At 74.3% G+C, this 57671-nt stretch carries 45 protein-coding genes (1 of these 45 running past the window's edge); 32 read left to right on the top strand and 13 right to left on the bottom strand.

The features are described 5' to 3' along the window. Nucleotides 1-1052, top strand: partial view of a UCP033725 family protein gene (locus tag AAH991_RS09855; protein ID WP_346225457.1) — the 3' portion only. The gene continues 211 nt to the left of window position 1, outside the view; only the last 1052 of its 1263 coding nucleotides appear in the window; its start codon lies beyond the left edge, outside the window; its stop codon occupies nucleotides 1050-1052. Between the two features lie 40 nt (nucleotides 1053-1092). Continuing rightward, complete coding sequence (locus AAH991_RS09850; RefSeq protein WP_346225456.1) at nucleotides 1093-1431, top strand: hypothetical protein; 339 nt, start codon at nucleotides 1093-1095, stop codon at nucleotides 1429-1431. Nucleotides 1432-1507: 76 nt separating this feature from the next. Here the strand turns inward: AAH991_RS09850 and AAH991_RS09845 are convergent, their stop codons facing one another. Next, entirely contained in the window at nucleotides 1508-1879 is a 372-nt protein-coding gene (locus AAH991_RS09845; protein ID WP_346225455.1) for a cupin domain-containing protein, read from the bottom strand. Nucleotides 1880-1981: 102 nt separating this feature from the next. On the opposite strand from AAH991_RS09845, the gene AAH991_RS09840 reads away from it, so the two are divergent. The 6 genes from AAH991_RS09840 to AAH991_RS09815 are packed head-to-tail and all read left to right on the top strand — an operon-like array spanning nucleotide 1982 to nucleotide 14307. After that, complete coding sequence (locus AAH991_RS09840; RefSeq protein ID WP_346225454.1) at nucleotides 1982-2848, top strand: helix-turn-helix transcriptional regulator; 867 nt, start codon at nucleotides 1982-1984, stop codon at nucleotides 2846-2848. 18 nt (nucleotides 2849-2866) lie between these two features. Then, a complete protein-coding gene (locus tag AAH991_RS09835) occupies nucleotides 2867-3286 on the top strand; it encodes a YbaB/EbfC family nucleoid-associated protein (protein ID WP_346225453.1) in 420 nt (139 codons plus the stop codon). Then, the gene (locus AAH991_RS09830) at nucleotides 3283-3633 is read left to right on the top strand and encodes a hypothetical protein (RefSeq protein ID WP_346225452.1); all 351 of its coding nucleotides are present in this window, start codon (nucleotides 3283-3285) and stop codon (nucleotides 3631-3633) included. The genes AAH991_RS09835 and AAH991_RS09830 overlap by 4 nt, the downstream gene beginning before the upstream one ends. Before the next feature lie 3 nt (nucleotides 3634-3636). After that, nucleotides 3637-13245: a WXG100-like domain-containing protein gene (locus AAH991_RS09825; RefSeq protein ID WP_346225451.1), complete on the top strand. Its 9609-nt coding sequence runs from the start codon at nucleotides 3637-3639 to the stop codon at nucleotides 13243-13245. Continuing rightward, nucleotides 13245-13754, top strand: coding sequence for a hypothetical protein (locus tag AAH991_RS09820; protein ID WP_346225450.1), 510 nt, complete (start codon nucleotides 13245-13247; stop codon nucleotides 13752-13754). The genes AAH991_RS09825 and AAH991_RS09820 overlap by 1 nt, the downstream gene beginning before the upstream one ends. A gap of 10 nt (nucleotides 13755-13764) precedes the next feature. Then, nucleotides 13765-14307 (top strand): hypothetical protein, encoded by a 543-nt coding sequence (locus tag AAH991_RS09815; protein WP_346225449.1) that lies wholly within the window; start codon nucleotides 13765-13767, stop codon nucleotides 14305-14307. A 1-nt stretch (nucleotide 14308) separates the two neighbouring features. Here the strand turns inward: AAH991_RS09815 and eccB are convergent, their stop codons facing one another. Next, nucleotides 14309-15718 carry a type VII secretion protein EccB gene (eccB, locus tag AAH991_RS09810; protein WP_346225448.1) on the bottom strand — a complete coding sequence of 470 codons (1410 nt, stop codon included), beginning with the start codon at nucleotides 15716-15718 and terminating at the stop codon, nucleotides 14309-14311. A 257-nt stretch (nucleotides 15719-15975) separates the two neighbouring features. Between eccB and AAH991_RS09805 the strand changes: the two genes are divergently transcribed. Continuing rightward, complete coding sequence (locus AAH991_RS09805; protein WP_169986113.1) at nucleotides 15976-16248, top strand: WXG100 family type VII secretion target; 273 nt, start codon at nucleotides 15976-15978, stop codon at nucleotides 16246-16248. A gap of 85 nt (nucleotides 16249-16333) precedes the next feature. Here AAH991_RS09805 and AAH991_RS09800 read toward each other — a convergent pair whose 3' ends face one another. Beyond that, complete coding sequence (locus AAH991_RS09800; protein ID WP_346225447.1) at nucleotides 16334-21139, bottom strand: FtsK/SpoIIIE domain-containing protein; 4806 nt, start codon at nucleotides 21137-21139, stop codon at nucleotides 16334-16336. 504 nt (nucleotides 21140-21643) lie between these two features. On the opposite strand from AAH991_RS09800, the gene AAH991_RS09795 reads away from it, so the two are divergent. From AAH991_RS09795 to AAH991_RS09735, 13 genes are all read left to right on the top strand, one after another. Next, nucleotides 21644-22327, top strand: a complete 684-nt coding sequence (locus tag AAH991_RS09795; RefSeq protein ID WP_346225446.1) for a hypothetical protein — start codon at nucleotides 21644-21646, stop codon at nucleotides 22325-22327. Between the two features lies 1 nt (nucleotide 22328). Further along, nucleotides 22329-23132 carry a MinD/ParA family ATP-binding protein gene (locus AAH991_RS09790; RefSeq protein WP_346225445.1) on the top strand — a complete coding sequence of 268 codons (804 nt, stop codon included), beginning with the start codon at nucleotides 22329-22331 and terminating at the stop codon, nucleotides 23130-23132. Next, a complete protein-coding gene (locus tag AAH991_RS09785) occupies nucleotides 23129-24448 on the top strand; it encodes a TadA family conjugal transfer-associated ATPase (protein ID WP_346225444.1) in 1320 nt (439 codons plus the stop codon). The genes AAH991_RS09790 and AAH991_RS09785 overlap by 4 nt, the downstream gene beginning before the upstream one ends. Beyond that, nucleotides 24445-25392: a type II secretion system F family protein gene (locus AAH991_RS09780; RefSeq protein WP_346225443.1), complete on the top strand. Its 948-nt coding sequence runs from the start codon at nucleotides 24445-24447 to the stop codon at nucleotides 25390-25392. Before AAH991_RS09785 ends, AAH991_RS09780 begins: the two co-directional genes overlap by 4 nt. Before the next feature lie 129 nt (nucleotides 25393-25521). Beyond that, nucleotides 25522-26514 carry a type II secretion system protein gene (locus AAH991_RS09775; RefSeq protein ID WP_346225442.1) on the top strand — a complete coding sequence of 331 codons (993 nt, stop codon included), beginning with the start codon at nucleotides 25522-25524 and terminating at the stop codon, nucleotides 26512-26514. Further along, nucleotides 26514-26753 (top strand): hypothetical protein, encoded by a 240-nt coding sequence (locus AAH991_RS09770; protein WP_346225441.1) that lies wholly within the window; start codon nucleotides 26514-26516, stop codon nucleotides 26751-26753. Before AAH991_RS09775 ends, AAH991_RS09770 begins: the two co-directional genes overlap by 1 nt. Nucleotides 26754-26799: 46 nt before the next feature. Next, complete coding sequence (locus AAH991_RS09765; RefSeq protein WP_346225440.1) at nucleotides 26800-27561, top strand: TadE/TadG family type IV pilus assembly protein; 762 nt, start codon at nucleotides 26800-26802, stop codon at nucleotides 27559-27561. Between the two features lie 284 nt (nucleotides 27562-27845). Next, nucleotides 27846-28211 carry a TadE/TadG family type IV pilus assembly protein gene (locus tag AAH991_RS09760; protein ID WP_346225439.1) on the top strand — a complete coding sequence of 122 codons (366 nt, stop codon included), beginning with the start codon at nucleotides 27846-27848 and terminating at the stop codon, nucleotides 28209-28211. A gap of 191 nt (nucleotides 28212-28402) precedes the next feature. Next, on the top strand, nucleotides 28403-28804 hold the full coding sequence (locus tag AAH991_RS09755) for a pilus assembly protein TadG-related protein (RefSeq protein ID WP_346225438.1): 402 nt from the start codon (nucleotides 28403-28405) through the stop codon (nucleotides 28802-28804). After that, nucleotides 28801-32517: a hypothetical protein gene (locus AAH991_RS09750; RefSeq protein ID WP_346225437.1), complete on the top strand. Its 3717-nt coding sequence runs from the start codon at nucleotides 28801-28803 to the stop codon at nucleotides 32515-32517. The genes AAH991_RS09755 and AAH991_RS09750 overlap by 4 nt, the downstream gene beginning before the upstream one ends. A 158-nt stretch (nucleotides 32518-32675) precedes the next feature. Continuing rightward, nucleotides 32676-33458: a hypothetical protein gene (locus tag AAH991_RS09745; protein ID WP_346225436.1), complete on the top strand. Its 783-nt coding sequence runs from the start codon at nucleotides 32676-32678 to the stop codon at nucleotides 33456-33458. Next, nucleotides 33455-34429 carry a hypothetical protein gene (locus AAH991_RS09740; protein WP_346225435.1) on the top strand — a complete coding sequence of 325 codons (975 nt, stop codon included), beginning with the start codon at nucleotides 33455-33457 and terminating at the stop codon, nucleotides 34427-34429. The genes AAH991_RS09745 and AAH991_RS09740 overlap by 4 nt, the downstream gene beginning before the upstream one ends. A gap of 182 nt (nucleotides 34430-34611) precedes the next feature. Then, entirely contained in the window at nucleotides 34612-35283 is a 672-nt protein-coding gene (locus tag AAH991_RS09735; RefSeq protein ID WP_346225434.1) for a hypothetical protein, read from the top strand. Between the two features lie 51 nt (nucleotides 35284-35334). On the opposite strand, the gene AAH991_RS09730 is transcribed toward AAH991_RS09735, so the two are convergent. The 7 genes from AAH991_RS09730 to AAH991_RS09700 all read right to left on the bottom strand — a co-directional run bounded on the left by AAH991_RS09730 (nucleotide 35335) and on the right by AAH991_RS09700 (nucleotide 42444). After that, nucleotides 35335-36495, bottom strand: coding sequence for a sensor histidine kinase (locus tag AAH991_RS09730; RefSeq protein WP_346225433.1), 1161 nt, complete (start codon nucleotides 36493-36495; stop codon nucleotides 35335-35337). Next, a complete protein-coding gene (locus AAH991_RS09725; RefSeq protein ID WP_346225432.1) occupies nucleotides 36489-37157 on the bottom strand; it encodes a response regulator in 669 nt (222 codons plus the stop codon). The genes AAH991_RS09730 and AAH991_RS09725 overlap by 7 nt, the downstream gene beginning before the upstream one ends. 210 nt (nucleotides 37158-37367) lie before the next feature. Next, the gene (locus AAH991_RS09720; protein WP_346225431.1) at nucleotides 37368-37862 is read right to left on the bottom strand and encodes a methylated-DNA--[protein]-cysteine S-methyltransferase; all 495 of its coding nucleotides are present in this window, start codon (nucleotides 37860-37862) and stop codon (nucleotides 37368-37370) included. Beyond that, nucleotides 37859-39361: a DNA-3-methyladenine glycosylase 2 family protein gene (locus AAH991_RS09715; protein WP_346225430.1), complete on the bottom strand. Its 1503-nt coding sequence runs from the start codon at nucleotides 39359-39361 to the stop codon at nucleotides 37859-37861. The genes AAH991_RS09720 and AAH991_RS09715 overlap by 4 nt, the downstream gene beginning before the upstream one ends. 169 nt (nucleotides 39362-39530) lie before the next feature. After that, entirely contained in the window at nucleotides 39531-40469 is a 939-nt protein-coding gene (locus AAH991_RS09710; RefSeq protein ID WP_169986141.1) for an NYN domain-containing protein, read from the bottom strand. 143 nt (nucleotides 40470-40612) lie between these two features. Next, nucleotides 40613-40858: an acyl-CoA carboxylase epsilon subunit gene (locus AAH991_RS09705; protein WP_346225429.1), complete on the bottom strand. Its 246-nt coding sequence runs from the start codon at nucleotides 40856-40858 to the stop codon at nucleotides 40613-40615. Next, nucleotides 40855-42444, bottom strand: a complete 1590-nt coding sequence (locus tag AAH991_RS09700) for an acyl-CoA carboxylase subunit beta (protein ID WP_346225428.1) — start codon at nucleotides 42442-42444, stop codon at nucleotides 40855-40857. Before AAH991_RS09700 ends, AAH991_RS09705 begins: the two co-directional genes overlap by 4 nt. Nucleotides 42445-42656: 212 nt before the next feature. Between AAH991_RS09700 and AAH991_RS09695 the strand changes: the two genes are divergently transcribed. The 4 genes from AAH991_RS09695 (at nucleotide 42657) to AAH991_RS09680 (ending at nucleotide 48289) form a co-directional block, all read left to right on the top strand. Further along, entirely contained in the window at nucleotides 42657-43424 is a 768-nt protein-coding gene (locus tag AAH991_RS09695) for an ABC transporter ATP-binding protein (protein ID WP_346225427.1), read from the top strand. 2 nt (nucleotides 43425-43426) lie between these two features. Then, the gene (locus AAH991_RS09690; protein WP_346225644.1) at nucleotides 43427-44998 is read left to right on the top strand and encodes a hypothetical protein; all 1572 of its coding nucleotides are present in this window, start codon (nucleotides 43427-43429) and stop codon (nucleotides 44996-44998) included. A 108-nt stretch (nucleotides 44999-45106) separates the two neighbouring features. Then, entirely contained in the window at nucleotides 45107-45574 is a 468-nt protein-coding gene (locus AAH991_RS09685; protein WP_346225426.1) for a hypothetical protein, read from the top strand. A gap of 78 nt (nucleotides 45575-45652) precedes the next feature. Continuing rightward, nucleotides 45653-48289, top strand: a complete 2637-nt coding sequence (locus AAH991_RS09680) for a phosphoenolpyruvate carboxylase (protein WP_346225425.1) — start codon at nucleotides 45653-45655, stop codon at nucleotides 48287-48289. A gap of 54 nt (nucleotides 48290-48343) precedes the next feature. On the opposite strand, the gene fdhD is transcribed toward AAH991_RS09680, so the two are convergent. The 3 genes from fdhD to AAH991_RS09665 form a co-directional block, all read right to left on the bottom strand. Beyond that, entirely contained in the window at nucleotides 48344-49219 is an 876-nt protein-coding gene (gene fdhD / locus AAH991_RS09675) for a formate dehydrogenase accessory sulfurtransferase FdhD (protein ID WP_346225424.1), read from the bottom strand. A 62-nt stretch (nucleotides 49220-49281) separates the two neighbouring features. Then, complete coding sequence (locus AAH991_RS09670; RefSeq protein WP_346225423.1) at nucleotides 49282-50370, bottom strand: glycosyltransferase family 9 protein; 1089 nt, start codon at nucleotides 50368-50370, stop codon at nucleotides 49282-49284. After that, the gene (locus AAH991_RS09665; RefSeq protein WP_346225422.1) at nucleotides 50363-51568 is read right to left on the bottom strand and encodes a glycosyltransferase family 4 protein; all 1206 of its coding nucleotides are present in this window, start codon (nucleotides 51566-51568) and stop codon (nucleotides 50363-50365) included. The genes AAH991_RS09670 and AAH991_RS09665 overlap by 8 nt, the downstream gene beginning before the upstream one ends. A 287-nt stretch (nucleotides 51569-51855) precedes the next feature. Here AAH991_RS09665 and AAH991_RS09660 point away from each other — a divergent pair, with 287 nt between their 5' ends. The 6 genes from AAH991_RS09660 to AAH991_RS09635 all read left to right on the top strand — a co-directional run. After that, complete coding sequence (locus AAH991_RS09660) at nucleotides 51856-52989, top strand: glycosyltransferase family 9 protein (protein WP_346225421.1); 1134 nt, start codon at nucleotides 51856-51858, stop codon at nucleotides 52987-52989. A gap of 136 nt (nucleotides 52990-53125) precedes the next feature. After that, nucleotides 53126-54202, top strand: a complete 1077-nt coding sequence (locus tag AAH991_RS09655; RefSeq protein WP_346225420.1) for a sulfotransferase family protein — start codon at nucleotides 53126-53128, stop codon at nucleotides 54200-54202. 128 nt (nucleotides 54203-54330) lie between these two features. After that, entirely contained in the window at nucleotides 54331-55197 is an 867-nt protein-coding gene (locus AAH991_RS09650; RefSeq protein ID WP_346225419.1) for a biotin--[acetyl-CoA-carboxylase] ligase, read from the top strand. A 226-nt stretch (nucleotides 55198-55423) separates the two neighbouring features. Beyond that, complete coding sequence (locus AAH991_RS09645; protein ID WP_346225418.1) at nucleotides 55424-55936, top strand: PH domain-containing protein; 513 nt, start codon at nucleotides 55424-55426, stop codon at nucleotides 55934-55936. A gap of 79 nt (nucleotides 55937-56015) precedes the next feature. Further along, entirely contained in the window at nucleotides 56016-57017 is a 1002-nt protein-coding gene (locus AAH991_RS09640; RefSeq protein ID WP_346225417.1) for an adenylate/guanylate cyclase domain-containing protein, read from the top strand. A 10-nt stretch (nucleotides 57018-57027) separates the two neighbouring features. Then, nucleotides 57028-57671 (top strand): alcohol dehydrogenase catalytic domain-containing protein (locus AAH991_RS09635; protein WP_346225416.1); only part of this gene is annotated, 644 nt, incomplete at its 3' end.

The raw sequence follows: 57671 nt of genomic DNA, 5'->3' as shown, positions 1-57671 counted from the left end.
TGTCACGCGCCCGGATCACCTCGCTGGTCGAACTGGCCGCCGGCTGGCCCGACCCGCACTGGGGCCTCGCCGTCAACCCCGGCCTGCCGCTGCGCTTCCTGCTCGAACCGGGGACCGTCGCCAGGCTGGCGGTCCCCACACTCGCGCAGGACCGCATGGCGGAGCCCGAGCCGGCGCTGCCGGTCGTGCAGAAACCGCTGACGCCGGGGGAGTCGCACGGCTACCTCGGGAAGGGGGAGTCGCGCGTCTCCGGCTACTGCCACCACGCGCTCGACGTGGCGCACGTGGCGACGCCCGCCGTGCTCGTGGACATGCTGGGCCGCCGGGCCGACGAGGACCTGCTCACCGGCGACGGCTCGGTGGTCCTCCTGCGCTGGCGTACGGTCGGGCTCAACCTCTACCGCACGCCGTACGGCGGGACCGACGAGGCGGGCATGGCGGCGGTGGCCGGCTGGGTCGTCGAGGAGCCGCCGTTCGCCGGCATGGGTCTCGCGCCGAACGCCGACCATCCGGTCCGCGAGTACAAGGTGGACGCCGTACGGCTGCCGCACGGCTCGGAGATCGTCGAGCTGACCACGGCGGGGACCGAGATCGTGCGCGCGGTCTACGACGGCGACCTCGGCCGCTGGGGGCCGGGTGAGCCGGCCGCCGCCTCCCTGAGCTCCTATCGGGCGCGCTGGCGGGGGGCCGATCACCCGGCCAACCCCGACCCCGGGCACGACGGGCTGCTGATCCGGCTGCTCCGCGACGAGCCGGCCGACGGGTTCGAGGAGCGGGCGCCGGGCCGCTTCGTCCGGTCCGTGCCGGCCGAGGAGTGCGAGGCCGTCTTCCACGTCACCCGCAGGTGCGAGTGGCGCGGCGCCCCCTGCCTCGTACGCGCCGAGCGCGCGGGTGAGCTGCTGCTCGAATACACCGGCGGGCGGCTGCCGGTCGCGCGGGCGCTGGGCATGGAACGGATCGAGCGGGGCGTCCACCGGCGATGGGTGGCCCGCGCCGAGGTGGGCGAGCCGCGCGAGCACGCCGAACTCCTCGACCTGGGACTCACGCGTTAGCCTGAATCCGGACGACCCCGGACCGGAGGGACGGACGCCGGTGAGCGAGACCGATCCGCACATCCACGTCGACTCGAAGGTGCTGCAGGCCGGTGCCGGCTACCGCAATCTGGTCGCGTCGTCGTTGGGCCGCGCACCCGGCGCGCCCGATGTCGTCACCACCGGGTGCGGGCTCCGGGTGCCTTACGCGATGACCTCGATCCGTCCGGAGAGCGTCACCTGCCTCGCGTGCCGGGAACACGCCCGCCGCGAGCACCTGCGCTACGCCGAGCAGGTGGAGCGCCTGAGCCGGATGCCCGGCGCGCCCGTCACCGGTGACCAGGCCGCCAAGGCCGCGCGGTGGGCCAGGGACCTTGCGGAACGGTTCTCCGGCGCGTAGTCCGCCGCCGTCCCCCGTGGAGCACGGCGAGACGACTCCTCGCCACGCGGTGCCCGGCCGGCGTGGCGGGCACCATCTACGCGAGGGGCTCGGCGGCCCTGGTCATCGGTCCTCCCGCGTCACCGGTGTTGAGCGTGCCGGTCGGCTCCACCAGCATGACGGCCGTCTCCTCCTCGGCCACGGGGCAGTGCTCGACACCACGGGGCACCACGTAGAGATCCCCGGGTTCGAGGACGACGTCCCCTTCCCGGAGCCGGATGGTGAGCCGGCCGCTGACGACCACGAACAACTCGTCGGTCTCCGGGTGGGTGTGCCAGACGAACTCTCCCTTCAGCTTGGCGAGCTTGACCTCGTAGTCGTTGAGCGCGGCGATCTTCTTCTGCGTCCACAGCTCGTCGATCTGGGAGAGCTTGTCGGCGATGTTGACGGCGTCGAGGGACATGGGCATCGTGCGGCACCTCTCGCTCGGATGTGTACCGCCCGCACAGGGCGATGGCCGATGTGATGAGCGTGGCCCGCTCGTCTGCCGCCCGTCTTGTACGTTTCTAGCGTGATCGCTCACCGCCCGCCGACGATCAGCGCCTGGCGGCCGGCGGTGCCGGGCATCGCCGAGGTCTTCCACGCGCACTTCACCGATCACGCCTACCCGGCCCACACTCACGACACGTGGGACCTGATGATCCTCGACGACGGCGCGGTCGACTTCGGACTGGACCGTCGCCGGCACGCCGCCGCCGACCTCTCCGCCGTTCTGCTCCTGCCGCCCGGCGTCCGGCACGACGGCAGGACCGTCACCGCCGCCGGCTTCCGCAAGCGCGTGCTCTACCTGGACACCACCGTGCTGCCGGAACGCCTCGCCGGCCGGGCCGTGGACGCCCCGATCCTCGCCGACCCACTACTGCGTCACCGGATCCATCGGCTGCACACCGCCGTCGGTCATCCGGGAGAGGCGCTCGAGGCCGAATCGCGCCTGTTCCTCGTCGCGGAGAGGCTGCGCTTCCATCTTCAGGCGTTCCGGCGTCGGGCACCCGGCCGTGAGGCGCACCGGCTGGCCATCGGACTGCGCGAACTGCTGGACGCCCGGGTCCGGGCCGGCCTGCCGCTGCGGGAGGCGGCCGCCCTCCTCCACTCCCATCCGACGCACTTGATCCGCTGCTTCACACAGGCGTACGGCCTGCCGCCGCACGCCTATCTCACCGGCAAGCGCATCGAACTGGCGCGCAGGCTACTGCTGAGCGGCCAACGTCCGGCGGACGTGGCGACGAGCGTGGGATTCCACGACCAGGCGCACCTGAACCGGCACTTCACCCGGCACGTCGGCACCACACCCGCGCGCTACGCGAGAGGCATCACTAGCCGGATGTCCGATCACGGTGTGATAATCCCGGATATTGGACAGAGATCATCATCGGTGTGAACGCGGTCGAACGGGGTGGTGAACACGACGGGGGGACAGGCGCCGGACGCCGCCGGGATGCGGGCGTACGCCGAGGAGCTGCGGGCCACGTTCCTGCGCCTGCAGGAGGAGGCGCCCGCGCTGCACGAGAGGGCGCGCGCCGTGCAGGTGACGGAGAAGTCGCGTGACGGGCTGGTGGCGGCCACGGTCGGCGCGAACGGCGAGCTGATCAGGCTGGACCTCGACCCGCGCATCTACCGGCGGCAGGACGCGCGCGGCCTGGCCGACGCCATCACCCGGACCATCCACGCCGCCGTGGCCAGGGCCCAGGACCGGGTCGTCGAGATCTTCGCGCCGATCATCCCCGCCGACCAGATGAGGGCGCACATCGAGGGGGATCTCGACGCCGTGCTGGAGCAGATGTCCACGCGGTTGCCGAAACCGCCGGGGGAGAGATGAGCGAGCTTTTCGAAGTGAACTATGTCGACATCCGCCCGCAGCAGCTCGCGAAGGGCCTGTCCCAGTGGCACGCCGCGTCGTCCGGCACGGAGAGCGGCTACCTCGCCAGCCTGCGGGAGATCCGGCGGCTCAACGCCGCCGCGCCGTGGGGACACGACACGGCGGGCTCGGCCTTCCACTCCGCGTACACCCGGGGCGACGGGCCGGAGAAGCTGATGGACCGGGGTGCGGAACTCGTCGGCAAGGTGGTCGAGCTCGGCCCGACCGTACGGCGGAGCGCGGAGAACGCCCGCGGCATGGACGCCGCACGGGCCAGGGAGGTGCACGAGATCCTGAGAAGGGTCTGACGGATGACTCACTCCGCCACATCGGGGACGAGCCCGGACGCGGCGAACAACCAGGTCAATCCGACCATGGGCGACGGGCTGCCCGCGTTCGCCGACGGCGGCGGCTCGGTCGTCGACGTCACGCCCGCCTGGGGCGAGTCGCTGCCCGACTGGGCCGACGACCTCATCGCCCTGCTCACGGCGGGCCAGACGTGGCCGGAGGCGAGTGAGAGCCTGCTGTGGGAGCTGGCCAGGGCGCACCGGGCCGCGACCGTGAGCCTGGTGCGGTCCGTCGACCCGGTGGGAACCGCCGCCGTCTCCGTGCTCAGTGGCATGCAGGGCCCGTCGATGCAGGCGTTCCTGAACCGGCTCGGCGAGCACTACTCGGAGCGGTCCGGACTGCTCGGCGTGGCGAACAACCACTTCGCCTATGCCGCGCAGGCCGACGACTTCGCCCGTGAGACGCAGTATTCGAAGCTGTCGGTCAACGTGGTGTTCTGGATCGCGCTGATCGCCACGTTCATCGCGCTCGTCGCCGCCTTCTACTCGGCGGGCGCCTCCACCAGGTTCATCGGGCCCATCGCCGCCCGCGCCCGGGCCGAGACACTGAAAATCCTCGAACGGCTCGCCGTCGCCGCCGGACGCCCCGCCGCCGCCCAGGCGCTCGCGCGGGGGACCGCGCTGGCCTCGGCCCGGGCCGGCCTGCTCGGCCGCATCCTCGCCAACCCCCTGGGCAGGGAGATCGTCGAGGAGGTCGGCGAGGAGGTCGCCGGCGACGACATCGCCCAGCGCAGGCAGCAGGCGATGGGCACCCGCGACGGCCGGGACTGGAAGAGAACGGGCGCCATCGCGGTCGGCGCGGCGGGCGGCGCGGCCATCGGCCTGCGGGCCGCGCGCCCCGTGAGCAACCTGGTCAACAGGAGACCCCTGCTCAGGAGGCTGAACACCGACGCGCCGGGGGTCGGCAACGCGTTCAGGCGCTTCCCCGGCAGGGCGCTGACGACCGGCCTGACCAACGTCATCGCCTCCCCGGCCGGAAGCATGCTGGGCAACGGGCTCGTGTACGGCCAGTGGGAGATGCCCGACGGGGAGTCGCTGCTGGGGGCCGCTCTCGGCGGGGCCGGCCGTACGAACACGATCAGCCCGTTCAACCCCGACGTCGTCCAGGCGGTCGTCAGCCCGCGTACGGCCCTGGCCTCGGCGTACGACACGAGTGTGCGCACCGACCTGATCCGCGCCTTCTCCGATCCCGCCGCCGGACAGCCCTCCGGCGGCGCACCGGGCTCGGGGGAGACGGGTACCGGCGGCGGCCAGACCGCGAGCAACGGCGGGCACCCGGGCTCGGGCGGCACGAGCACCGCGTCCGTCGCAACGCAACCCCCCGCCGGCCCGGCCGCCGCGCCCGGCGGGGCCGGGCCGGTGCCGAATGCCACGTCGAACGGCTCCGGTCAGGCGTCGGCCACCGCGTCCGGAGTCGGCGGCGGTTCGGCGAGCGCCGCGTCCCACGGACCGGGCCAGTCGGCCGCCACCGCGTCCGCGCAATCCGGCACGAACACCGCGAACCTCACCACGAACGGCGCCAACGCGGCCAGCGCGGCCAGCGCGGCCAGCGCGGCCAGTTCCGCCAGCGCGGCCAGTTCCGCCAGCGCGGCCAGTTCCGCCAGCGCGGCCGGTACGACTGGCGCGGGGGGCGCGGCGGCGGCCGCTTCCGCTGGTGCCGGCTCGGCGGACCCGGGCAACGCGGGTGGTGCCCATCCCGGTGCTGCCGGTGCCGTATCGGGCTCCGGCACGGCGAGCGCCGCGGCAACGGGTGCCTCGGCCGCCGCTCCGGGCGCGGCGAGTGCGACGGCGAGTGCGACGGCGGCGCCCTCCGCGTCCCCCACAGCCGCCGCGTCCCCCGCCTCCCCGGCGCACGCGTCGGCTCGTACGGCGGTCTCCGACACGCTCTTCACGATCGCGCCCGATGCGCTTGTCCTGCGCGACGGCCGGGGCGCCAGGCTGACCGGTCCTGACGGGAGGCCGATCGAGTTCTCGGCCGAGGACATGGAGGCCCTCACCGATCGGCTCGCGGCGCGTGCCGCCGAGGGCGTGGACGCGCACCGGCTGCGCGCTGAGGCCGCCGCCCTGCTGGGGGCCAGGATCGCGGAGGAGAGCCGGGGTCTCCCGGCGGAGGGAGCCCTCGATGCGCTCGCCCGCCTGTCCGGCACGACGCCGGACAGCCGCGCCGCCGCCGTGGAGGTGGCGGGCGAGGTGCTGGAGGACAACCCACGCGGCTGGCGTCCCGGCAGGCTGAGCGACGCGGGGGCCGGGCTGGTGGAGGAGGCGGCGGCGGTCCGGCCGCACGGGCCCGGCCATGCTCTTCGCGTCGGCCGCTCCACCGGCGCCGCAGCGGAGATCGTCCGCCGCGCCGAGAGGCTCGCCGGGGGTCCGGCCGCACCGGATCCCGCTGCGACCGCCACGTCGGCGACACGAGGGCCGGCACCGTCCACGGCATCGTCCCCAACGCCGCCCGCGGCACCGCCCACCCCGCGAGCCGCCACCCGGCCCGGACCTCGGACGACCCGCGGGCGTGGCACGGTGACGGCCCCGGACATCGAGAGAAGCCGCTTCGTCGCCGACGGCAGGCCGCCGCACCTGGCCGACCTGTCGCCGGGGGAGGCGGAGCGGGGCTTCCTGGCGCTGCAGGCGTCCGACGTCGGCCCCGACGTGACGGGGTTGCACCGGGCCGGCGAGCGGACGGTGGTCGTGGACACGGGCCGGTTGGGCGCCCAGCACTTCCGGTACGAGATCGGCCGGGTGCGCGGCGGCCGTCTCGCCAGGACCGGAGTCCGGGCGGGCACGGCCCGCGACCCCCACGTCGTACGGCTGTCGCCGCGCCTGGCGGACGACATCCTGCCCCGGGTCTGGCTGCACGAGATCAGCGACGTCTTCCAGCGGCTTTCCGGCCCCCCGCAGGGGATGATCCGCTCCTTCCTGAGCCGTACGGCGGAGCCGGACCCCGCGGCCTGCGTGACGGCCCGCTACCGGGAGCACGCCCTGCTGGACCGGACGTGGCGGGCGGCCCCGGCAGACGAACGGCCCGCCATCGCGCACGAGATCGAGCAGCTGGCGGGTGAGATCGAGCGGCTCGGGCACGCCGCCCCGGCGCCCCCGTGGTCGGCGCCCCTGCCGCCCGCCGTCGCCTCCCCCGTCGCGCCCGATGCAGCGGCTCAAAACACGACAGCGCAGAGCACGACAACCCAGAGTGCGCCCGATCCGGTGGCGGACCTGCTCGGGCGGGTCCGCGCCCAGCGCGAGACGCTGGCGGACGCGGCCGACGAGCTGAGCAAGGCCGTCCAGGAGAAGGAGAAAAGCCTCAGAGCGGCCCTGCTCGACGCGCACAAGGCGGACAAGGACGCCCGCAAGGCGGCGCGCCAGAAGGACCACGCCGCCGGGGAACGCCGCCGCAAGGCACTGGCGGACCGCGACGTCCACCGCAGGACGGCCGAGCGCGCACAGCGGAGCAAGGAGGCCTACGAGCGGGCGGCGTCGCGGGCGGCCGAGGCGGGCAGGGCGTACGAGGAGCTCGAGAACGCGCTGAACGCCCTGCCCGCGGGCCGGACGGGCCCACCGCCGGCGAAGATCGCACAGTCGGCGCGGGAGGCGGAGGCCGCCCACACCGCGTACACGGAGGCGTTCGCGGCCGCCCTGCCGTCGTCCAGGGCCCTGGCCGAGGTTCTGCCCGAGGCAACACCGGCGGGCCGGCTGCCGCACCTCGAACGGCTCACACAGGTCGTCAACGACATGCTCGAACGCGCGGGCGTCGACCAGCGCTACTCGCCCGACGAGCTGTCGCACGTGTTGCGCTCGAACTTCAGGTGGCTGGTGTCGCAGGACGGCGCGCTGCTGCGGGTGGGCCGCGGCACGCGGGGGGAGCTGCGGCTGCGGCTGAAGGTCACGGACCTGGTCGAGGTCTTCGGCCATCCGGTGCGTCACTCGCAGTCGATGCTCGGCCAGTTGCCGCAGGGGGGCCGCTCGGCCTCCGCCACCGCCAATCGCGCCCTCAGCCTGGCGCCGAATTTCGACCTGAACGCCCTGAGCAAGCCGTGGCAGGACACCCACTGGCTCGCGACGCTGATGCGGTTCGGCCTGTTCAAGGGCGGGTTCACCGTCGGCCGGAGCGAGTCGTTCAACGGCAGCGCGGCGGAGTTCGCGCTGGCCGGCGCGGTGCAGGACAACGCGGGCGAGGCTCTGGTGCTCGACGGGCTCGCCTCGGCGGAGGTGGAGCTGCGCACCGCGACCGGCACCGAGCGGGCGCGCGTGGACAGCGGCACGACCGGCGACGCGCGGAGCCTGCGCATCTATCTGCCGCACACGCACGCGGAGCGGGGACCGGCCGAGGCCACCCGGCTGCCGGACAACCAGTGGCGGCGCACGCCGTTCCCCGAGCATTCGGTCACCGGGCTGACCGGGCTCGCGGACCTCGCCGAGCGCACCGCCGCGGGGGCCGACCGGCCAGAGATCGGCGGCATGACGCGCGATCAGATCTTCACGATCCTGACGAAGGAGCTGCCGGCCCGGCTCGGCGAGGCGATCAACGATCCCGACGGCCTGCGCCGCCCGATCACCGCGAACGGGCGGGTGATCGGCTATGTGCGGATCAAGACCGAGGTCCTGATGAACACGGCACGGCCGGTCGGCACACCGAGCGTCAGGCACCGCCTGGAACGGCTGCGCGTCGGGTTCTCGGGCGCGTCCGGCTCGCGGTCGGCCGGCCGGTCCGGGGAGGTGAAGGGCACCGCGGGCGTCAAGCTTCCCATCGAGGACCAGGGCATGCTCGGCGACGTCGGTCTCGACGGGTACAAGACCGCCACCCCGCGGTTCACCATGGGGCTCGGCCGTTCCTGGTCGCGGTCGCGGTCGATGAGCGCGGGCGGGACCGCCATCCGGCCGAGCGTGCAGCGCTGGGCGGGCCACACCCAGGCGTACGCGCTGGAGCTCGAACACACGGTCACCGTGCATCTGAACGGCGACGACGCTCCCCGGGCGCCCATCGAAGGTTCGAGCACGGGCCTGTTCCGCATGCCCGAGTCGCAGGCCTACCGTCACGGCCTTCCCGTCGACCGGGCGGCCGTGCGGAAGGACGGCCGGCTGAGGGACGACCCGAAGCCCGGCGTGCCGAAGGGCCGCCTGCCCGAGCTGCCCGGCTGGTCGCGCGAGTCCGGGGCGGGGCCCGCGCTCGTCCAGGCGAGCGACCGGCAGGACAGCGTCCGCAACTTCGACGAGGTGCGTGCGAAGGTCGTCGCGGCGCTGGGCAAGCAGGGCCTGCTGCCGGACGAGAAGGGCGGCCTGTCCCGCGACCCGCTGACCCGGGCGAGCCAGATCGCCAACATGATCGAGGTGGCCGAACAGCTCTCCCCGGCCCGGCTGCAGACCGGATACGACCAGGCCAGACAGGACGGGATCGTCCTCGACCTGGTGAGCCAGGGCATCGGGCGGCCCAGCCGGCACTTCACGATGCGCATCCGGTTGACGCAGTCGGGCGGGGAGGAGTTCCAGGGCACCAGCGCCGCCGACATCGTGGCCGACCTCGACATCTCGTCGGAGACCTCCGGCCGGTCGGTCAGCAGGTCGGCCGGCCGGTCCGGCGACCTCGGCCCCGGCCTCGGCCTGGAGACGAAACCGGGCGAGGACGGCTCGACCGGCGGCGGGCCGGGCTTCCACGCCAACAGGGGGCGCACGGCCGGCACGACCCTCAACGACACGGTCAACCACGTCACACTGATCGAGGCCACCTCCCCGGCGGCGGTGTTCGAGGTTCCGCACACGCTCACCGTGGAACTCGTCGAGGACGGCGGGAGGACCAGGACGCTGGCCGAGAGCGACGGCGTGTGGATGCGGGTGCTGCTGCCCTCCGACCTGCTGCCGGAGCGCCGGGCGGAGCCCTCGCCCGCCCACCCGACGTCCAGGGAGGCGCTGAGCCTCGCCACCCTGCTGCACGTGGACGGGAGCGGCGTGCTCGACGCCCTCGGCTCGGTGCTGCCGAGGGCGATGCGGCCGGGCTCGATGTCGTACCACCACCTCGCCGAGGCGTTCAACGTGCGCGCCCTCATCTCCCATCCGGAATGGCTGAGCGCAGACACCGCCGGGCCGGCCGGCACGTACGGCACCGCGACGGCCGTGCGCCCGCGCGGCCTGCGCACGCACCGGGCGTCGGCGTGGATCACGGCCGAGCCGGGCGAGTCGACGTTCGTCACCGCGGCCGACCTCGTGATCGGCGACATCAACTTCACGATGGGCGCGCACTCCACGCGGATGGAGACGCGGGGCGGACGGTCCGCTGACGTCTCGACCGGCGTCAACGAGGATCTGCCCGGCCCGTTCGGCAGCACGCAGGGGGCCGGCGTGTCCGGGGCGGGGAGCAGGGCGTCCTCGACCACCGACACGGCGATCTGGGGCAGGGAACGGCTGGCCATCGACACCGGCAAGCACTACGTGTTCGCGATGAAGGCGGATATCACGGTCTCCGGGGACGAGTCGGGAAACCGCCGGGCCGACGCCGAGCTGCCGGGCAGAACGGTCGTCTACTCCCTCCCGGAGCGCGACGCCCTCGCCCTGTACGGCAAGGGCGAGGTCAAGCTCCCGCTCGGCCAGGTGGCCGACGCGGTGACACGGCTGCTCGACGGCACCCTTGAGCTCGACCCGCGTACGGCGGTGCCGATGGTCCGCAGATACCTGGCCGACCGGGCGCTGGCGCGCAGGGCCGGTCGTCCCCGGCTCGACCTGGAGCGGAAGCATCCCCGCGCCGTGCTCTTCGAACGGCTCGTCAAGGACTTCCCCATGGGCCGGGCGCCCGGGCTCAAGCAGATGCAGGACAGGCTGCCGGACCTCGCCACCCGGGTGGACGTGCCCGACCTGTACGAGGAATCCCTCGGCGAGAGCACCGTGAAGGCGGTCCGGCTCACGGCCCCGGACGGCACACCGACCCGGCTGCTCGACCAGGTGCTCGGCCAGATCGGCACGGTGGCGCCCGGCGCGCTGAAGCGCGACCCGGTCCTGCTGCGCAGCCTGTTCGGCGACTTCGCCGGCAGACGCTGGTGGGGCAAGCTCGACGACATGACCGGACCGGCCGGCTTCGTCAAGACGTACTCGCTCAGGATCGGCCCGCACCTCACCGAGGACGTGACGCTCAGGATCACGGCGGAGCTCCACGGCGACCAGGCGACGTACGGCGGGAGCGTCCACAACTTCGGCCAGATCCTGCAGGACTACCTCTACGGCCAGCAGGACGCCGCCGAGTCCTCCGGCAGGACGTTCGGCGGCAACGCGAACGCCGGAGCGGGACAGGACGCCGCCGCCGGCGGCGGCCGAGCGGTCGCCACCGACCGCTCGCACACCGGCTCGGCCTCGATCGGCACCCAGCGGACCCGCATCCAGCGTCATTCGGCGTTCCGCGGCGGGCAGCTCGTCGAACATCCGGTGACCATCAGGATCGAGGTCGAGCGGTCGTCGGGCCGCCTGCGCGGCGCCGTCGCGAGGACCACCCGCGTCCCCCGGACCAGCCACGTCACGCTGCGCGGCACCATGACCAGGGTGCTGCCGGACGGCATGGTGGCGAAACAGGGCACGGTTGCCGCGCGGCCGCCCGCGCGGCCCGACGTACGGCGGGTCGAGCCGCCGGAGGTCTTCGCGACCGAGGGGATCAAGTCCGACGGGCTGCTGCGCGCGGTGTTCGGCCGGCTCGCCCGGCCGGACCTCCTCGGCGGGACCGCCGCCATGGAGCACTACGCCGAGCTGGCCAAGGCCTTCACCGGCAACGGGCTGGCGACCCGGCTGGAGCGGATGACCGGCCCCGACGGGCACCGTCTCATCCGGCTGCCGATGCCGGGCAGGCCCGGCCAGGTGGTGGACGTCCGGGTGCACGCGGACCTCTCCGAGCCCGATCCGGTGGCCTTGAACCTGCAGGACACCGAACTGGGGCAGGTGGACCGCGAGCAGAACGTCGCGGGCACCTCCACCGACCGGGGGCAGATGCTGCCGCTCGGCCGGACGTACAGCGGGGGGCTGGCCGCGGGCGCCGGTACCGACGTCGGCGCCGGCGACCAGACCGCGCAGTCGAGCGCGGGCAGCGGCGGCGTCCGCGACGAGACCAGCGTGTTCGAGAAGGGCACCGGGGCCCTGGTGCGGTTCCGGGTCGACTTCGACCTCCGGTTCGAGGTGCGCCGGGTGGCGCCGGACGGCGCGGAGACGCTGCTGCGGGCGGTGGAGGTCCCCCACGGCGCGACCGGCAGGGCCCACCTGATCATGTTCCAGCACGCGTTCGAGGAGATGCTGGCCCGTCGCGACGCCGGTCCCGTGCGGCCGATGTGGGACTTCCGGCGGCAGCGGCCCACGGCGCCCGGCGTGTTCTTCTCCCACGACGCCGTGCGCGGGATGGCCGCGAGGCACCCGTCATACGACCCTGCGGCGCCGACCAGGGCGATGGCCGAGGCCCTCAGGGGCCGGACGGGAACGCTGCCGGTGGGCATCGTGGCCGACCTCGGCAACGTGCATCCCATGGCGCTCGTGGAGGAGGCCAGGCTGCTGTCCCGCGACCTCGGCGCCGACGTCCACCTCCACCTGAGGCGGCCCGACGGCACCGTGGAGCGCTACCGCGCCACGCCCGTGGGCGAGCTGACCGGCGACTCCTTCGCCGAGGCGCTCGGCAGGGTGCCGCCCGACCTGGTGGCGCTGGCCGGCCGGCACGACCTCGACCTGCGCGACCTGTACGACGGGCGGCCCGGCGGGTTCGCCGACCGGATCGCCGAACGGCTCGACGCCCTCGGCGTGTCCAGGGACGCACCGGCCGACCCGGGCTGGCCGGTGCCCGAGACCGCGGCGGACGGCACCTGGGGTGGCAACCCCCTCGTCACCGGCCCTCCGGGCGGCAGCGTGACGGCCGAGGCCATCGAGCGGACCGCGTTCGTGGCCGGCGGCAGGGCCCCGCACCTGCCGGACCTGTCGAACGACGAGATCCCCCCGGCCGTCGCCGACCTGCGCCCGTCGGACTTCGGCAGGGGCGTCCACGCCGTGTCCGTGACGCCGGACGGCAGGGTCGTCACCGTTGAGACCGCCCGGTTCGGCACGCAGCGCTTCGTCGTGCTGCCCGAGGACCCCGGCGGCGGACGCCCGGGCCGTACGGAGGTCCACATGGGCACGGGCCCGGACCCGCACGTGACCCGGCTCGCGCCGAGACTGGCCCCCGACGTGGTGGCCCGGGTGCTGCTGCACGAGGTCAGCGACACCCTGCAGAAGCGCGCCGCGGCGCAGCAGGGCGTGGTGCGCGCCTTCCTGAACGCACTGAATCCCGGCTACGACGCGTGCGCCGCCGCCCGCCGCAACGAGCACGCCTACCTGTCCCGCAAGTGGCGGGCGGCGTCCTCGGACGAGGAACGGGCGCGGCTGCGGCACGAGATCGAGGCGGTCGCCCGGGACCTCGGGGCGCGGGGTCGGCCGGCGCCCCCGCCGCCGTGGGTCACCGCGCCGCCTTCCGCGCCGGTCCTCGACGTGTGGGAGCGGATGCGCAGGCTCAGCAACCCCTCCGGCGGGGAGCCGCCCGACGATGAGGACGACGCCGCCGAGCCGGAGGAGACCGGACAAGGACGGGTGATCTGATGCCGTACTCGATCGCGAGGAGCAGGGACGAGGCGCACCTCTACCTCGACCTGAACCCCTGCGCCTGCGGCTCGGCCGGCACCGACTGGGACAGCGGCCTGACGAGTGCCGAGGGGGAGCTGGTCACCTGTTACGCGGGGCGGTGCGCGGCGTGCGGCGCCGAGCGGGAGTACCTGTTCGGCCTTTCCGAGCGCGAGGTGACGCCCACCGGCTACCCGGCGTTCGGTGGCGCGGAGCCGTCCGAGCTGCTGGACCCCGGCGAGTGGATGTGGGTGGCCGACCTGACGGCGGGCAACGTCCCGGAGGGTGGGGAGCGGCAGGCGCTGTCCATCGCGCGGGCGGCGGTCGAGGAAGTGATCAAATTCGTCCCGCCCGGGCAGGACGAGGTGCCCGAGGAGGCGTTCTGGTCGGAGCGCGGACGGGCCGTACGCGCCGCGGAGCCGGGGCGGTTCCGCCTCGACCGGCTGCTCGTCGTCCGCGACACCTACCGCGAGCTGGCCGGGGCCTAAGGTGACTGGAATGGAGCAGGCAGTGCCGATCCCGTACGCGCGGACGCTCGCGGAGGCCCGGCTGTATCTCGCGCTGACGGTGGAGGAGGCCGGCCGGGAGGAGCCGCCGGTCGAGGGCATTGAGGGGTGGACGCTGCGGTCCGGCGGCGTCGAGGTGCTCGTGCCGTACGCGAGCGAGGCGGAGGCCCGCGACGAGGGGGAGCCGTTCGGCGTAGGCCCGTCCGCGCTGCTCGACCCCGGCCAGTGGCGGCTCGCGAGTGCCGCGTACGCGCGCCGGGCGCTCGCCGACGACCTCGAGTACGCCGAGGAGCCGGGGGACGAGAGGCTCTTCCTGCGGGTGGTGAGCGGCTGGGAGGCGGCCAGGGACGCGCTCGCGGAGGTGCTCAAGTTCATCCCGCCGGGCGAGCGGGAGGTGCCCGCCGAGGCCTTCCGGACCGAGGCGGGCCTGGCCGCCCGCGAGGCGGAGCCCGAGAGCTTCCTGCGCGACCGGCTGGCCGAGGACATCGCGTTCTACCAGCAGAACCTGGACGACTTCCGCAGCCTGAACGGCTGACCTACTTGCCGACGGACACCGGCACGCGGGCGGCGGCGGGGTCGAGCGCCGGCCCCTCGGGGATGAGGTGCAGCAGGTGCGCGGGCACCGGCGTGGCGTCGGACGCGTCGTAGCCGAGCTTCGGCAGCAGGTCGGCCGAGGCGACGGCGAACCTGCGGCCCTGGTCGGTGACCAGGTAGTAGTTCGTGATCGACGCCACCTGTCCCTCGCCCGGCAGCAGCCCGGCGACCGCCGCCGATCCCGGCGGGAGCAGCACCTGGTCGAAGCTCTCCTGGCCGCCGGGGGTCCGGGGCGTGGGGATCGCGATCGAGGCGCCGACCGTCAGCGTCGCCCGGGTCGAGCCGCCGCGGGCGCCCGCGTGGACCGCGCACAGCGGCGTGGTGGAGGAGGGGGAGACCACGGAGGGCATCGTCTCGGGCAGCCCGCCCCCCGTCACGCTCCGCTTGGACGGCGCGGCGTTGGCCGTGGCCGCGTCGATCGTGACGGCCCGCGGGGGACGCCTGCCGTACGCCGCCTTGATGCCCGGGTCGGCCAGCATGAGCGTGGCCTGGGTGACGGTGATCGGCGCGAGGCCGTCGGACAGCAGGACGTACCAGCGGGCGGGGGCGCCGGCGATGCCGGGCACGGTGAAGACCTGTCCGACCGCCGCCGTGCCCCCGCCCGGGTTCCGCGTCTTCTTGCCCAGGTCGGGCACCTTCGGGCCGCTGAAGTCGGGGCCCTCGGGGACGGCGTTGAGCCAGGCGGCGGGCACCTTCCTGGGCTGGGCGTTGAGCGCGCTCACCGCGCTGGAGCTCGCCCGCATCCGCCGGTCGCCCCAGACCACCCACTTCTGCCGGCCGTCGTCCACGACCATGGCGCCGCCGCCGAGGGGCCTGCCGCCGACGTCCAGGCCGCCCACCAGCGTGACGTACGGCCGGGGCGCCCCGGTGGCGTCGGGGCCGTCCACCACGCACACCGACCACGGGCCGTGCACCAGCTTGTCCTTGGCCGGCAGCGAGTCGGGCGCGCCGGGGATGCCGACGAGCGGCCCGCGCGGCAACTCGGCCAGCGAGGCGGCGGAGACGTCGCGGACGGTCACGTCGGGGGTGTCGAGCAGCAGCCGGGCGGAGACGTAGTTCGCCACGGGGAGCAGCGCGCGCTCCTGCCGGCTGTAGACGTAGGTCGCGCCGGTGTCCTGCTCGACGAGGAGCTGACCGGGCTCGGTGAGCTTGGTGGCGCCGCCCGGCTTGATCACGCCCCAGATGCCGAAGACGGCGAGCAGGAGCACCGACAGCAGGACTCCGCAGAACGTGGCCAGGTTGTGCCGCCGCATCGGCGACTCCGCCACGTCCGGCTCGCCCTGCAGCAGGGCCTGACCCAGGCGCTGCTGCATCAGCCGGTATGCCTGGTAGAGGTCCTTCCGGGTCTGCACGTCACCTCTCCCTGTCAGAGGGCATGACCGTCAGCATATTGGCCTCCCGGCACCGTTGTGATCTCCGTTGCCGTCCCGGCTCGTCGGCCCGCCCCCGTGCCGGTCTCGGTTCCGGGCGTGCGGAAAAAAGGGAATGGAGTGGTGGAAAAGGCGAGAATTTCTCGGTCGTCGATATAGCCGCTCGGCATAAGGGGTTCACATGATTGACAAACGATTTACGGTGAGGGCGGCCCCTTTGTCGATGAAGGAGTGACTGGATGAGTAACAGCTTGCTCGGCGGCGACCCCGCGGAGATGCAGGGCATGGCCGCGCAGTTCAGCCAGCAGGCGGACCAGGTTCGCGCCACGATGGCCAACCTCGACCGTGAGGCGGCCAAGGTCGGCACCGCCTGGACCGGCCCCGGCGCGCAGCGCTTCCACGACGCCTGGCAGAGCTACCGAGCGGCGTTCCAGCGCATGGCGGAAGAGCTCAACGAGGCCTCCCGGGTCATCACCACCTACCGCGGCAACATCGAGTCCGCGACTCGCTGACAGCCGGCCGCCGGACCACCATGGAGTGCCATGGAGGTCCGGCGGTTTTCGTATTCGGAGCTTCGCCGTGAGGCGCGGAAGGGGTTCAGTCGGGCGCCGCGGCCTGGATCGGGGTCGCGGTGCCCGAGACGACCAGCAGGCCGCGCCCGGGTGGCCCGCCGACGGCGCCGCGCGGCAGCCGTACGGCGAACAGGTCCCCGTCGGCCGGGCTCTGCACGTTGAGCAGCAGGCCGGTCCTGCCCTTGCGCGCCTCGGCCGCGAACCCCCGGTAGGCCGTCGCCAGGTCGCCGGTGGCCCCGGCGATGAGCAGGCCGTGCTCGCCGTCCCGCCCGGTGCGCAGGATCTCGTCCAGGGCCAGGCCGAGCGGGGAGTCGGGCGAGATGAGCTCCGCGTCGTCCACGGCCACCACGTAGCGCTCGTGCCCGGCGACCAGCGCGAGCGGGTCGACCGCGCCGGGCAGGCCGCCGAAGTCGTCCGCGCCGCCCCCGGTCACGCTTCTGGCGTTGCCGTCCAGCACGGCGAGCACCCCCGGCGCCCCGGCGAGGTCGCGCAGCGGGCTGCGGCGCGGGGTCACGACGAGCAGGGGCGTGCCCCGGTCGAGCAGTGAGCGCGCCGCGGTGACCAGCGCGGACGACCGTCCCGAGCGCGGCGGCCCGGCGATCACGGCGGCCGGTCCCTGGCCCTGCAGGTCCACGCCCATCGGGGCGAGGGCGTCGCCGCCCGCGCCCAGCAGCGCCCACAGGGCCGACGGCGGCCGGTGCGCGGGCGCCAGGTCGAGCGCCTGCCTCGCCGTGATCCGCATCGGCAGCGCGTCCACCCGCAGCGGCGGCTCCGACGGCCAGGCCCACGTGCCGGGGACGTCCGAGCCGGGGGTGTGCGAGCCGGGGACGTCCGACCTCCCGAACCGCGCGGCCGCCGTACGGGCGAGCTCCTGCAGGACGGCCACCTGCGCGGGGCCAGAAGGGTCCTCGCACAGCAGGGCGAGCTGGCTCTCCACCAGGCCGTGCTCGCCGACGGCGAGGGCCCTGCCCGGGGGCATGGAACTCGGCAGGTCGCGCACCGGCAGCCCGGCGAGCCCGTAGTCCGCGGGGTCGGCGAGCCGCAGCACGAGCCGGTCCTCGAAGACCGTGGAGATCTGCCCGAGCAGGCCCGACCGGTCGGCGGTGACCACGGCCCGCAGGCCCACGGCCGGTCCTTCCCGCAGCAGTTGCAGCAGGGCGTCGACCAGCCGCCCGTAGTCGTAGTTCTCGAACGCGGCGACGTACCCCTCCCAGCGGTCCACGAGCAGCACCATCCAGGGCAGCGCCCCCACGCCCGTACGGTCGCGGGCGGCCCGTGAACGGGCGGCGGCGCGCGCCTCGGCCAGCGAGGCGTACCCTGCCTCGGCCAGCAGGTGCTGGCGGCGGCCGACCTCCGCGCGCAGGCGGGTCAGCAGGCGCTCGACCCGGTCGAGCTGGTCGCGGGTGACCACCGCGCCGCAGTGCGGCAGCGCGACGAGCGGCAGCAGCGCGCCCGACCCGCAGTCGACGGCGTGGACGTGCACGTCCTCGGGGGAGGCGCCGGCCGCGATCGAGCCCGCGATCGTGCGCAGCGCGCTGGAGCGGCCGCTGCGGGCGCCGCCCGCGATCAGCAGGTGGCCGCCGTGCCGCATGTCCAGCGCGAGCGGGCGGCGGCCCTGCTCCCACGGCAGGTCGGTCACGCCGAACGGGAGCGGCGGCACCTCCTCGACCCCCGGCCGGTACGGCGCGGCGCCCGCGAGCAGGCCGCCGGGGGAGTCCGCGGTCCCGGTGTCGAGGACGACCTGCCCGGGCAGGGGCGGCAGCCACGGGCTCGGCTGACGGGGCATGTCGCTCCCGGCCTCCCGCAGCGCGTCCACGAGCAGGGCCAGGTCGGTTCCGTCCGCGGCCTGGGCGGGCGGGGCGGGCAGCGGGTGTCCGAGCGCCTGCCAGGGCAGGTCGAGCACCCGCACGCTCTCCCCGGCGTCGGCCGCCCCCGCACCGCGTGGCCGGGGTGTGCGGCCGCCGATCCTGGCGGTCTGCACCGCCACGGGCGCTCCGGAGCCCGCCCGCACGTAGCAGCGGCCCGGCGTCGTGCGGGAGATGTGCGCGGCGTCGGGCACGTCGATGACGTCGGAGGACTCGGTGGCGTCGGTGACCCGCAGCGCGATCCTGAGCGAGGTGTTGGCCTGGATGTCGGCGGTCACCACGCCGCCGGGCCGCTGCGTGGCGAGGATCAGGTGGATGCCGAGCGAGCGGCCCCTGCGCGCGATGTCGACCAGCCCTTCGACGAAGTCGGGCAGCTCCGTGACCAGGGCGGCGAACTCGTCGATGATCAGCACGAGCCGGGGCAGCGGCGGCAGGTCCTTCTTGCTTCCGGCGGTCTCCGGCACCGGGGCGGCGAAGATGCCGCCGCCGCGCGCCCGCAGGACGCCGCCCGCGCCGAGCACCCAGGTGGCGCCGCGGGCCCGCTGGTAGTCCTCGATGTCCTTGGCCCCCGCGTCCAGCAGCAGGCGTTCCCTGCGCCGGATCTCGGCGGCCAGCGACGACAGGGCCCGCTGGGTCAGATGGCCGTCGAGGTCGCTCACCATGCCGACCGTGTGCGGGAGCCGTACGCACTCCTTGAAGGCCGCACCGCCCTTGTAGTCGATGAGCACGAACGTCATCTCGTCCGGCCGGTTGGCCACGGCGAGCGAGCAGATCAGCGTCTGCAGCAGCTCCGACTTGCCCGCGCCGGTCGTGCCCGCGACCAGGGCGTGCGGCCCGTCCCTGCTCAGGTCCACCTCGAACGGTCCGTCCGGTCCCACACCGATCAGGGCCCGGGTCGTACGGCCCTGCCGTTCGGCGAGCGCGGCGGGCTCGAGCGGCGCCTCCAGCAGGTCGAGCAGGCGGACCGCGTCGGGCAGGGCCGCAGAGGGGTCGTCGCGGCTCACGTCGCGCAGCGGGGCGAGCGCGCGGGCCAGGCGTTCGGCCCAGGACGGCGAGACCTGGTCGGCGCGGATGCCGGTGATCGGGTCGAGCCCGCCGCCGTGGAGGCGCACGCCCCCGTCGCGGTCGCAGGACACGACCGTCGCGCACTCCTCGGGCAGCAGCCGCTCGTCGTCGTCGATCGCGATCGTGTAGACCCCGGCGCGCGGGCCCTGCCGCAGCACCTGCGGCATGCCGGGCAGGCCGCGCAGCACCTGCGCGCCGTCGAGCACGACGAGCACGTCGAACGGCCGCTCGTCGTAGGTCGCGAAGGCCGGCTCGGCGGGCCGGTTGCCGCTCGCACGACCGAGGTCGTCCCAGCCGGCCGGGCCGCCGGACAGGCGGGCGCCGCGCGGCGCCCCCGGGTAGGGCCCCGAGCCGTTCTCCGCGTCGAGTCGCTCCGTCACCAGGGCGGCGAGCTCGGCGACCCTGCGGGCGGCGGCCTCGGGGTCGGCGCCGACGAGCGCGGCGCAGTCGGACGACAGGGCGCCCCCGCGCGCGGCGTCGGGGGCGCAGTGCGGCAGCCAGCGCACCCAGCCCCACTGCCCGGCGCCGTCGGCGTTGGCCGACAGCACCACGACGGCCAGGTCGCGCGGGCTGTGCAGGGCGGCGGCCTGGCCCACGAGCCAGCGGGCGCAGCCGAGCGCCACGTCCCTCGGGCCGGTGAGCCCGGCCACGCCGAGCCGCCGCATGACCAGCGCGACCGGGACGTCGTGGCAAAGGGGCGGCTCCCGGCGGGGGACGTCCTGCGGCGTGCCGCTCTCGGGCTCGAACTCCAGGTCCGCGGGCAGGTCGGCCAGTCCCACGCGCAGCCGCAGCGCGTCGCGGTCGTGCACCCGGCGCTCCCAGAGTCGGCGGCGCGGGCCGGTCGCGGTGAGCAGCACCTCGGCCGGATCGGGCGCGCCGCCACGCCTGGCCTCCTCGTCCTGCCGCACCGCGCGGGCCACCTCCTCCTCGAAGGCGGCCAGCCGCTCGCGGTACGCCTTGAGCGCCCGGCGGTGCTTCTTCCTGCCGTGCCTGCGGTCGCTCACCCACTGGCCGATCATGATGAGCGGCGTCATGAACGCGATCAGCAGGTAGTACCAGGTGCCGGTGACGGCGGCCATGACCACACCGAGGACGGCGGGCAGCAGCGCGGCCAGCAGCTGCAGCCGCATGCCCTCGCCCCGCTTCGGCTCGGCGGGGACCGTGAACCGCCGCTGCCGCTCCGGCCGCTGCAGGCGCGGCGGGCGGTTGTAGGCGAGCCCGCCGTCCGGCAGCGCGTCGAGGTGGGCGTCGGGCGGCAGGACCGGTCCCAGCGCGAACACCGAGCCGCCGCAGGCGAGCATGCCCGAGGCCGGCCACGGCACCGCCGTCGTGAGGGGCTCGCCCTCCAGCCGGGCCGCCGGGTCGCCGCCGGAGGTCACGGGTGCCGCGGGCTCCACGGTGGCCGTGCCGGGGGCCAGCCGCACCACCAGCGCGACCGGCGGCATCCGCGGGTCGGGTACGGAGATCGCGCAGGCGGGGTCGGCGCCGATCGTGTGCGCGCCGAACCCGATCCGGTGGACGGCTCCCGCGCCGGGCCCGCCCACGACGCGCAGCTCGGCCTGCCCGCCGGGCTCCTCGGTCACCGTCGCCACGGCGGCGTGGCCGTCCACGGCCACCAGGTCGCCATCCCTGAGCAGGCCGAACACGGGCGCGTCCGGGTCGACCGGGCGGCCGTCGACCCACAGTCTCGCCTCACCCTGCGGCCGGGCCTGCCGGTCCCGGTCCAGGTCGTACGGCGCGCGGGCGTGCGGAAGCCGTACGACGTTGGCCGGCCGGGCGGCGGCGCCGTCGAGCAGGTCGGCGAGCGCCGCGGCCAGGGCGGCGGCCGTGGTGCTCTCGTCGCCCTCGACCAGCACGTCGCGACGGCCGTCCTCGCCGACCACGGTGAGCGTTATCCGCATGCGCGAACTCCCAGAAGGCGGTTGTACGGCGGCCTCGCGGAGAGCGTTTCATCCCGGCGCGTTCCCGTGAAGATCTCCGGGTGCGGCCCTGCGGAGACACCGTAGCCGCGCCACCCGCGCTCATCTGGGCGTTTTCCGGAATAGGTAAAGGTGCCTGTCATGCCACACTTCGACGTCACCGCCGGGAGAGTCCTTCCGCGTACGGATCCGCTTGCGTGCCGTCCGCAATGCACGAACAGTGTGAATGGTGTGACAACTGGGAAAGAAGTGCATACGTACTATCACGAAATATCGTGAGAGTAAAGCCTTGTGTCGATATGGCGATAGATCGACTCCCGTTGACAGGCGTATTCCTAACGGATAAGCATGGGTCGCGCATCAGGGCACTTATGGCGGCGCAAGCTGGCCATAATGGAGTGAATTCGCAACAAACGGCAAGACCGTAAACAAATTCGAGCGGCCCGAAAACAGAAGGGCGCCCTCATCCCTGGGAGTCCCCCACCCATGAGGATCAGCGAGAAGACGCCGCAGGACGGCCGCGCACCCGCACGGCCCGGCCTGTCCGGGCCGGCCGCGCGCAAGCTGCCCGTCCCGCCGAGGGAGCGCAAGCCCGCGCTCGCCGCGCTCGCCGTCCTCCTCATCCTGGGCGGCGCGCTGGCCACCACGCTGCTGGTCATGCGCAGCGGCGACCGCGTCTCGGCCGTGCGGATCACCCAGCAGGTGGGGGCCGGGCAGCTCATCCCGCTGTCCGCCATGCAGGAGGTGCAGATCGCCGACACCGGCGTCGACTACGTCCCCTGGCGGTTCAGGGACCAGGTGGCCACGACGTACGCCCGGGTGACGCTGCTGCCGGGCACGCTGCTCACCGAGCCGATGACCGCCAAGACGACCGACCAGGTCGGACCGGGCAAGGCCAAGGTCGGCCTTTCGCTCAAGGCCGGTCAGATGCCTGCCGACCTGAGGAGCGGCGACGTCGTCCAGGTGGTCTACGTGCCGGCGCCCGGACGCGGCTCGGCCACCGCCCAGCAGAAGGTGCTGGCGACCGCCGCCCGCGTCCACGGCGTGGGCTCCGGGCGCTCGGGCGGCGGGCTGGTCACGGTCGTCGTCGACACGTCGATCGCGCCCGCCGTCGCCCAGTACGCCTCCAGCGGGGAGATCGCCCTCATCACGCTCCCGGGGGTCAAGTGACGTGGCGCTGATCGTGCTCGCCGCCGACAAGGGGGCGCCCGGCGTGACCACCGCGGCGACCGCCCTCGGCGCCGTGTGGCCCCGCCCGGTTCTGCTGGCCGAGTGCGACCCCTCCGGCGGCGACCTCGCCTACCGGCTGCCCGGCGACGACGGGAGCGTGCTCAACCCCGGGCGCGGCCTGCTCAGCCTCGGCGCGGTCGCGCGGCGCGGCCTCCACACGGAGCTGATCTACGAGCACACGCAGCGCCTCGTCGGCGGCCTCGACGTGCTGGCCGGCCTGACCAACGGCGAGCAGGCGGCCGGTCTCACCTGGCTGTGGGGCCCGCTCGGCCGCGCGTTCGCCGCCCTGCCCCAGGCCGACGTGCTCGCCGACTGCGGCCGGCTGGGCCTGCACCCCCAGATCGGCGACCTGGTGGCCGAGGCCGACCAGGTGGTGCTGTTCACGCGGGCCAGCCTCGACAACGTCGCCCATCTGCGCGAACGGCTGTCGCTGATCGGGCGCAAGGTCGGGGTCGTGGTGATCGCCGACCCCCGGTCGTACCGGTCGTCGCTGGAAGAGATCAGGCGCATCGTCTCCGGCTGGGACGTCGCCTTCGTCGGCGGTCTCGCCTACGACCCGAAGGGCGCCGAACTGCTGCGCGGGCAGTGGGGCGGGCGGCTCGACCGCAGCCTCCTCATCCGTACGGCCAGGGAGCTGGCCACGCGCCTGGCCGCGCAGCTGGCCGCGGGCGGCGACACGGCGGCGGCGCCGCCCGTCATCAGGACGGCGAACAGGGCGAACAGGGAGCCGGAGGTGCGGTCGTGAACTCCCAGCGGCGGCCGATCGACCACGGTCTGGTGAAGCGGTTCCGGCAGGAGGTCGGCGACCGGCTGGCGCACCAGCGGCGGCTCGACCAGGCGAGCGGCGTGCCGCCGATGTCGGGGGAGGACGAGCGGCAGTTCGCCCGGGCCCTGATCGCGCAGGTGCTGGAGGAGCACGCGCGGGGCGAGATCGGCGTCGGCCGCACCCCGCCCACGGCCGAGGAGGAGGAGGCGCTGGCGGCGGGCATCCACGCCGCGCTGTTCGGCGTCGGCCGCCTGCAGCCGCTGCTCGACGACCCCGAGGTCGAGAACATCGACATCAACGGCTGCGACCGGGTCTTCGTCGGGTACGCCGACGGCCAGGAGCTCATGCACGACCCCGTCGCGGAGACCGACGAGGAGCTCGTCGAGCTGATCCAGATCCTCGCGGCGTACTCGGGCCTGTCGTCGCGGCCCTTCGACACCGCCAACCCGCAGCTCGACCTGCGCCTGCCCGACGGCTCCCGCCTGTCGGCCGTCATGGACGTCACCGTGCGGCCGGCGCTGTCGATCCGCCGCGCCCGCCTCGGCAAGGTGTTCCTCAGCGACCTCGTCGGGAACGGCACGCTCACCCCCGAGCTGGGCCGGTTCCTCACGGCCGCGGTGGCCGCGCGGAAGAACATCATGATCGCGGGCTCGACGAACGCGGGGAAGACCACGCTGCTGCGGGCCCTGGCCAACGAGATCCCGCCGCACGAGCGGCTGATCACGGTGGAGCGCGCGCTGGAGCTGGGGCTCGACCAGTTCCCCGAGCTGCACCCCAACGCGGTGGCCTTCGAGCACCGCCTGCCCAACTCCGAGGGGCAGGGCGAGATCACGATGGCCGAGCTGGTGCGGCGGTCACTGCGCATGAACCCCTCGCGGGTGATCGTCGGCGAGGTGCTGGGCGACGAGATCGTCACGATGCTCAACGCGATGACCCAGGGCAACGACGGGTCGCTGTCGACGATCCACGCCAACTCCAGCATGGAGGTGTTCAACCGCATCGCGACGTACGCGCTGCAGGCCGAGGAGCGGCTGCCGATCGAGGCCACTCACATGCTCATCGCCGGGGCCATCGACTTCGTCGTGTTCATCGAGAAGCGCAACGACTACCACCGGGGAGGCACCCTGCGCCGCTACGTGTCCAGCGTCCGGGAGGTCACGGGCTGCGACGGGCGCGTGCTGTCCTCGGAGGTGTTCGCCATGGCGGGCGACCACCTGGTGCCGCACGCCCCGATCTCCTGCGCGGACGAACTGGCCGCCCACGGGTACGACCCGGCGCGGGGAGCGTGGCGATGAGCGGCCTGCTGCCTCCCGGCGTCCTCGACCCCCTGGTGCTGCTGGCCGGCGCCGCGGCGGGCGGCGGGCTCTTCCTGCTCGCCCTGGCGCTGTACGGCCTGCGCCCCCGGCCGGCCGGTCCGGACGGCAGGGCCGAGCGGATGCGCCTGCTGCGCGCCCTGTCCACGCGCTCGGCGATCGCGGCGGTCACCGGTGTCCTGGTGCTGGTGGTGACCGGCTGGCCGGTCATCGCGGGAGGAGCCGTACTGCTGGTCCTGGCCTGGCGGGGGTTCACCGGCGGCGCGGCGGAGGAGCGGGCCGCCATGCGGCGCCTGGAGGGCCTGGCGGCCTGGACGGAGTCGCTGCGCGACACGATCGCCGGCGCGGCCGGGCTCGAACAGGCCATCCCCTCCTCCATCCGGGCCGCGGCCCCCACGCTGCAACCGCACCTGCGGGCCCTGGTCGACCGGCTGCACACGCGGATGCCGCTCGCCGACGCGCTGCGGATGTTCGCCGACGAGCTGGACGACCCGTCGGCCGACCTCGTCGTGGCGGCGCTGATCCTCAACTCGCGGCTGCGCGGCCCCGGCCTGCGCGACGTGCTCTCGGCCCTGGCGGTCTCCGCGCGCGAGGAGCTGGACATGCGCCGGCGCGTGGAGGCCGAGCGCAGGTCCACCCGCAAGAGCGTGCAGATCGTGGTCGGCACCGCCCTCGCCTTCGCCGCTGCTCTGGTCGTCTTCAACCGCTCGTACGTCGAGGAGTACAACTCCGTGCTCGGTCAGGCCGTGCTGGTCGTGGTGGCGGGCCTGTTCGGCGCGGGGTTCGCCTGGATGCGGCGGCTCGCCCGGTTCGACAAGCCGGCCCGGATCCTGGCCCCCTACCACCGCCCCAAGGACAAGGACACGGGCGTGATCTTGCAAAAGGTCGCAGGGAGGGGCGGTGAGCTGCTCCATGACCAGCCGTGATCTTGCAGTTTGTCGCAGTGAGCACTCCCGACCAGCGGCTTCACCCTTCGTGATCATGCAGAAAATCGCGCATCCGCCGTCTACCAGGCGCGATACGCTCCGTGATCTCGCAGACGGACGGAGGGCGCCGTGATCGAAACGGTGCTCTGCGGAGCCGTGCTGGGCCTCGGGCTCTTCCTGCTGCTGCGGGCGCTGTTCCCGCCCCGGCCCGGCCTGACCGCCCGGCTCGCCGCGCTCGACCAGGCCCGCGACGGCGAGGGCGTGCCGCGGGCGCCGCTGATCGCGCCCGAGGAGGACGTCAGCGAGTTCCGCCGCGTGCTCGGCCTGCGGCTGGCCCGGTTCTACGCGGCGCGGGGGTGGGAGGCGCGGTCCGTCAAGGCCGACCTGGCGCTTCTCGGCAAGTCCTTCGAGGGGTTCCTCGCGACCAAGCTGCTGCTCGGCGTCTCCGGCCTGCTGGCGTTCCCGATCCTCGTCGGCTGGCTCGCGCTGATGGGGTGGGGCGTCTCGGTGCAGGTGCCGCTCTGGTCGGCCCTCGTCGTCTGCGTGATCTTCTTCCTGCTGCCCGACGCGCAGATCCGGCGGGACGCCGCCGTACGGCGCCGGGACTTCCGGCACGCCGTGGGCGCCTTCCTCGACCTCGTGTCGATGAACCTCGCGGGCGGCCGGGGCGTGCCCGAGGCGCTGATGATGGCGGTCGCCGTCGGCAGTCCCGTCACCACGCCCGGGGCGCCGAACGGCGCCACGTCCGTCAACGGGGCCGTCAACGGTGCCGGGCCCGCCCCCGGCTCCAACTGGGCGATGGAACGCATCCGCGAGGCCCTGGCCAACGCCCGGATCGTCGGCATCACCCCCTGGCAGGCCCTCGGCCAGCTCGGCGACGAGATCAACGTGGACGAGCTGCGTGACCTGTCGGCCGCGCTCGGGCTCGTCGCCGACGACGGCGCCAAGGTCCGCGCCTCGCTCACCGCCCGCGCCGCCACCCTGCGCCGCCGCGAACTCGCGGAGGTCGAGGGCAAGGCGGGCGAACGGTCCCAGTCGATGCTCGTCGCCCAGCTCCTGCTGTGCGCGGGTTTCGTGATCTTCCTCAGTTTTCCCGCAGCCATGAAGATGTTGGGGGCCTGATGCTCTGGTTCCACTATTTGATCGCCGTGCTCCACGTACGGCTGGACCGCGCCAGGAACGCCCCGTCCAGGGGAGCCTCGGCGGTCGAATGGGTGATCATCACCGCCATCATCGCCGGAGTCGCGCTCGGCCTGGCCACGCTGATCAAGCAGTTGGTCGAGCAGAAGCAGTCCGACATCCAGAACAGCTTCAGCGGCGGTGGCGGCGGTGGCGGTGCCGGCGGCGGTGGCGGGGAGTGACCGGCGGGGGCGTGGCGACGACCCGGGTATGGCGACCATGCCGGGAGTGACGAACGCGCGTGCCGCGACCCTCGTGCGGTGCGCGGAGGGCCGGATGCCCGTCGTGGGCGCCGCGACCGTCGTGCACGACGCGCGGGCCGGGGCGACCGCGGACGCGGCCCGCGCGCCGTACGGGTCCCGTCCGCGCCGGGCCGAGGCCAGTGTGCGGGCCGGGGCGAGCGAACGGTACGCGGGCAGTGTGCGGGCCGGGGCGAGCGAACGGTACGCGGGCAGTGTGCGGGCCGGGGCGAGCGAACGGTACGCGGGCAGTGTGCGGGCCGGGGCGAGCGAACGGCTCGCGGGCAGTGTGCGGGCCGGGGCGAGCGGACGCGGCGAGCGAGGCGGGTCGGCCTCGGGACGCCCGAGGAGCGAGCGGGGCGCCACGGTGATCGAGCTCGCCATTCTCATGCCGGTCGTGCTCGCCGTCGTGCTGCTGATCGTCCAGGTCACGCTCTGGTTCCACGGCCGCCAGGTCGCCGACGCCGCCGCGCGGGAGGGTGCGCGCATCGCCCGGGCGGGCGGCTCCGACGGCTGGCAGGAGGCGGCCGAGGGCAAGGCGCGGCAGATCGTGCAGGCGATCGGGCCGCAGTTGCTGAAGAACGCCCAGGCCAAGGCGTGGGAGCAGGGCGACCAGCGCGGGGTGGAGATCACCGGCAGCGCCGTTCAGGTGGTGCCGCTGCTGCCAGAGATGACCTTCACGATCACCTCGCGCTTCGGCGGGCCCATCGAGTGCTTCCGTCCCGACGACGGCTCGGACGGCTGCGAATGACCCGGATCTCGCCCGAATCCGCCCCGGCCAGCGAGCCCGCTGTGCCCGGACCGAGCGCTGTGCCCGCTATGCCCGGACCGAGCGTTGTGCCCGGTGTGCTGCGACCGCAGGGTGCGCCAGCGCTGCCCACGTCGCGCGCTGTGCCGGCTGTGCCCGGGCCGCGCACTGTGCCCTCCGTGCCGGCTGTGCCTGGACCGCGCGACGTGCCCGGCTTGTCCGGCCGCTGGGGCCCCGTTGGCCGGGGGCGAACCGGCCGGGGACCGCACGAGGGGGAACGCGGGTCGATGACGGCCGAGACGGTCATGCTGGCCCCGCTCTTCCTGCTCTTCCTGCTGTTCCTCGTGGGCGCGGGCCGGATCGTGGAGGCCCAGGGAGAGGTCAACGGGGCCGCGCGGGACGCCGCCCGGGCGGCGTCCGTGCAGCGCACCGAGGCGGAGGCCGAGTCGGCCGCGAAGGAGGCCGCCGAAGCCGCGCTCTCCGGCGACTGCTCGCCGCAGGTCAGCACGTCCGGCAGTGAGTGGAAGATGGACGGCTTCGTACGGGCGACCGTGACCTGCGAACTCGACCTCGACTTCCTCGGCTTCGGCGCGAGCAAGCAGATGTCGGGCGCCTCGGTGGTGCCGCTCGAGCGGTACCGGAGGGTGCAGTGACCCCGCCGCGTCCGTGCCCCGGCTCTCCGGCCTCCGTCCGCCCGTGGCGTGGCCGGCGTCCGCGTGACCCCGGGACCGCTCCGCGTCGGCCCCGGGGCGCGGTGCCGTCGCCGCGCACCCCCGTGAGGCCTGCCGCGGGCGCGCGCGCGACCCGTGCCGCCGCACGCGGGGGGCCGGGGGAGCGGGGCTCCATGTCGGTGTTCGTGGTCCTCTTCTCGGGGGTGGTGTTCCTGCTGGCCGGGCTGCTGGTCGACGGCGGAGCCGCCATGAACGCCCGGCTGAAGGCCGCGGACATCGCCGAGCAGGCCGCCCGCGCCGCCGCCGACCAGATCGACGTCGAGACCCTGCGGGCGACCGGTCAGGTGCGGCTGCTCGCCGACGAGAGCGCGGTGTGCGGCCCGGCCGAGGAGATCACGGCCAACCAGCAGGCCGACGGCGTACGCATGACCGAGTGCACCGTGGGCGGCGGCCAGGCGGACGTCACCGTGTCGGTGTCGGTTCACTGGAACGCCTTCTTCCTCGCCGCGCTGGGGTTCGCCGGCTCGGACATGGAGGCGGAGGCCACGGCCGCTCCTGATCCGGGAGAGGCATGACAGGGACGCGGCCGCCGGGCGGGCGGCGGGAGGAGTTCCTCCGCGAGACCCAGCGGGGGTCCGGGCGCGAGGTCCAGCGGAGTCAGGGGCGCGACGTGCGGCGAGGGTTCGAGCGTGAACCGCAACGGCCTTCCGGACGCGACGCGCGGCGGGGTTTCGAGCGCGAAGCGCAGCGGGGTTCCGGCACCGAGGCCCCGGCGGGCGGCACGCCCGGGAGGGGTCCCCGCCCGCGCCCGGAGGGCCTGCCGTCCGTGCTGGGGCCGCAGCGGGCGCCCGAGCACTGGCACGACGACCGGCCCGTACGGCTGCGAACCCGGCGTACGGCCGGGGACGTCCTCGCCGGCCTCGGGGCCCTGGTCGCGCTGGTGGCGCTGGTGGGCGGCGTGCCGTACGCGCTGCTCCGGCTGGCCGGTCCGCCCGTCAGCGGCGACCTGCTGAACGCGGACGTGTTCACCAGTCAGGTCGGCCCCGACACGATCATCGCGATCCTGATCCTCCTGGTGTGGCTGGCCTGGCTGCAGCTGTTCCTGTGCGTGGTCGTCGAGGTCTACGCCGGGCTGCGGCGCGTCGGCATGCCGGCCCGGGTGCCGCTGTCGGGTGGCACCCAGGCGCTCGCGAACCGCCTGGTCTCCGCCGTGCTGCTGCTGTTCACCGCGGCCGCCGTGGCGGTGCCCATCGCCCGCGCGGGCGCCCCGGCCCCGATCCGGCCGCAGGTCGCGGCGTTGTCGGCGCCGGTGCCGCAGACCGAGGCGGAGCGCCCGGCCCTGCACGCCCGGGAGGTCAAGAAGGTCTACGTGGTCCAGCCTCCGCACGGACGCCACCACGAGAGCCTGTGGGAGATCGCGGAGAAGTGCCTGGGCGACGGGCGCCGCTATCCGGAGATCTACCGGCTCAACCAGCACAAGGAGCAGCCCGACGGCAGCCGGCTGCACATGGCCGATCTCATCCGTCCCGGCTGGGTGCTCGACATGCCGGACGACGCCAGGAACGTCCACATCGTGCCGGTCGACGACGACCGGCCGGAGATCCTGAAGGAGCACCGCCACGCCCCCGCCGAGCTCGACGGCGACACCCGGTACGCCGGGGGAGGGACGACCCGCGGCGACGTCCACGCCGACCAGGGGGCGGCGGAAGACCGGCGCACCACCGAGGACCGGCGAACGAGGCCGGCACCGCGTCCCACCGCCGGTTCGGACACCGGGAGCGCGACGGGCGGCGCGGCGGACGGCCGGACGGGCGGTGAGGCGGACACCACCCGGCCCGACCAGGGGCAGGGCGACCCCACGGCCCGGCAAAGCGAAGCCGGACAGCAGGGCAAGGCCGGACAGCAGGGTGAAGCCGGACAGCAGGGTGAAGCCGGACAGCAGGGTGAAGCCGGACGTCCGGGGGACGCGGGCCATCAGCGGGGCAGGGCGACGCCCGAGCCGAGCAAACCGGGGATCGTGCTGCCCCCGCCCGCGATGCCGCAGGACACCCCGTCCGAGCGCACCGGCCGCGCCGGCGATGCGACGGACACACCCGCCACCGCCCAATCGACGCCGACAGCGCGCCCGGTCGGCACGACCACCGCCCAGCCCGCCGGGGTGGACGAGACGGCGCGGGAGACGCCTCCCACGGCACCTCCCACGGCGCCTCCCGCTGCACGGCCGCCGGCACACGGGAGGCCCACGGCGGAGGCCACGGCGTCGGGTGACCATGCCGCCGCGCAGCCGTCCACGCGGCCCTCCACGCAGCCGTCCACGCGGCCCTCCACAGCGCCGTCCCTGCCGTCGCCGGACAAAGACGGTCACCTGACCGCCGGCGAGGAGCCCGGAGACCGGCAGAGTGGGCCGGTCCTCGCCGATTACCTGGCGGCGTCGTCGCTGGCGGCGGCCGGGCTGCTGGCCCTGCTCGGCCGCAGGCGGCGGGAGCAACTGTGGCGCCGGGCCTTCGGCTGGCGCATCGCCCGGCCGCGCGGGGACGCCGCCGAAGCCGAGGTCGCGATCCGGCTGGGCGCCGACGCCCCCGGCAGCCGGATGCTCGACATCGGCCTGCGCCTGCTCGGCCGCCTGCTGGCCGACGCCGGCCGGCGCCCTCCGACGATCTACGCGGTCCACCTGTCCAACCGCGGCCTCGACCTGTGGATCCACCCGGCGGAACAGGACGCGCCCGAACCGTGGGAGTCCTGCGACGACGGGCAGGTCTGGCGTCTTCCGGCCCACGAGGGACGCCGCATCGACGAGCACACGCTGGCCGCAGTGCCCGCGCCCTATCCCGGGCTGGTCTCGCTCGGCACCGGGCAGGGCGGCCGGGTCCTGGTCGACCTGGAGGCCGCGCACGGGGTGATCGCGATCACCGGGACGCACACCGTCGCCGCCCTGTCGGCGCTCGCGGTCGAACTGGCGACCAACCGGTGGTCCGACCAGATGCGCGTCACGCTCGTCGGCTTCGGCGAGGAGCTGACCCGGCTCGCGCCCGAGCGGATCAGGACGGCGGGCAGCCTGACCGAGGTGCTGCCGGAGTTCGAGGAGCGTGCCCGGTACGACGGCGACGTGCTGACCGGCCGAGTCCACAGCCGGGTGGCCGACCCCGCCCACACCCCGCACTATCTCCTGTCGGCCATCCGTCCCGACGAGGACGAGGCGCGCCGCCTGGCGCTGCTCGGCAAGGGCCGGCGTACGGCCTGCGGCTTCGTGATCGCGGGCGAGGTGCCGCACGCCACCTGGAGGTGGGAGGTCACCGACGACGGCCGGGCCCGGGTGGACGCCCTGGGCCTGGACATCGAGGCCCACCTGCTGCCCCGCCGGCACTACGACGCCGTGGTCGGCCTGTTCGACACCACCCGGCAGCAGGAGGGCGAGCCGCTCACCCCGCTCACCGAGCGGCTGAGCGAGGAGCCGCCCTCCATCGAGGTCCGCATCCTCGGCCCGATCGAGATCAGTCCGGTGAACCCGCTCGAAGAGGGCCGGGCGGCCCTCGCCCACGAACTCGTCGTCTACCTGGCCACCCACCCGGACGGGGTCCATCCGGCCGTGCTGGCCGGCGTGCTGTGGCCGCGCGGCGTGCAGCTCGCGGTGCGCGACGCCACGATCGCGCGGGTCGCCGAGTGGCTCGGGCGCGACTCCGAGGGACGCCCTCACCTGCTCCTCGACCGGTCCGGGCGATTGCGGCTCGGGCCGGAGATCCGTACGGACTGGCGGCTCTTCCAGGACCTCGTACGGCAGGCCGGCGAGTGGGCCGAGACCGCCGGACCCGGTGCCGCCGCATCCGGCGGGGCCACGCTCGGCGCCGGCGACGTGGAGGCCGGCCTACTGGAGCGTGCGCTGAAGCTGGTGCGCGGCCCGTTGCTGAACGGCAGGCCGCCCGACCGGTACGCCTGGCTGGCGGCCGACCCCCTGGAGTACGACGTGACGGCCTGGGTGGCGGACGCCGCCCACGCGCTGTGCGAAATCCGGCTGGCCCGCCACGACCCGCACGGCGCGGTGGCGGCGGCCCGGGCCGGGCTGCTGCTCGCGGCCGACGACGAGGGGCTGTGGCGCGACCTGCTCCGGGCGGCGCACGCCACGGGGGAGCCCGTCCGGCTGCGGGCGGTCGTCGACGGTCTGCTGCGCCGCGCCGCCTCGCACCCGTACGGCGGGGGGATGGCGCCGGAGACGGAGGCGCTCATCGACGAGTTGCTGCCCGACTGGCGCCGCACCGTCTCCCCGGACCTCAGAACCTCACGTCTCGCCTGATCGGAGCCCCAATGCTCGGGATGCCACCCTCCGAATCATGCCGATCGGCGCATAGCGCTGGCTCGTCGCCGACGGCCCTTCCTAAGGTGGCCGTGGCAGAGGTGGCAGCGACAGGGGTGGCAGGGGCGGGGGATCGCGTACTGCGGAGGACCGCGTTGATGCGTCCAGGACTCGCCACGGCGGCGGCCGCGCTGCTCGCTCCGGCTCGCGCGTCGCGCACTCCGGTCCGCGCGCTGCTCGCCCCGGCTCGCGCACTGCTCACCCCGGCTCGCGCACTGTCGGTCCGCGCGCTGCTGGCTCCGGTCCCCGCGCTGCTCATCTCGGCCTGCGTGCTGCTTCTGCCGGCGTGCGCCCCGCCGGACGCGGACCGCGGCTTCACCCCGGGTGGCGGCGCCGAACCGGCCGCGGCGGCCGGGACGCCCGCCAGCCCGCCGGGGGCAGAGGCGATCACGGCGGCCCCCGGGCTGACCGTGGAGATCGAGTGGCCGGACGAGCCCGACCCGGTGCGATCAGCCGCGATCAAGGCGTTCGCCCGTGATTTCACGGCCCAGTGGCGGGCCGTCGGCACCTCCGGCGGCGACCGCTCGTACGTGAAGGGCATCGACCCCGAGTCGTCCGCCTACCAGGACGCCGTCACCTGGGTGCGGAAATTCCTCGAGGACGGGCGGTCGGCCCGGGGCGTCGCCAAGCTCTACGCCCTGCGGGTGCCCGCGATGACGGGACGCGGTGCGGAGGTCTACGGCTGCGTCGACGTGACCGGCGTGCGGCTGACCGACCGGGAGGGCACCGCGCTGGCCCGTCAGCCCGCCTGGCTGAAACGCCCGCGCGCGGTCTACCTGCAGACCGCCGGCCTGGGGCGCGGCGACGACGGCGTCTGGCGGATCCGGCTCTACCGCCACGCGGACTACCCGGACGAGCTCGCTAAGGAGTGCCAGCGATGAGCAGCAGAACGGCGATCGCGGTGACGTCCCTGCTGGCCTGCGGCGTGCTCGCGGTGTGCGCGCCGCCGGCCGCCGCCGACGATCCGGACGGGACGCCGCACGGCGAGGCGTTCCAGAACGGCAACACCGCCGGGGTCAAGCTGACCAACTCCAAGATCGGTCTGTCGGGCAACGGGCTCGGTGGCAAGAGCGACGGCTATCGGATGCCCCGCCCCTGCTGGTACGAGCCGAACTCGTCCGCCGACGACATGCGCAACCTCCAGGCGCAGCAGAAGAAGCAGGCGGTGGAGGCGGGGCTGGACTACGACGTGGACCTGGACAAGTTCGGCGACAAAATCGGGGAGAAGGGCCAGTGGTGGGGCGTCGCCTACGACGCAGGCAACCCGGAGGGGCCGTCGTGTGCCGCCGGGCTCGAGCCGCTCGTCTGGGTGCCCGAGGGCACCACCCCCGCCGGGGGCATAACGCTGGAACAGCTCATGCAGATCGCCAGGGCCGCGCTGACCGTGCCGGAGCCGAAGATCAAGCTGAGCCCGGACGTCAAGAGCTACGTCAACCTGGGGACCTGGGTGTGGCTGGACGGGGCCGAGGCGGCGCCCCGGTCCGTCACCGCCACGCTGCCGGGGGTCATGTCCGCCACCGTCACGGCGACGCCGGACCACCTCGTGATCAAATCCGGCACCGACGCCGACCGCGCCGAGGTGTACGACAAGGGATGCGGCGCCACCGGCAAACCGTACGTGAAGGGCGCCGACAAGGACGGCGAGGGCAAACCCGAGTGCGGCGTCGTCTACCTGCACTCCTCCGTCGACCAGCCGGGCAAGGTCTACACGCTGACCGTGACGAGCGTCTGGAACGTCGTCGGCAACGGCAACCAGGGCGGCCAGGCCGTCCCGTTCGCCTACAACCCGATCCAGGTCTCGGCGACCAGGGACGTGCCCGTCGGCGAGGTCCAGAGCATCGTCAAGAACTGACTCCCCGCCCGGCCCGAGGGGGGCAGGCCGCCGGTCGTGTCGGGCGGATGGCCGGCGGCCGTGCGTAGGGAGACCGGCGGAACGCCGGTCGTCCCGGCGGGGGACGACCGGCCGGGACGCCGCTGCCTACTCTCCGTGCCGGTCCCGCCCGACAGGCGGCGGGCCGGACACGAGGAGTTGCCATGTCAGTGCTTGCGGACGCACGCGCCTTCCGCCGTACGGCGGCCGGGCTCTGCCTGGTCGCCGCCCCGCTCGTCTACGTCGCGGGGGTGGTCGCGGACCCGGCGCTGCGGCAGGGCGGGGACGGCGTCGGCGTCTACGGCCGTCATCCCGAGCAGGTGTCGGTCAGCGCCTCGCTTCTGCACTGGAGCTGGGTCCTGCTGGTGCCGGGGATCATCGGCATGATCCACCTGATCCGGCACAAGGGCGTGGTCTTCGGGCACGTCGCGGGTGGCCTGGCGCTGCTCGGCGTCGTCAACTTCTCCGCGCTGATGCTCGGCGACTTCTTCTACGCCCGCCTGGAGGGGGCCCTGCCGCCCGAGCAGGGGGCCCGGATCGGGGACGAGGCGTTCGCCGATCCCGGGGCGACGTTCGGGTTTCAGGTGCCCGGTTTCGCCGGGCTGCTCGGCCTGTTCCTGCTGGGGCTCGCGCTGGCCTATTCCCGGCGTACGCCGTGGTGGGCGCCGTTCGCGATGCTCGCCGGCATTCTGGGGGCGCCGATCTACCCGGTGGGCACGATCGTCGGCGGGCTGCTCTACCTGGCCGGTTCCGGGGTGATCGGGCTCAGGATGCTGCGCATGACCGACGACGAGTGGGCGGGTGACGCCCCGGCGAGTGTCGCCGTGGGGGCGTGAGGCGCTCAACCGGGAAGCACCGGCGAGGGCCGCGGTGGAGGCGTGAGGCGCTCAGCCGGGGAGCGGGAAGACCGCCAGCACGCGGTATTCCCCTGACCGCGTGGGCCCGGCGGACAGCTCGCCCCCGTGCAGCGCGGTCCGCTCCCGCATGCCGATGAGCCCGTGTCCGCCCGTGCCCGCCGCGTGAACGCCCACCCCGTCGTTGACGACGGTCACGCGCAACTCGCCGGGCGCGTAGCGGAGGACGACGTCGACCCTCGTGGCGTGCGCGTGCTTCAGCACGTTCGTCAGGGCCTCCTGGATCACCCGGTAGGCGGACAGGCCGAGCCCGGCCGGCAGGGGCCGGGGTTCGCCCGCGACATGCAGGCGCACCTCCGGACCGGCCTCCGCCACCTGGGAGATCAGCTCGTCGAGCCGGTCGAGCCCGGCCTGCGGCGAGGGCGGCGCGGCCCCGGCGTCGCGCAGCATGCCGAGCATCAGCCCGAGCTCCTCGACCGCCTCACGGCCGGCCTGCTCCACCGCGAACAGCAGGTCGCGCTCGCGGGCGCGGTCGTCCCCGAGCAGCCTGCGCACCCCGCCCGCGTGCAACGTCATGAGGCTGACGTTGTGGGAGACGACGTCGTGGAGCTCCCGGGCGATGCGGGATCGCTCCTGCGCGACCGCCCACCGCGCCCGCTCCTCCCGCTCGGCTTCGAGCCGGGCCGCCTGCTCGGCCAGCCGTCTGGTCTGGTCGATCTGCCGGCGCAGCAGGATGCCGCTGCCGTACGCGACGCCGACGAAGATCGCGCCGATGAGGACCTCGGCGACGTCGTTGCTCTGCAGTGTCTGCAGGTGCGCGTAGGCGAGCAGCACGCACCCGAGCCCCGCGAGCCCGCGCCGGCTGCGGGGTTCGGCCGCGCCGGCCACGGTGTGGACGAGGATCAGCGTCGAGTAAAGGTGCCAGGCCGCGTAATAACCGGGACCGGCGACCGCCTGCACGGCCCACCCGATGGCCGTCAGCACGAGGAGCGAGGTCGCGGGGAACATCGACCGCGACAGCACCACCAGCCCCGCCGCGACCGCGCCCGCCGCGAACGGGAACGGGTCGCCGATCTGCCACGGCTCCGGACCTTGCCGGCCGAACGACTCCACCAGCCCGGCGACCGCCACGGCGAGGGAGAGCAGGACGTCGAGGCGGGAGGGCCGCCAGTCGCCCGCGAGTCGCCTCAGCACGGCCCGGGCCGCTCTCCCGGCCGTACGACCCCGGCCTCGTAGGCGAAAACCACCGCCTGGATGCGGTCGCGCAGGCGGAGTTTGTGCAGGACGCGGGCGACGTGCGTCTTGACGGTCGCCTCGCCGATGCCCAGGTCACGGGCGATCTCGGGATTGGACAGGCCCTGCGCGACCATCCGCAGGACCTGGAGTTCGCGCTCGCTGAGCGAGCCGAGCTCGGCCGGCGCGGCGAGGTCGGGCAGGCTCGCGATCTCGTCGATCACCCGGGGGGCCACCGTGGGGTCGATCAGCGCGGCGCCCGCCGCCGCGGCCCGCACCGCCTCCACCAGGTGCTCCGGGGGCGAGGTCTTGAGCAGGAAGCCGTTCACCCGGGCCCGCAGCGAGGCCTTCAGGTTGTCGCCCGTGTTGAAGGTGGTCAGCATGATGATCCTCGGTGGCCGGGGCTCGGCGAGGAGCAGCCTGGCCGCGCCGATCCCGTCCAGCCGGGGCATCGCGATGTCCAGCAGCAGCACGTCGGGGCGGAGCCGCCGGGTCACCTCCACGGCCTCGAAGCCGTCGGCCGCCTCCCCGGCGACCTCGATTCCCGGCTCGGACTCCGCGACGAGCCGCAGCCCGGCCCTGATCATCGACTGGTCGTCGGCGATCACCAGCCTGATGGTCACCGGAGGCTCCCGTCGTCGATGGCACCGGCGGCAGCGTAACCGGGCCGCTCGCGGGAAGGCGTCCCTCGGCGACGTGACCTCGCGGGCCGCGCGGTCCCTCGAGTGACGGATGGCCCGTCCCTCCCCCGGATGACCCGTCCCGCAGCGCCCCGACGCGGCCCGGTGCGGCCCGACGCGCCCCGGTACGGCCCGGGAGCGGCCCGGCGCGACTCAGGCGCGGGACTCGTGGGCGAGCAGCCACTCCTTGACGGACGTGCCGTAGTAGTAGCCGCCGTAACCGCCGGTCGAGGGCAGCACGCGGTGGCACGGCACGAACGGCGCGATCAGGTTCTGCGCGCAGGCCGCCCCCGCGGCCCGCGCGGCCGTCCTGGGCAGCCCCGCCTTCTCCGCCAGCTGCGCGTACGACACGGTGGTCCCGGCGGGCACGGCGCGCAGCGCCTCGTACAGGCGCTGCCTCGTCGGGGTGCCGGGCTGCTCGGCCGGGATCCGGTCGAGCGCGTCGACCTTCCCGTCGAGGTAGTCCCGCACGGCTTCGGCCGCGTCGCCGAGATCGCCCTCCCGCAGGGGAAGCGCCCGCAGGGACGGCGAGAGCCGGGCGACCATCTCGCGGGGGTCGGCGGTGAAGCCGGCGGCGACGAGCACGCCGTCACGGGCGAGGATGGCGAGGGGACCCACGGGGGTGGGCAGGGTCTGCGTGACAATCATGACTTGTCGCGTCCTTCCGCGGTGTCGGATGCGTGGCTCCACAGGTGCAGCGCGGCGTACGCGCGCCAGGGCCGCCACCGCTCGGTCTCGTCCGGTGCGATGCCGAGCCGTTCCATGGTCTTGCGCAGCACGAGGTCGCCCTCGGGCCACGCGTCCGGGTCGCGCAGCGCGCGCAGCGCGATGTAACCGGCCGTCCACGGGCCGATGCCGGGGATCTCCAGCAGCCCGGCGACGGTGTCGGCGGGGTCGCCCGCGCCGTCGAGGTCGATCGCGCCGGAGGCGACGGCCTCGGCCAGCGCCCTGATCGTGGCGACCCTGCGGGTGGTGAGCCCGAGCCCGTCGAGATCGGCGGCGGCGAGCCTGTCCGCCGTGGGGAACAGCGACGGCACCTGGTCCGCCTCGGGGGCGTGGCCGTCGCCCGCCCCGTCCGGGACGGCGGGCAGACCGGCCCGGGCGGCGATGCGGCCGAGCAGGGTGCGGGCCCCGGCGACCGAGATCTGCTGCCCGACCACCGCCCGGACCGCCAGTTCGAACCCGTCGTACGCTCCCGGCACCCGCAGCCCGGGACGGGCGGCGACCAGCGACGCGAGCGACGTCGCGCCGAGGATCTCCCGCACCGCCCCGGGGTCGGCGTCGAGATCGAGCAGGCGGCGGCAGCGCGCCACCAGCCGGGAGAGCCGGTGCGTCTCGGTGGTCCGCACGGTGAGCCGGATGTGCCCGGCGGCGGGCCGCAGCGTGATCGAGCCGCCGGGGACGGCCCGCGTGTAGGCCGTCACGTCGTCCCCCGACCGGCAGACGGCCTCCACCGAGGGGATCGCCCGGGCGGCGAGGAAGCGCAGCACCGCCTGCGCGTCGTACGGCTCCCGGTGGCCGAGCCGCAGGGTGAGGCCGGTCGTGAGGGCGACCGGACCCGGCGCGCCGTGCACCGGCCCGCCGGCCCTGCGCAGCTCACCCGGGGCGAAGCCGTACGACTCCTTCATCGCCGCGTTGAACTGGCGGACACTGCCGAACCCCGCGGCGAACGCCACGTCCGTGATCGGCAGGGTGGTCTCGGTGAGCAGTTGCTTGGCGAGCAGCAGCCGCCGGGTGCGGGCGACGGCGAGCGGGCCGGTGCCGAGTTCGGCGGCGAACAGGCGGTGCAGGTGCCGCTCGGTCACGTGCAGCCGGCGGGCCAGCCCGGCGACGCCGGACTCGTCGGCCACGCCGTCGTCGATCAGCCGCAGCGCGCGTCCGACCAGGTCGGCCCGGACGTCCCAGCCGGGGTCGCCGGGGCTGAGCTCCGGACGGCAGCGGCGGCAGGGACGGAACCCTGCCGCCTCGGCCGCGGCGGCGTGGCGGTAGAAGCGCACGTTGGACCGGGCGGGAGTGCGGGCGGGGCAGATCGGACGGCAGTAGATGCCGGTGGTGGTGACAGCCGTGTAGAAACGCCCGTCGAAGCGGGAGTCCCGGGCGGACACGGCGAGGTAGCACGCGTCGAAGTCGAGCTGTCGTCTGGTCACGCACACGACGTTATGCGCTGGCCACCGGGGCGGGCTGGCGGAAATCGGACGCCGCCGTCGCGGCGGCGCCGCGGAGCGTCGCGCGGGCTCGGGCGCCGCGCCGGGAGTGCACCGGGCGAGATGGGACAGCCGTGAGCCGGGAGCGCCCGCGCGGGCTCGGGCGCCGGCGTCACTTGCTGGAGATGCCGACCCCGAGGTCGAACTCCCGGTAGACCCGGGCCCAGAAGCCGTCGCGCAGCCACACGCGCGCCTCGGGGTAGGGCCGGAGAGAGTGGCCGAGCTCCTTCTCGGCCTCGATGAGCAGCTCGGTGTCGATCACCGTGGGCAGCAGCGGGCCCGGCAGCAGGTCGCGGATGTTGTCCCGGCCGCGGGTCAGTATCCACTTCTGGGCCACATGTTCGCCGACCTCCTCCACCCGGGGCCGGCCCGGGCCGAGCTTGGCGACCTGACCGGCGGGCGCCTTCGGCGGCATCGGCTTGACCGTACGGCCCGCGAAGACCTGGGCGGGCGACGGCGTGGGCGGCACGGGAACGGGCACCGGGGCGCGGGTGAAGAACGGACGCAGGAAGTCGGCGCTCAGGATCTCGACAGTGTCCGACTCCCAGACGAGCCGCTCGGCCTGGTTGGTGCCGAACGGCGGCTCGACCCCCCACAGGTGGACGCGCACGCCGTACGCCTGCGCGGCCTCCACGGCGGGCACCATGTCCTCGTCTCCGGCGATCAGCACGGTGTCGCTCACGGCGTGGTGCCGGGCCAGGGCCTCGAGATCGCTGCGGATCTGCGCGTCCACGCCTTTCTGCTGGCCACGGGCGTTCAGGTTGCCCAGCCTGACCTTGACCCAGGGCAGCTGGGCGATCACCCGCTGGTCCACGGTGGGCACCCGGTCACGGGCGGCGTCATACCAGTAGACGCGCAGCAACTCGCCCTGGATGCGGTCGACCGCGTGCTTCTGCAGCGCCTGGATCAGCTCGTCCGCGGCGACGCGGTACTCCTTACGCTCCTTGGCGCCTAAGAGAACTTCACCGGCGGCCGCGTAAAGGTAACCGACGTCCACGAGAACGGCATACTTGGCGGAAATGCCATGTGCGCTGAAGTCCGGGATGGCCATGGTGTCCTCCTGGACTCGTCACTAGATGATCGGCTGACTATATTCCCCCGCTTTCTAGATAGTCCCAACTCTTGAGCCAGTTGACACCCTGTTCCGTCGATGTAATCGGACCGTGGTCGTCGCGGATGACAGGGCAGACGGCGTCAGCCGCCGGGGAAGAAGGCCCGGCGCCAGGCTCCCGGTCCGTGCGGAAGCCCCGGGCGCAGCCGATGCGCCGCGTTCCTCCAGTTTCCCGTGGCCGGCGGCGGCGTGGGCCGGGCTCCGCGTGTCGCCGCCCCTGCTGCTGACCGGGCCGCCGCCCGGGCCGCCAGCGCGGCGACGAGGGCGGCGGTCTCCTCGGGGGTGGCGTCCCCCCGCACGATGCTGAGATACGGCTCGCTGCTGCTCACAGCGGGATGTTCCCATGCTTCTTCGGCGGCAGCGCGGCCCGCTTGGTGCGGAGGGCGCGCAGCGCGCGGACGATCTGGACCCGGGTGTCCGAGGGCCGGATGACCGCGTCGACGTAGCCGCGCTCGGCCGCGAGATAGGGATTGGCCAGCGTGTCCTCGTACTCGCCGATGAAACGGGCCCGCGCGGCGTCCGGGTCGTCGGCGGCGGCCAGCTCGCGCCGGTAGAGGATGTTGACCGCGCCCTGCGCCCCCATGACGGCGATCTGGGCGGTGGGCCAGGCCAGGTTGACGTCCGCGCCGAGGTGCTTGGACCCCATGACGTCGTACGCGCCGCCGTACGCCTTGCGGGTGATGACGGTGACCAGCGGCACGGTCGCCTCGGCGTAGGCGTAGAGCAGCTTGGCGCCGCGCCGGATGATGCCGTTCCATTCCTGGTCGGTGCCCGGAAGGAAGCCCGGCACGTCGACGAAGGTCAGCACCGGGATGTTGAAGGCGTCGCAGGTGCGCACGAACCGGGCGGCCTTCTCACTCGCGGCGATGTCGAGCGTGCCGGCGAAGCTCATCGGCTGGTTGGCGACGACGCCCACGGAACGCCCCTCGACCCGGCCGAAGCCCACGAGGATGTTCGGCGCGAAGCCCGCGTGGATCTCCAGGAACTCGCCGTCGTCGAGGACGTGCTCGATGACCGTGTGCATGTCGTACGGCTGGTTGGCCGAGTCGGGGATCAGCGTGTCGAGCTCGCGGTCCTCGTCGGTCGTCTCCAGGTCCGCCTCGACGGCGAAGGCCGGCGGGTCGTCCATGTTGTTGGACGGCAGGTACGACAGCAGCGCCCTGGCGAAGTCGAGGCAGTCCTGCTCGTCGGACGCCTCGTAGTGGGCGACGCCGCTCTTCGAGTTGTGCGTGTGCGCGCCGCCCAGCTCCTCGAACGTCACCTCCTCGCCGGTCACGGTCTTGATGACGTCGGGCCCGGTGATGAACATGTGCGACTTCTCCTGCACCATCAGGACGAAGTCGGTCAGCGCGGGGGAGTACACGGCGCCGCCCGCGCACGGGCCCATGATCAGCGAGATCTGCGGCACGACGCCGGAGGCGTGCACGTTGCGCTTGAAGATCTCGGCGTACAGGCCGAGGGAGACCACGCCCTCCTGGATGCGCGCCCCGCCGGAGTCGTTGATGCCGATCACCGGGCAGCCGGTCTTGAGCGCGTGGTCCATCACCTTCACGATCTTCTCGCCGAAGACCTCGCCCAGCGAGCCGCCGAACACGGTGAAGTCCTGCGCGAACACCGCGACCGGGCGGCCGTCCACCGTGCCGTACCCGGTCACGACCCCGTCGCCGTACGGGCGCTCGCGGTCGAGGCCGAAGGCGGTCGCCCGGTGCCTGGCCAGCTCGTCGAACTCCACGAAGGAGCCCTCGTCGAGGAAGGCCGCCAGCCGCTCGCGCGCCGTCATCTTGCCCTTGGCGTGCTGCTTCTCCACCGCCCGCTGGGAGCCGGCGTGGGCCGCCTCGCTCCGGCGGCGCTCCAGGTCGGCGATCTTGCCGGCGGTGGTGTGGATGTCGATCTCGGGGGCGCGTTCGGCGCTCATCGCCCGCTCACCGTTCCTCGTATGCTCAGCGGCCCTCGGGTCCCGAACGCCGCTCCGGGTCGCGTCGAATCCATGGCGCACAGGGTAACCAGCCGGAAGCCGTCCGGTCGCGCCGGGTCGCGCTCACCGGGACGCTCCTTGTGTGAGGTGAGGAACGGGGTTCACGTCCCGTTCGTTCGAATCTACGACGGCTTGAGACGGATGGGGGCTCGATGGCGGACGCCGTGCGCACGCAGGGGTTGTACAAGCGCTTCGGGCAGCAGGTGGCGGTCGGCGGGGTCGACCTGGTCGTGCCGAGGGGCAGCTTCGCCGGCCTGGTCGGTCCCAACGGCGCCGGCAAGACGACGACCCTGAGCATGGTCACCGGGCTGCTCCGCCCGGACGGCGGGCGCATCGAGATCGACGGCCACGACGTGTGGGCCGACCCGGTCAGCGTCAAGGCGCACATCGGAGTGCTGCCCGAGGGCCTGCGGCTGTTCGAACGGCTGTCCGGCCGCGAGCTGCTCATGTACTGCGGCCAGCTGCGCGGCATCCCCCTGGACGAGGTCGGCAGACGCGCCGACGAACTGCTCAAGGTCATGGACCTGGTCGAGGCGCAGGACAAGCTGGTGGTCGACTACTCCACCGGCATGCGCAAGAAGATCGGCCTCGCGGCGGCGCTGCTGCACAACCCGCGCGTGCTGTTCCTCGACGAGCCGTTCGAGGGCGTCGACCCCGTCTCGGCCAACACGCTGACCGAGGTGCTGCGCCGGTTCACCGCCTCGGGCTCCACCGTCGTGTTCTCCAGCCACGTGATGGACCTGGTCGAGCGGCTGTGCGACTGGGTGTCGGTGATGAACCGCGGGCTCGTCGTCGCGCAGGGCCCGCTCGACGACGTACGGCGGGGCCGCACGCTCAACGAGGCGTTCCTCGATCTCGTCGGCGTGCGCGGAAACGGGGACGAGGGGCTGTCGTGGCTCGGCTCCGGGAGCGCGCCGTGACGATGACGTGGCTGTTCGTCCGGCTCAAGCTCAGCCTGGTCCGCGGGGGCCTGCGCGGGAGCGTGGGCAAGCAGGCCGGCTTCGCCTTCTCGCTGGCCGCCGCGTTCCTCGCCGCCGTCGCGGGGTTCGGGCTGCTGTCGCTCATCCGGCTCGCGCCGTCCGACGTCGGCCTCGACCTCGTGTCGGCGGCGTTCGCGATGTTCGCCGTCGGGTGGGTCGTCGTGCCGCTCATGGCCTTCGGACTGGACGAGACGCTCGACCCGGCCCGGCTCGCCCTGTTCCCGCTCACCACCCGGCAGCTCGCGACCGGCATGTTCGCGGCGTCGGCCGCCGGGCCGTGGCCGATCGCCTCGCTGGCCGCGTTGTGCGGAGGGGTGGTCGCGCTCGCCCACGGGCCCGGCGGGGTGCTGATCGGGGTGCCCGCGGTGGTCCTCCAGTTCGCCTTCTGTCTCACGGCCTCCCGCCTGGTGACCACCGCGTTGTCCGGCGTGCTGCGCACCCGCAGGGGACGTGACCTGCTCGCGGTGGTCGCGATCTTCGGCGTGCTGCTCGTCCAGGTGCCGAACCTGCTGCTGAATCGCGGGCTGTCGGGCGACCCCACGCGGATCCTGGCGTCCGTGGGGGACGTCCTGCGGTGGACGCCGCCGGGGCTGGCCGCGCACGCGATCGCCGACGGCGGGCTCATCGGCGTCGCCGAACTGATCGTCGTCGCGATGTCGGTGGTCGTCATGGGATGGCTGTGGATCGCGGCGCTGCGGTACGCGCTGGTGCGGCCCGACTCCTCCACCCGGGGTGGCGGCTCCGTCCGCCGCTCCCGGACGGGCCGCTCCCGGGCGGGCCGGTTCCTGCCCGGCGGCACGCTCGGCGCCGTCGTCGCCAAGGAGCTGAAGTACGCAAGGAGGGAACCGCGGGCCCGGGTGAACTGGATCAGCGCGGTCTTCGTGAGCGCGGTCGTCATGTTCTCCCTGCGGGGTCCCGGCGGCTCGACGGGCTTGTGGGCCGCGATCGGTCCCGCCTGCCTGGCGGCCGTGGTGATGGGGCTGCAGGCGGCCAACTCCTTCGGCATCGACGGCAGGTCGCTGTGGATGAACGCGGTGGCCGTCACGACCCCGCGCGACCTGCGTACCGACCTGGCCGGGCGGCACCTGGCCATGGCGGTCGTCGCGGTGCCGCTGCTGGGCCTGGCGTCGCTGGCCGCCGCCCTCGTCGCGGGCGACGCCGCGTGGGCCGTCGTGGCCGCGCCCACCGCGTGGGGCGTGCTCGGCGCCGCCATGGGAATCGGCGCGATCACCAGCGTGACCGCGCCGTACACCTATCCCGACCGGATGAACGCCTTCACCGGCGCCGCCCCCGGGCAGGGCGGGCAGGCGTTCGCCGCCTCCTTCGCCACGATGCTCGTCACCGGCGCGCTCGCGCTGCCGATCGTGCTGCCGGTCCTGCTCGGCCTGACCTGGTGGGCCGTGCTCGCCGTGCCGTACGGCCTGGCGGTCGCCTGGGCGGGACGCCGCATCGCCGCCGGCGTCGGCTTCGCCCGCCTTCCCGAGCTCCTCGCCGCCGTCTCCCGCCCCTCCTGAGAGGTAACAGAGCGGTCCCGAAGTCCTTGCGGCGTTGCGGGCGATTCGGCCCGGCCTTATAACCGTTTGGACCGTTCTCAAAGGGCCGTTTTCAAAGGGAGAAGCGATATGCGCGAACGTGGCCTGACGGGCCGTGCGATCTGGGCCCCGCTGGCCGCGGCGGCGCTGAGCGGCCTGGTCGTCGGGGCGCTGGCGCGTCTCCTGATGCGCGGGATCAAACTGGCCATCGGAGGGCCGACCGACATCTCCCCGGCGGGCACCGCGATCATCATCGTCGCCTTCGGCGTGCTGGCCCTGCCGGCGGCGGTGACCGCGACCGCGCGCCCGATGATCATGCATGCCGGCCGGTGGGTGACCGCCCTGGTCGTCGGGCTGCAGACCGCCAGGACGGGGCTCGGCGACGCGAAGACCATCCTGCTGGCCGACGACAGCCAGTTGACGACGATCTCCGTGCTGATCGTCGGGTTCGGCGCGATCGTGGTGGCGCACGGCCTGCTCGCGCAGTCCCTCACCCGCCGTTTCAGGGCGCTCCCCGCGGCCCGGGCCGAGAGGACCCCTGCCGCGCGACCGGCCTGACCTGCGTGGATCAGTGGTCTAGTCCAATTGGTGAGACCGCCCTCGGGCCACCGAGCGGGATTCGCTAGCCTTCGAAGCATGGCCGCCATCGCTCCTGCCGAACGACACAACGCCGTAGCGGAGATGCCGGACGAACTCCGCGCTGACGTGCGCCTATTGGGTGGACTCCTGGGTCAGGTGATCGCCGAACACGGTGGTCCCGACCTCCTCGCCGACGTGGAACGGCTCCGCAAGGCGGTGATCGCGGCCCGGCGTCAGGAGACGACGGCCGACGAGGTCGCCGCCATGGTGGCCGAGTGGCCCGTCGACCGCGCAGTGCAGATCGCCCGGGCCTTCACCTGCTACTTCCACCTCGCCAACCTCGCCGAGGAGCACTACCGGATCCGCACCCTGCGACAGCGTGACAAGGACGACGTGCCGCTGCGCGAGTCCCTGGCCGAGGCCGTGCGGGAGCTGCGCGGGGACGACCGGCTCCAGGCCCTGATCGACGGGCTGGAGTTCCGGCCCGTGCTGACCGCCCATCCCACCGAGGCGCGGCGGCGGGCGATCGTCACCGCCATCCAGCGGATCAGCGCCCAGCTCGACGCCTACAACGCCCCCGGGCGGGGCGCGGCCGAGCGTGAGGAGGCCCACCGGCGGCTGCTGGAGGAGATCGACATCCTCTGGCGGGCCAACCAGCTCCGCCACACGAAGCTCGACCCGCTGGACGAGGTCCGTACGGCGATGGCGGCCTTCGACGAGACGCTGTTCCGCACGGTGCCGCAGATCTACCGGTCGCTCGACGCGGCGCTCGGTCCCGGCACCGGCACGCGGGAGCCGCTCGCCAAGGCGTACATCCGCTACGGCAGCTGGATCGGCGGCGACCGCGACGGCAACCCCAACGTCACCGCCAGGGTGACCAGGGAGGCCATGCAGATCCAGGCCGAGCACGTGCTGATCGCGCTGGAGAACGCGACCACCCGCATCGGCAGGTCGCTCACCCTGGCCGAGGTCTTCACCCCGCCGTCCGCCGAGCTGCGCGCCGCGCTCGCGCAGGCCGAGCACGACCACCCCGACCTGGTGTCGGAGATGGCCACCCGATCGCCCCGGGAGCCGCACCGCCAGTGGCTGATGTTCGTGGCGGCCAGGATCGCCGCGACCCGCCGCCGCGACCTCGACCTCGCCTACCGCGCGCCGTCGGAGCTGCTGACCGACCTGCGGCTCGCGCAGGACTCCCTGCGCGGCGCCGGCGCCGTACGGCAGGCCTACGGCGAGCTGCAGCACCTGATCTGGCAGGTAGAGACGTTCGGCTTCCACCTGGCCGAGCTGGAGGTGCGCCAGCACTCCGCGGTCCACGCGGCGGCGCTCGAGGAGATCGCCTCCGGCACGCTGTCGGAGCGCACCGAGGAGGTCCTGGCCACGATCCGGGTGATCGCCTGGATCCAGGAGCGCTTCGGCGTGACCGCCTGCTCCCGGTACGTCGTCTCGTTCACCCGCTCCGCCGACGACATCGCGGCGGTGTACGAGCTGGCCAGGCACGCGCTGGGCGACCGCGCCCCGGTGCTCGACGTGGTCCCCCTGTTCGAGTCGGGCGAGGACCTGGACAACTCCTCCGCCGTGCTGGAGGGCATGGTCAAGCTGGAGCCCGTGCGCCGGCGGCTCGCCGACAACGGGCGGCGCATGGAGGTCATGCTCGGCTACTCCGACTCGGCCAAGGAACTCGGCCCGGCGGCGGCCACCCTGCGGCTGTACGACGCGCAGGCCGCGCTGACCGCGTGGGCCGCGGCCAACGACATCACGCTCACGCTCTTCCACGGCCGCGGCGGCGCGCTCGGCCGGGGCGGCGGCCCGGCCAACCGCGCCGTGCTCGCCCAGGCCCCCGGCTCGGTCGCCGGCCGGTTCAAGGTCACCGAGCAGGGCGAGGTCATCTTCGCGCGGTACGGCCACTCGGCGATCGCGAAGCGGCACATCGAGCAGGTCACCAACGCCGTGCTGCTCGCGTCCACCTCGGCGGTGGAGTCGGGCACCGCCGCCGCGGCGGCGAAGTTCCGCCGGCTGGCCGACACCGTGGCGGCCGCCTCCGAGCGCGCCTACCGGGCGCTGACCGAGGCCCCGGGCTTCCCCGAGTGGTTCGCACTGGTCAGCCCGCTGGAGGAGCTCGGCTCGCTGCGGCTCGGCTCCCGGCCGGCGCGGCGCGGCCTCGGCGCGCCCCGCTCGCTGGACGACCTGCGGGCCATCCCGTGGGTGTTCTCTTGGGCCCAGACGCGGGTCAACCTCCCCGGCTGGTACGGCCTGGGCAGCGGCCTGGCCGCCGTGGTCACCGACGGCGGCATGGCCGAACTGCGCTCGGCGTACCAGGAGTGGGCGTTGTTCGCCGCGATGCTGGACAACGCCGAGATGTCGCTGGCCAAGACCGACCGGTCCATCGCGTCCCGCTACCTGGCCCTCGGCGGCCGGGCCGACTTCGCCGAGCAGGTCCTGGAGGAGTACGACCTGACGAGGCGGCTGGTGCTGGAGGTGACCGGGCACACGCGGCTGCTGGAGAACCGGCGGGTCCTGTCGCGGGCCGTGCAGCTGCGCGACCCGTACGTGGACGCGCTCAGCCACCTGCAGCTGCGGGCGCTGTCGGCGCTGCGGACGTCGGGCGACCTTTCGGACAAGGAGCGCGAGCGCCTGTCCACCCTGCTGCTGCTCAGCGTGAACGGCGTGGCGGCCGGCCTGCAGAACACCGGCTGACGCCGTGAGCGGACCCGCCGGGCGCCCGGGCTCCGGGCGCCCGGCCGGGCACGTTCAGGGCTGTCCGACGTCGACGCGTTCCGGGCAGGCGTAGATGTTGAAGCGCTCCTCGCGCAGGAACCCCACCAGCGTGATGCCGAACTCGCGCGCCAGGTCGACGGCGAGCGAGGAGGGCGCGGACACGGCGCACACGATCTGGATGCCGGCGCTCGCCGCCTTCTGCATGATCTCGTAGCTCACCCGGCCGCTCACCAGCAGGACGTGCCGGTCGAGGGGGGCCCGGTCGCCGAGCAGCGCCCAGCCGACGAGCTTGTCGACGGCGTTGTGCCGCCCCACGTCCTCCCGTACGGCCACGGGCGTGCCGCCGGGGGTGAAAAGCCCGGCGGCGTGCAGCCCGCCCGTCCTGCCGAACACCCCCTGGGCCTCCCGCAGCCGGTCCGGCAGGCCGTACAGGGTCGTGGCGGACACGCCGACCGGCGGACGCACGGCCGGCACGGTGCATCGGTCGCGCAACGCGTCGAGGCTCGCCGTGCCGCAGACGCCGCACGCGCTCGAGGTCAGGAAGTTGCGCGCCCGGGCGCCGAGGTCGGGCAGGTGCGGGGTGGTGAGCCGCACGGTCACGGTGTTGTAGCGCGCCTCGGGGTCCAGGTCCTCGTCCGTGCAGTAGCCGATGGCGGCGATGTCGCCGGGACCGGCGATCCCCTCGCCGTGCAGGAAGCCCGCCGCGAGCTCGAAGTCCGCGCCCGGCGTCCGCATCGTGATCGCCACCGTACGGCTCTCGCCGCCGGCGAGGAGCCGGATCTCCAGCGGTTCCTCGGTGGCGAGGTCGTCCCGCCGGTCGCGTACGGATGATCCGGACACCCTCCGGACGCGTGCGCGCGTGACGGGCCCCAGCCGAGCCGTGGGCCGCGCCGCGCCGTCCCGTTCCATGTGCCGTCTCCTCCCGGGCATGGCTGCCGTTCTTTCCGGTACGCAGCCTGCCACGCCGCGTCTCAGGCGTCGTCCGCCGGGTGGCGCGCGGGGGAGGCGGCGCTCAGCCGCGTCACGGCGCGGGCGACGGAGGAGACGCCGATGTCGGTCATGCAGGCGGCCCCCGCCGCGGACAACGGGCATTCGGCCGTCCACCAGCACGGCTGCTCGGTGATGGCGGTGGGCCGCCGGTGCGGGCACCCGGGCCGCCCCTGCAGGTCCACGGCGTCGCCTGGGCCCGAGGACGCGCCGATGCCGTACCTGCGGGCCCAGGTGGGGCCGAAAAGCCCGACGGTGGCCGCTCCGGCGGCGGCGGCCACCCGAAGCGGCCCGGTGTCGCCGCCCACGACCACACCGCCGCGCCGCGCCACGGCGGCGAAACACGCCGCGAGCCCGCGCAGGCCGCACCGCGGCAGCACGGCCACCTCCGGGCCGAACGCCGCGTGCGCGGCGCCGGCGTGCTTGGGCGGCGCGTCGGGCGTGAGCAGGGGATGGCCGCGCCGGGCCAGCAGCGTGGCGAGTTCGCGCCAGCGCCCGGCGGGCCACCGCTTCACGTCCATGCCCGCGTCGGTGATCAGCACGACCGGGGGCCGCGCCGTTCCCGCCGGGGTGGCGGCCGGAACGCGGCGGGCGAGCGTGCTCTCGCCGTACGCGATCTCGGCCGGCGTCAGGCGCACGGCCGGGCGGGCGAGGGCGTCCTCGGGCCGCAGCAGCCCCTCGGCGACCAGGAGGCGCAGGTAGCGCTCGCCGACCGGCTCGTCCGGGGGCGGACGGCGCCACAGGTCGGTGACGCACCGCGCGCCCGACGCGGCGAGGAGATCGGGGATGCCGTCATAGCGGGTGGTGGTGATCGCGAGGTCCGGGCGCCGGGCGGCCAGGGCTTCGGCCACGGCCTCCCGCTCGGCGCCCGGGCCGCCGTGGCGGGGGGTGAGCACCCGCGCGACGGCGGGGTCGCCGCGCAGGAGGGCGGCGCCGGGCTCATGGGTGAGCACGCGCAGCGACGCGCCCGGGTTGCGCAGGGCCAGGCCGTGCACGGCGGGCAGGAGCATGACCAGGTCGCCGATCCCGCCGAGCAGGTCGACGACCAGGATCTCCCGGTACGGCTCACGCATCCCGGCGGTCGAGCGGCCGACCGGGGCCGGCCAGGGTCTCGTACAGCGCCCGGTGGGCGGAGGCGACCCGCGACCAGGAGTGCCGGGCGGCCAGCCGCCGGGCGGCCACGCCCAGGCGCCGCCGCGCCCCGGGGTCGCTGAGGAGCGGCCCGACGGCGTCCGCGATGGCGGCGGGGTCGCGGCGGGCTCCGATCACGGCGACGGCCTCTGCGAGCGGAAGGCCGGGGTCGGGCTCGTCCGGCACGGTGACCGCGGTCGGCAGTCCGTGGGCCAGCATCGTCAGCAACGCGCCGCTCTTGGTCGTCACCCCGGCCGTGAAGGGCAGGACGCCCACGTCCGCCGCGTGCAGGAGATCCGACACCCGGGCGGCGGGCAGGTGCCCGGTGAACGTCACCGCGTCCGCCACGCCGTGACGCGCGGCAAGTGCCCCGAGCTCCGCGCGGAAGGCCCGGGCCTCGGCCTCCGGGAGCGCCTGGGAGGTGAAGCCGCCCACGACCAGCAGCCGCAGGCGGGGGCGGGCCGCACGCAGCGCGGGCAGCGCCTCGACGAGCTGCCGCACGCCCTTCACGGGGTGCACGAATCCGAAGAAGGCGAGCAGCGGGTCGTCCCGGCCCATGCCGAGCGTGTCCCGCACCCGCACGCGCGCCTGCCGTCCGCCGCCGTGATCCACGACGTTCGGCGCCAGGGGCACCTCCACGGGGGCCGTGCCGACGCGACTTCGGACCTGCCGGGCGTGGGAGGCGTTGGTCACGACCACGAGGGCGCTGGCGGGCACCAGCCGCCCGGTCTCCCGGTCCCACAGGCGGGCGCGTTCCAGCGGCCGCCAGACGGGGCCGGGCACCCAGCCGGGGGCCGCCCACCAGCCGTACTCGTGCAGGGTGGTCACCAGCGGCGCGCCGGACGGCAGCAGCGGCGGCAGCAGGCCGGGCAACCCCGAGAACCGGTAGGCGGACGGGGCGAACTGCACGTGGACCACGTCGGGGCGCAGCCGCCGCACCCGCCGGGCGGCGTCGAGCGTGGCGGGCAGCCAGTGCCGGAGGGAGCGGGCCCCCGGTGATCCCACGGGCACCCGCACCGCCTCGATCCCCGCCTCGCCCAGCGCGCCGACGAGCCGTTCGACGTAGTCGCCGACGCCGTCGCGGTCGGCGGGCCCGGGACCGTGGACCATGGCGACGCGGATGCGGCCCCCCTCCGTCACCGCCGTCTCCCCTCGTCGGCTGTTCTCCCCGGCTCACCGGCCCGCGCCTGTCGCGGCGAGATCGTGTCCGTGCGTCCACGACCTGCACTGGAAGAGTGCCCGCCCAGCCCGTCCGTGTGTGCTCTCGCGGCGGACGGCCACGGCGCTCCGGAAAGTGCCCGAGGGACTTTCGTGGCAAACCATGCATTTATGGGGCTTTATGCGCCTTTTTCGAGGGGTACGCGCAGGGAATGGAGCATCCCGCGGCGCTCGCAGGCCCGCCGGTCCCGTGGCGGGGGCTCTCTCGCGTGCTCGTGATCCGCCCCGACAACCTCGGCGACGTCGTGATGGCGGGCCCGGCGCTGCGGGCGCTCCGGCGGGCCGCTCCCCGGGCCCGGCTGGACCTGCTGGCCGCCCCCGCCGGCGCCGCCGCGGCCGCGCTGCTCCCCGAGGTCGACGGCGTGCTCACGGCCTCGGTCTCGTGGCAGAAGACCGGCGGCGAGGACGTCCCGGTCACCGACGACCTGGACCTCGTCGAGCGGATCGGGTGGGGCGGCTACGAGGCGGCGGTGATCCTGACCTCGTTCTCCCAGGCCCCCTGGCCGGCCGCGTACCTCTGCCGGCTCGCCGGGGTGCCCGTACGGGTCGGCATGTCCAAGGAGTTCGGCGGGGCGGGGCTGACCCACTGGGTGCCGTCACCGCCGGACGAGACCCACCAGGTGGATCGCGCGCTGCACCTGCTCGAACGGGCGGGTGTCCCCCCTGTCGAGGGCAGGCTGCGCGTGCGCGTGCCCGCGGAGGCGGCCCGTACGGCCCGCCGCCTGCTCGGCGCCGCCGCGGGCGGCCGGGCCGCCGGGGACGGCCACGGGGGCGGTCACGGGGACGGACGCGGTCACCGGGACGGCCGCGGGAGGCGGCCGTGCGCGCTGATCCTTCCCGGGGCCTCCTGTTCCGCGCGGCGGTATCCGGCCGACCGGTTCGCCCGGGTGGCCGGGCTGCTCACCGCCGCGGGGCTGCGGGTCGTCGTGGCGGGCACGGCCAGGGAGAGGCCGCTCGTCGAGCTCACCGGCGCCGGCGTGCCCGGCGCGCTCCTGCTGCCGGGGCGGCTCGACGTGCCGGTCCTGGCGGCGCTCATCGACGCCGTCGACGTGGTCGTGTGCAACAACAGCGGCGGGGCGCATCTGGCCAGCGCGCTCGGCACGCCCGTGGTCGTGCTGTTCGCGGGCACCGAGCAGGTGGAGCAGTACCGGCCGCGGTTCGGCCCGGCCTCGATCCTCACGGTGCCCACGGCGTGCTCGCCCTGCCGCCAGTTCGCCTGTCCCTTCGCCCTCGACTGCCTCGACATCCCCCCGGAGCAGGTCGCCGCCGAGGCGCTGCGCCTGGCCGACGAGCGCGGCGGCCCCTGGTGGCGGACCCCGGCGGGCACACGGGACGCGCAATGAGCCGGGGGACGGACCGGGCCCTGCGGACCGCGGTGTCCCGTCCGCGAGCGAGGCGGTGATCGCGGTGCCTCACCCCGCGCCGACCACATCGCCCGGCACAGTGCGGATGGCGACGCCGGGCGTCGCTGCGGAGTCCGTGCCGGAAACGACGCGGGAGGCGGCGCCGGACGTGGTGCGGACCGAGGCGCCGGCCCCGGTGCGGCCGGTGCGGGACGCGACGCGGAACAGGGCGCGGCCCACGACACGGGACACGGCGCCGCGTCTGTCGTTCCTCGTGGTCGGCACCCCGAGGTCGGGCACCACCGTGACCCAGCGGCTGTGCTGCGAACTGCCGGGGGTCGTTATGCCGCCCGAGACCCACTTCCTGCACCTGTTCGCGCCCGGCCTGCTGACCAGGCACGCTTTCCCCCTCACGTGGCCGGAGGTGTCGGACGAGCTGAGCCGGTTCGAGGCGCTGCCCACCTCGGCGGGCCTGCGCCTGGATCGCGGCCGGATGTCCGACCTGACCGGGCCGCGCTGCGAGCGTCTGATCGACCTGTTCTCCGCGCTCGTCGTCGCACTGTGTCCTCCACCGTGCCAAGCGGGCCCCCCACCCGTGCGGTACGGCGAGAAGACGCCGGAACACCTGCTGTGGTGGCGGGCCATGACGTCGGCCGACCCCGCTTTGAAAATCATCGGGGTGGTGCGTGATCCGCGTGCCGTGGCCGCCTCGCACCGGGGTGTGCCCTGGGGGATCCGCGATCCGGGTGAGCTCGCCGAGGAGTGGGCCTTCGACCAGCGGTCGCTCTGCGCGGCACGGCACCGGCTCGGGCCACGGCGATGCCTGGTGGTGCGATACGAGGACCTCGTCGCCGATCCGGCCGCCTGCCGTGCCCGGCTCGCGGACTTCCTCGGCGTACCGCCCGCGGGGCCGGCCGGACCGGCGGGAAAGGGCGCGCCGATCGTGCATCCCTGGGAGTGGTGGAAGGCCCGCGCGCTCGAACCGGTCACGCCGGATCGGCGCGACGTGTGGCGCGGCGTGCTCACCCCGGCCGAGGCCGCGCTCGTCGCCGAGGTCGCCGCCCCCGAGATGGCCGCCTTCGGCTACCTTCCGGACCGTCGCGGCCGGCCCGGTCACGGCGGGCGGACCGGGACGTGCGGACCCCGGCTCGCCGCCCGGCTCCGGCGCATGCGTGCCCTGGAGTCCGCGATAGCGGCCCAGCCCGGCCGTTGAGAACGGGTGCCGGTCACCGGCGGGCCGTGCCCCCGGGCGGACGGCGTGCGGGCAGGCGGCCCCTTGACCGGTTCGGGTGGACGGACGCCGCGCGGCGGAGGCCGCCCGGAGGCCGATAGCCTGAGCGGGTGCCCAACTCGCCGTACGCCGATCTCGACCGTCCTCCGCTGTCCGAGACCGCGCTGACCAGGGCGCTGGTGCGTCCCGGCTCGCTGTGGTCGTCCGTACGCGTCGTCGAGCGGACCGGCTCCACCAACGCCGACCTGGCCAGGACCGTGCGCGAGAGCCCGGCCGAGGGCGCCGTGCTGGTCGCGGAGGCGCAGGTGGCCGGCCGGGGCCGGCTCGGGCGGCCGTGGACCGCGCCGACGCGCTCGGGGCTGACGTTCTCGATGCTGCTGCGGCCGGAGGTGCCGCTCGCCCGGCAGGGCTGGCTGGCGCTGCTGGTCGGCCTCGCCGCCGCCTCGGCCGTACGGCGGATCGCGGAGGTCGACGTGCGGCTCAAGTGGCCCAACGACCTGATGGTGGGGGAGCGCAAGCTCGCCGGCATCCTGGCCGAGCGGGTCGACCGCGCGGTGGTCGTCGGCATGGGGCTCAACGTCTCGCTGCGCCGGGAGGAACTGCCCGTGGACCGGGCCACGTCCCTCGCGATCGAGGAGGCCGCCTGCACCGACCGCGACCCGCTGCTGCGCGCGATCCTGCGGGAGATCGAGTCGCACTACCGCGACTGGGTGGCCGCCGACGGCGACCCGGACGCCTCGGGCCTGCGTGCCGCCTACCTCGCCTGGTCGTCCACGGTGGGGCAGGAGGTCAGGGTCGAGCTGCCCGGCGACCGGGTGCTGACCGGCCTCGCGACCGGCGTCGACGCGTCCGGTCACCTGCTCGTACGCGGCGGGGACGGGGACCACGCGCTCAGCGCGGGCGACGTCGTCCACGTCCGCCGTGACACGTCCGGGGAGAGCCGTGACAGTTCCGGGGAGAACCGCGCCGCGGGCTGACCACCGCGCCGCGGGCTGACCTGAGGTCGTGCCTGACAAATCATGGCCCTGCTGCGCGTGGCCCAGGCGGCGCCTCGCCGCGTTGTCGTCGTCGGCCGGAGGCTCCGCTCCGACCTCCTCCTCCGCCTTGCGATGCATCCACCTGGATCCACGCTCGCGACGGGCAGCATTTGTCAGACACTCCCAACGCATGCAATCGACCGGCGATCGTGTCACGATTTGCGCCATGGGTCTCCCTGATCAATACCTGGCCGACGGCGAGCGGGTCGTTCTATCGTTCCATCCGCACTGGAAGCGGCTGATCCTGCCGTTCCTCGCGCTCCTCGTCGTGATCGCCGCCGCCGTCGCGGCCTTCGTCTTCATCCCCGGCGACTACGAGTACGCGGGGTACGCCCGCGGCACGGTGGCCGTGGTCGCCTTCGTGGCGCTGGTCCTGTGGACGCTCATCCCCTATCTGCGCTGGGTGACGACCTCCTACACGCTGACCTCGCACCGCTTCGCGATCAGCACGGGAGTGCTGAACAAGTCGGAGGACGACATCCCGCTGGCCAAGGTCAGCAGCGTGAGCTCCGACCAGCGGCTCATGGAGCGCATCCTCGGCTGCGGCACGCTCCGGGTCGAGTCGGCGTCGGAGAAGGGCGACATCGACTACCGGGACATCCCCCAGATCCAGCGCGTACGGCACGAGCTGTTCCGGCTGGTGGAGGACGCCGCGGACGGGAACATCGACGGGGACTGAGCGCGGCGCGGCCCATGGGCCGCCCGGCGGACCGGGCCCGGACGAGAGACAGGCAAGGCAGGACACGGGGGAGGGGGACGTGGACACAGGGGGGCGCCCCGGCGCCGACGACATGCGGCGGTTGTTCCTGGGGCCGCCGCCGGCCTACACGCGACGGCAGGTGGCCGAGGCGGCCGGCATTCCGCAGGACCTGGCGGCGCGGATCTGGCGGGCGCTCGGCTTCGCGACGTTCGCCGACGAGGCCGTCGCGTTCACCGAGGCCGACCTGGCGGCCCTGCACCGCATCCGGGACCTGCTCGACGCGGAGATGCTCGACGAGCGGGCCGTCATCCGCATGGCCAGGGCCCTCGGCCGTACGACCGCGCGCCTCGCCCAATGGCAGGCCGAGATCATGGTGGACGCGCTGATCGAGCCCGGCGCGAGGGCGGGGGAGGACGCGCTGCGGCAGGTGATGGACACGGTCAGCCGCCTGCTGCCGGACTTCGAGCAGACGCTGGTGCACGTCTGGCGCTCCCAGCTCGCCGCGACCGCGAGCCGGCTGGTCTCCCTGGCCGAGCCCGGCGAGGACGTCTCGCCGACCCGCCCGAGGCTCGCCGTCGGGTTCGCCGACCTCGTCGCCTTCACCCGCGTGTCGCGCGAGCTGGACGAGCTGGCGCTGGCCGACCTGGTCGAGGGGTTCGAGTCGCGGGCCTCCGACGTGATCGCGGCGCACGACGGGCGGCTGGTCAAGACGCTCGGCGACGAGGTGCTCTTCACCGCCGGCGACCCGCGGACCGCGGCCCTCATCGCGCTCGACCTGCTCGACGAGCTCAAACGGGACGCCGAGGGTCCGGACGTACGGGTCGGGCTGGCGTACGGGCCGGTGCTGCCGGCCATGGGTGACGTGTTCGGCACGACGGTCAACCTGGCGGCGCGGCTGACGGCCATCGCGCGGCCGGGCACGATCCTGGCCGACAGCGAGCTGGCCGCGGGCCTCGCCGGGGCGTCCGGCGTCGACCTGGTCAAACTCCGCCGCCGTCCCGCGCGCGGGCTCGGCGTGGTGGAGCCGTATGTTCTGAGGAGATCCAGCCGAGAGAGTTGAGGTGCAGGACATGCCGTACGAAGTCCAGGGCGTGGTGGCGCGCGGCAAGGGAGAGGCGGTGACGCTGGAGACGGTCGTCGTGCCGGACCCCGGGCCCGGCGAGGCGGTCGTGAACGTGCAGGCCTGCGGCGTCTGCCACACCGACCTCCACTACCGGGAGGGCGGCATCAACGACGACTTCCCGTTCCTGCTCGGCCACGAGGCCGCGGGAGTCGTCGAGGCGGTCGGCGAGGGCGTGACCGAGGTCGAGCCCGGCGACTACGTGATCCTGAACTGGCGGGCGGTGTGCGGGCAGTGCCGCGCCTGCCTGCGCGGCCGGCCGTGGTACTGCTTCAACACCCACAACGCCGCGCAGAAGATGACCCTGGCCGACGGCACCGCGCTCAGCCCGGCGCTCGGCATCGGAGCCTTCCTGGAGAAGACCCTCGTGGCGGCCGGACAGTGCACGAAGGTCAACCCGGCGGCCAAGCCGGCCGTCGCCGGTCTGCTCGGCTGCGGTGTGATGGCCGGCCTCGGGGCCGCGATCAACACCGGCGGCGTCACACGGGGCGACACGGTCGCGGTGATCGGCTGCGGCGGCGTCGGCAACGCGGCCATCGCGGGCGCGCACCTCGCCGGAGCCCGGACGATCATCGCCGTCGACGTGGACGAGCG

This window comes from Microbispora sp. ZYX-F-249 (genome assembly GCF_039649665.1).
GTDB classification, from domain to species: domain Bacteria; phylum Actinomycetota; class Actinomycetes; order Streptosporangiales; family Streptosporangiaceae; genus Microbispora; species Microbispora maris.
This window is presented reverse-complemented; position numbering and strand designations above follow the sequence as displayed.

Bases quoted from the DNA above. Each gene is read 5' to 3' on its own strand.
- AAH991_RS09645 (WP_346225418.1), top strand. From the start codon at position 55,424: ATGGGTCTCCCTGATCAATACCTGGCCGACGGCGAGCGGGTCGTTCTA.
- AAH991_RS09740 (WP_346225435.1), top strand. From the start codon at position 33,455: ATGAGCAGCAGAACGGCGATCGCGGTGACGTCCCTGCTGGCCTGCGGC.
- AAH991_RS09795 (WP_346225446.1), top strand. From the start codon at position 21,644: ATGAGGATCAGCGAGAAGACGCCGCAGGACGGCCGCGCACCCGCACGG.
- AAH991_RS09690 (WP_346225644.1), top strand. From the start codon at position 43,427: ATGACGTGGCTGTTCGTCCGGCTCAAGCTCAGCCTGGTCCGCGGGGGC.
- fdhD (WP_346225424.1), bottom strand. From the start codon at position 49,219: ATGGAACGGGACGGCGCGGCGCGGCCCACGGCTCGGCTGGGGCCCGTC.
- AAH991_RS09750 (WP_346225437.1), top strand. From the start codon at position 28,801: ATGACAGGGACGCGGCCGCCGGGCGGGCGGCGGGAGGAGTTCCTCCGC.
- AAH991_RS09805 (WP_169986113.1), top strand. From the start codon at position 15,976: ATGAGTAACAGCTTGCTCGGCGGCGACCCCGCGGAGATGCAGGGCATG.
- AAH991_RS09680 (WP_346225425.1), top strand. From the start codon at position 45,653: ATGGCCGCCATCGCTCCTGCCGAACGACACAACGCCGTAGCGGAGATG.
- AAH991_RS09780 (WP_346225443.1), top strand. From the start codon at position 24,445: ATGAGCGGCCTGCTGCCTCCCGGCGTCCTCGACCCCCTGGTGCTGCTG.
- AAH991_RS09720 (WP_346225431.1), bottom strand. From the start codon at position 37,862: ATGATTGTCACGCAGACCCTGCCCACCCCCGTGGGTCCCCTCGCCATC.
- AAH991_RS09815 (WP_346225449.1), top strand. From the start codon at position 13,765: ATGGAGCAGGCAGTGCCGATCCCGTACGCGCGGACGCTCGCGGAGGCC.
- AAH991_RS09735 (WP_346225434.1), top strand. From the start codon at position 34,612: ATGTCAGTGCTTGCGGACGCACGCGCCTTCCGCCGTACGGCGGCCGGG.
- AAH991_RS09820 (WP_346225450.1), top strand. From the start codon at position 13,245: ATGCCGTACTCGATCGCGAGGAGCAGGGACGAGGCGCACCTCTACCTC.
- AAH991_RS09710 (WP_169986141.1), bottom strand. From the start codon at position 40,469: ATGGCCATCCCGGACTTCAGCGCACATGGCATTTCCGCCAAGTATGCC.
- AAH991_RS09685 (WP_346225426.1), top strand. From the start codon at position 45,107: ATGCGCGAACGTGGCCTGACGGGCCGTGCGATCTGGGCCCCGCTGGCC.
- AAH991_RS09745 (WP_346225436.1), top strand. From the start codon at position 32,676: ATGCGTCCAGGACTCGCCACGGCGGCGGCCGCGCTGCTCGCTCCGGCT.
- AAH991_RS09700 (WP_346225428.1), bottom strand. From the start codon at position 42,444: ATGAGCGCCGAACGCGCCCCCGAGATCGACATCCACACCACCGCCGGC.
- AAH991_RS09845 (WP_346225455.1), bottom strand. From the start codon at position 1,879: ATGCCCATGTCCCTCGACGCCGTCAACATCGCCGACAAGCTCTCCCAG.
- AAH991_RS09825 (WP_346225451.1), top strand. From the start codon at position 3,637: ATGACTCACTCCGCCACATCGGGGACGAGCCCGGACGCGGCGAACAAC.
- AAH991_RS09830 (WP_346225452.1), top strand. From the start codon at position 3,283: ATGAGCGAGCTTTTCGAAGTGAACTATGTCGACATCCGCCCGCAGCAG.
- AAH991_RS09755 (WP_346225438.1), top strand. From the start codon at position 28,403: ATGTCGGTGTTCGTGGTCCTCTTCTCGGGGGTGGTGTTCCTGCTGGCC.
- AAH991_RS09800 (WP_346225447.1), bottom strand. From the start codon at position 21,139: ATGCGGATAACGCTCACCGTGGTCGGCGAGGACGGCCGTCGCGACGTG.
- AAH991_RS09695 (WP_346225427.1), top strand. From the start codon at position 42,657: ATGGCGGACGCCGTGCGCACGCAGGGGTTGTACAAGCGCTTCGGGCAG.
- AAH991_RS09760 (WP_346225439.1), top strand. From the start codon at position 27,846: ATGACGGCCGAGACGGTCATGCTGGCCCCGCTCTTCCTGCTCTTCCTG.
- AAH991_RS09770 (WP_346225441.1), top strand. From the start codon at position 26,514: ATGCTCTGGTTCCACTATTTGATCGCCGTGCTCCACGTACGGCTGGAC.
- AAH991_RS09670 (WP_346225423.1), bottom strand. From the start codon at position 50,370: ATGCGTGAGCCGTACCGGGAGATCCTGGTCGTCGACCTGCTCGGCGGG.